Source organism: Providencia sp. PROV114, assembly GCF_032704305.1.
Lineage (GTDB): Bacteria > Pseudomonadota > Gammaproteobacteria > Enterobacterales > Enterobacteriaceae > Providencia > Providencia rettgeri.
Genome location: NZ_CP120528.1, coordinates 2,364,526 through 2,422,196, shown reverse-complemented (window position 1 = coordinate 2,422,196; position 57,671 = coordinate 2,364,526). Strand labels below are relative to the sequence as shown.

At 41.6% G+C, this 57,671-nt stretch carries 54 protein-coding genes and 1 tRNA gene (2 of these 55 only partly in view); 33 read left to right on the top strand and 22 right to left on the bottom strand.

Translation table 11 applies throughout. The features are described from left to right. A protein-coding gene (locus P3L37_RS10715; RefSeq protein ID WP_110731892.1) for a Gfo/Idh/MocA family protein crosses the window boundary here: on the top strand, positions 1 to 524 show its 3' portion. Its footprint begins 457 nt before the window's first position; only the last 524 of its 981 coding nucleotides appear in the window; the start codon falls outside the window, past its left edge; the stop codon is at positions 522 to 524. A gap of 38 nt (positions 525 to 562) precedes the next feature. Here the strand turns inward: P3L37_RS10715 and P3L37_RS10710 are convergent, their stop codons facing one another. After that, positions 563 to 2,212 (bottom strand): alpha-keto acid decarboxylase family protein, encoded by a 1,650-nt coding sequence (locus tag P3L37_RS10710; protein ID WP_196723424.1) that lies wholly within the window; start codon positions 2,210 to 2,212, stop codon positions 563 to 565. A gap of 124 nt (positions 2,213 to 2,336) precedes the next feature. Here P3L37_RS10710 and P3L37_RS10705 point away from each other — a divergent pair, with 124 nt between their 5' ends. Further along, a complete protein-coding gene (locus tag P3L37_RS10705) occupies positions 2,337 to 3,230 on the top strand; it encodes a LysR family transcriptional regulator (protein WP_238562674.1) in 894 nt (297 codons plus the stop codon). A gap of 69 nt (positions 3,231 to 3,299) precedes the next feature. Here the strand turns inward: P3L37_RS10705 and P3L37_RS10700 are convergent, their stop codons facing one another. Beyond that, positions 3,300 to 4,478: a calcium:proton antiporter gene (locus P3L37_RS10700; protein WP_110731894.1), complete on the bottom strand. Its 1,179-nt coding sequence runs from the start codon at positions 4,476 to 4,478 to the stop codon at positions 3,300 to 3,302. Between the two features lie 456 nt (positions 4,479 to 4,934). On the opposite strand from P3L37_RS10700, the gene P3L37_RS10695 reads away from it, so the two are divergent. Next, positions 4,935 to 6,548 (top strand): GMC family oxidoreductase, encoded by a 1,614-nt coding sequence (locus P3L37_RS10695; protein WP_109911297.1) that lies wholly within the window; start codon positions 4,935 to 4,937, stop codon positions 6,546 to 6,548. A gap of 104 nt (positions 6,549 to 6,652) precedes the next feature. On the opposite strand, the gene ychF is transcribed toward P3L37_RS10695, so the two are convergent. Then, a complete protein-coding gene (gene ychF, locus P3L37_RS10690) occupies positions 6,653 to 7,744 on the bottom strand; it encodes a redox-regulated ATPase YchF (RefSeq protein ID WP_004910600.1) in 1,092 nt (363 codons plus the stop codon). Between the two features lie 102 nt (positions 7,745 to 7,846). Continuing rightward, positions 7,847 to 8,437 carry an aminoacyl-tRNA hydrolase gene (gene pth / locus P3L37_RS10685; RefSeq protein WP_004910601.1) on the bottom strand — a complete coding sequence of 197 codons (591 nt, stop codon included), beginning with the start codon at positions 8,435 to 8,437 and terminating at the stop codon, positions 7,847 to 7,849. Positions 8,438 to 8,736: 299 nt separating this feature from the next. Between pth and ychH the strand changes: the two genes are divergently transcribed. Continuing rightward, positions 8,737 to 9,009 (top strand): stress-induced protein YchH, encoded by a 273-nt coding sequence (gene ychH, locus P3L37_RS10680; protein ID WP_004910602.1) that lies wholly within the window; start codon positions 8,737 to 8,739, stop codon positions 9,007 to 9,009. 304 nt (positions 9,010 to 9,313) lie between these two features. Here the strand turns inward: ychH and prs are convergent, their stop codons facing one another. Genes prs through lolB form a run of 3 tightly spaced genes read right to left on the bottom strand, consistent with a single transcriptional unit; the run spans position 9,314 to position 11,846 of the window. Next, a complete protein-coding gene (gene prs, locus P3L37_RS10675) occupies positions 9,314 to 10,261 on the bottom strand; it encodes a ribose-phosphate diphosphokinase (protein ID WP_004910604.1) in 948 nt (315 codons plus the stop codon). Positions 10,262 to 10,317: 56 nt separating this feature from the next. Continuing rightward, positions 10,318 to 11,193 (bottom strand): 4-(cytidine 5'-diphospho)-2-C-methyl-D-erythritol kinase, encoded by an 876-nt coding sequence (gene ispE, locus P3L37_RS10670; protein WP_109911298.1) that lies wholly within the window; start codon positions 11,191 to 11,193, stop codon positions 10,318 to 10,320. Next, on the bottom strand, positions 11,190 to 11,846 hold the full coding sequence (lolB, locus tag P3L37_RS10665; protein WP_004910605.1) for a lipoprotein insertase outer membrane protein LolB: 657 nt from the start codon (positions 11,844 to 11,846) through the stop codon (positions 11,190 to 11,192). Before lolB ends, ispE begins: the two co-directional genes overlap by 4 nt. Positions 11,847 to 12,427: 581 nt before the next feature. Between lolB and hemA the strand changes: the two genes are divergently transcribed. The 7 genes from hemA to P3L37_RS10630 are packed head-to-tail and all read left to right on the top strand — an operon-like array spanning position 12,428 to position 19,040. Next, a complete protein-coding gene (gene hemA, locus P3L37_RS10660; RefSeq protein WP_004910608.1) occupies positions 12,428 to 13,690 on the top strand; it encodes a glutamyl-tRNA reductase in 1,263 nt (420 codons plus the stop codon). Between the two features lie 31 nt (positions 13,691 to 13,721). Continuing rightward, positions 13,722 to 14,804 (top strand): peptide chain release factor 1, encoded by a 1,083-nt coding sequence (gene prfA, locus P3L37_RS10655; RefSeq protein WP_004264135.1) that lies wholly within the window; start codon positions 13,722 to 13,724, stop codon positions 14,802 to 14,804. Continuing rightward, positions 14,804 to 15,637: a peptide chain release factor N(5)-glutamine methyltransferase gene (prmC, locus tag P3L37_RS10650; RefSeq protein WP_004910612.1), complete on the top strand. Its 834-nt coding sequence runs from the start codon at positions 14,804 to 14,806 to the stop codon at positions 15,635 to 15,637. Before prfA ends, prmC begins: the two co-directional genes overlap by 1 nt. Positions 15,638 to 15,659: 22 nt before the next feature. Next, positions 15,660 to 16,469, top strand: coding sequence for an invasion regulator SirB1 (sirB1, locus tag P3L37_RS10645; protein WP_109911300.1), 810 nt, complete (start codon positions 15,660 to 15,662; stop codon positions 16,467 to 16,469). 46 nt (positions 16,470 to 16,515) lie between these two features. Continuing rightward, positions 16,516 to 17,370: a 3-deoxy-8-phosphooctulonate synthase gene (kdsA, locus tag P3L37_RS10640; RefSeq protein WP_272667296.1), complete on the top strand. Its 855-nt coding sequence runs from the start codon at positions 16,516 to 16,518 to the stop codon at positions 17,368 to 17,370. A gap of 12 nt (positions 17,371 to 17,382) precedes the next feature. Further along, complete coding sequence (locus tag P3L37_RS10635; RefSeq protein ID WP_004910623.1) at positions 17,383 to 18,285, top strand: TIGR01212 family radical SAM protein; 903 nt, start codon at positions 17,383 to 17,385, stop codon at positions 18,283 to 18,285. A gap of 20 nt (positions 18,286 to 18,305) precedes the next feature. Further along, positions 18,306 to 19,040 (top strand): tetratricopeptide repeat protein, encoded by a 735-nt coding sequence (locus P3L37_RS10630; RefSeq protein WP_109911301.1) that lies wholly within the window; start codon positions 18,306 to 18,308, stop codon positions 19,038 to 19,040. 51 nt (positions 19,041 to 19,091) lie between these two features. Here the strand turns inward: P3L37_RS10630 and dauA are convergent, their stop codons facing one another. From dauA to P3L37_RS10600, 6 genes are all read right to left on the bottom strand, one after another. Beyond that, positions 19,092 to 20,825 (bottom strand): C4-dicarboxylic acid transporter DauA, encoded by a 1,734-nt coding sequence (gene dauA, locus P3L37_RS10625; protein WP_109911302.1) that lies wholly within the window; start codon positions 20,823 to 20,825, stop codon positions 19,092 to 19,094. A 274-nt stretch (positions 20,826 to 21,099) separates the two neighbouring features. After that, positions 21,100 to 21,489, bottom strand: coding sequence for a hypothetical protein (locus tag P3L37_RS10620; protein ID WP_226537840.1), 390 nt, complete (start codon positions 21,487 to 21,489; stop codon positions 21,100 to 21,102). Further along, positions 21,482 to 22,840 (bottom strand): phosphatase PAP2/dual specificity phosphatase family protein, encoded by a 1,359-nt coding sequence (locus P3L37_RS10615; protein ID WP_109911304.1) that lies wholly within the window; start codon positions 22,838 to 22,840, stop codon positions 21,482 to 21,484. Before P3L37_RS10615 ends, P3L37_RS10620 begins: the two co-directional genes overlap by 8 nt. 181 nt (positions 22,841 to 23,021) lie before the next feature. Then, positions 23,022 to 24,788 (bottom strand): bifunctional alpha/beta hydrolase/class I SAM-dependent methyltransferase, encoded by a 1,767-nt coding sequence (locus P3L37_RS10610; protein ID WP_109911305.1) that lies wholly within the window; start codon positions 24,786 to 24,788, stop codon positions 23,022 to 23,024. A gap of 9 nt (positions 24,789 to 24,797) precedes the next feature. Next, the gene (locus P3L37_RS10605) at positions 24,798 to 25,421 is read right to left on the bottom strand and encodes a CDP-alcohol phosphatidyltransferase family protein (RefSeq protein ID WP_110731898.1); all 624 of its coding nucleotides are present in this window, start codon (positions 25,419 to 25,421) and stop codon (positions 24,798 to 24,800) included. Positions 25,422 to 25,664: 243 nt separating this feature from the next. Then, a complete protein-coding gene (locus tag P3L37_RS10600; RefSeq protein ID WP_042851586.1) occupies positions 25,665 to 26,468 on the bottom strand; it encodes a helix-turn-helix domain-containing protein in 804 nt (267 codons plus the stop codon). Between the two features lie 153 nt (positions 26,469 to 26,621). On the opposite strand from P3L37_RS10600, the gene P3L37_RS10595 reads away from it, so the two are divergent. The 5 genes from P3L37_RS10595 (at position 26,622) to P3L37_RS10575 (ending at position 32,815) form a co-directional block, all read left to right on the top strand. Then, a complete protein-coding gene (locus P3L37_RS10595) occupies positions 26,622 to 27,572 on the top strand; it encodes a 4-hydroxyproline epimerase (protein ID WP_109911307.1) in 951 nt (316 codons plus the stop codon). A 9-nt stretch (positions 27,573 to 27,581) separates the two neighbouring features. Beyond that, positions 27,582 to 28,829 carry an NAD(P)/FAD-dependent oxidoreductase gene (locus P3L37_RS10590; RefSeq protein WP_110731900.1) on the top strand — a complete coding sequence of 416 codons (1,248 nt, stop codon included), beginning with the start codon at positions 27,582 to 27,584 and terminating at the stop codon, positions 28,827 to 28,829. Between the two features lie 18 nt (positions 28,830 to 28,847). Then, complete coding sequence (dapA, locus tag P3L37_RS10585; RefSeq protein ID WP_110731901.1) at positions 28,848 to 29,714, top strand: 4-hydroxy-tetrahydrodipicolinate synthase; 867 nt, start codon at positions 28,848 to 28,850, stop codon at positions 29,712 to 29,714. 8 nt (positions 29,715 to 29,722) lie between these two features. Next, on the top strand, positions 29,723 to 31,207 hold the full coding sequence (locus P3L37_RS10580; RefSeq protein ID WP_110731902.1) for an aldehyde dehydrogenase: 1,485 nt from the start codon (positions 29,723 to 29,725) through the stop codon (positions 31,205 to 31,207). Between the two features lie 87 nt (positions 31,208 to 31,294). Beyond that, complete coding sequence (locus P3L37_RS10575; protein WP_109911311.1) at positions 31,295 to 32,815, top strand: alanine/glycine:cation symporter family protein; 1,521 nt, start codon at positions 31,295 to 31,297, stop codon at positions 32,813 to 32,815. An 8-nt stretch (positions 32,816 to 32,823) separates the two neighbouring features. Here P3L37_RS10575 and P3L37_RS10570 read toward each other — a convergent pair. After that, positions 32,824 to 32,911, bottom strand: a tRNA-Ser gene (locus P3L37_RS10570). Positions 32,912 to 33,248: 337 nt separating this feature from the next. Between P3L37_RS10570 and ghrA the strand changes: the two genes are divergently transcribed. Next, positions 33,249 to 34,190 carry a glyoxylate/hydroxypyruvate reductase GhrA gene (gene ghrA, locus P3L37_RS10565; RefSeq protein WP_004910644.1) on the top strand — a complete coding sequence of 314 codons (942 nt, stop codon included), beginning with the start codon at positions 33,249 to 33,251 and terminating at the stop codon, positions 34,188 to 34,190. Between the two features lie 138 nt (positions 34,191 to 34,328). After that, positions 34,329 to 34,880, top strand: a complete 552-nt coding sequence (locus P3L37_RS10560) for a molecular chaperone (protein ID WP_110731903.1) — start codon at positions 34,329 to 34,331, stop codon at positions 34,878 to 34,880. 144 nt (positions 34,881 to 35,024) lie between these two features. Here the strand turns inward: P3L37_RS10560 and P3L37_RS10555 are convergent, their stop codons facing one another. After that, a complete protein-coding gene (locus P3L37_RS10555) occupies positions 35,025 to 35,585 on the bottom strand; it encodes a lipoprotein (protein ID WP_110731904.1) in 561 nt (186 codons plus the stop codon). 38 nt (positions 35,586 to 35,623) lie between these two features. Further along, the gene (gene mdtH / locus P3L37_RS10550; RefSeq protein WP_004910648.1) at positions 35,624 to 36,829 is read right to left on the bottom strand and encodes a multidrug efflux MFS transporter MdtH; all 1,206 of its coding nucleotides are present in this window, start codon (positions 36,827 to 36,829) and stop codon (positions 35,624 to 35,626) included. A gap of 718 nt (positions 36,830 to 37,547) precedes the next feature. Between mdtH and rimJ the strand changes: the two genes are divergently transcribed. The 4 genes from rimJ (at position 37,548) to P3L37_RS10530 (ending at position 40,970) form a co-directional block, all read left to right on the top strand. Continuing rightward, entirely contained in the window at positions 37,548 to 38,135 is a 588-nt protein-coding gene (gene rimJ, locus P3L37_RS10545) for a ribosomal protein S5-alanine N-acetyltransferase (RefSeq protein ID WP_109911314.1), read from the top strand. Positions 38,136 to 38,218: 83 nt separating this feature from the next. Then, complete coding sequence (gene murJ, locus P3L37_RS10540; RefSeq protein WP_198634928.1) at positions 38,219 to 39,757, top strand: murein biosynthesis integral membrane protein MurJ; 1,539 nt, start codon at positions 38,219 to 38,221, stop codon at positions 39,755 to 39,757. Between the two features lie 360 nt (positions 39,758 to 40,117). Further along, positions 40,118 to 40,354, top strand: coding sequence for a hypothetical protein (locus P3L37_RS10535; RefSeq protein WP_004255083.1), 237 nt, complete (start codon positions 40,118 to 40,120; stop codon positions 40,352 to 40,354). A gap of 43 nt (positions 40,355 to 40,397) precedes the next feature. Further along, complete coding sequence (locus tag P3L37_RS10530; protein ID WP_109911316.1) at positions 40,398 to 40,970, top strand: helix-turn-helix transcriptional regulator; 573 nt, start codon at positions 40,398 to 40,400, stop codon at positions 40,968 to 40,970. A 21-nt stretch (positions 40,971 to 40,991) separates the two neighbouring features. Here P3L37_RS10530 and argS read toward each other — a convergent pair whose 3' ends face one another. Beyond that, the gene (gene argS / locus P3L37_RS10525; RefSeq protein ID WP_004910662.1) at positions 40,992 to 42,722 is read right to left on the bottom strand and encodes an arginine--tRNA ligase; all 1,731 of its coding nucleotides are present in this window, start codon (positions 42,720 to 42,722) and stop codon (positions 40,992 to 40,994) included. Positions 42,723 to 42,888: 166 nt separating this feature from the next. On the opposite strand from argS, the gene P3L37_RS10520 reads away from it, so the two are divergent. The 5 genes from P3L37_RS10520 (at position 42,889) to P3L37_RS10500 (ending at position 48,508) form a co-directional block, all read left to right on the top strand. Then, positions 42,889 to 43,443 (top strand): VOC family protein, encoded by a 555-nt coding sequence (locus P3L37_RS10520; RefSeq protein ID WP_004910664.1) that lies wholly within the window; start codon positions 42,889 to 42,891, stop codon positions 43,441 to 43,443. 182 nt (positions 43,444 to 43,625) lie between these two features. Continuing rightward, positions 43,626 to 44,387 carry a copper homeostasis protein CutC gene (gene cutC / locus P3L37_RS10515; protein WP_109911317.1) on the top strand — a complete coding sequence of 254 codons (762 nt, stop codon included), beginning with the start codon at positions 43,626 to 43,628 and terminating at the stop codon, positions 44,385 to 44,387. 291 nt (positions 44,388 to 44,678) lie between these two features. Then, complete coding sequence (locus tag P3L37_RS10510; RefSeq protein WP_109911318.1) at positions 44,679 to 47,102, top strand: DMSO/selenate family reductase complex A subunit; 2,424 nt, start codon at positions 44,679 to 44,681, stop codon at positions 47,100 to 47,102. A gap of 10 nt (positions 47,103 to 47,112) precedes the next feature. Then, positions 47,113 to 47,730, top strand: coding sequence for a DMSO/selenate family reductase complex B subunit (locus tag P3L37_RS10505; protein WP_004910671.1), 618 nt, complete (start codon positions 47,113 to 47,115; stop codon positions 47,728 to 47,730). Between the two features lies 1 nt (position 47,731). Then, positions 47,732 to 48,508: a dimethyl sulfoxide reductase anchor subunit family protein gene (locus P3L37_RS10500; protein ID WP_004910672.1), complete on the top strand. Its 777-nt coding sequence runs from the start codon at positions 47,732 to 47,734 to the stop codon at positions 48,506 to 48,508. A 61-nt stretch (positions 48,509 to 48,569) separates the two neighbouring features. Here P3L37_RS10500 and cmoB read toward each other — a convergent pair whose 3' ends face one another. From cmoB to P3L37_RS10475, 5 genes are all read right to left on the bottom strand, one after another. Continuing rightward, complete coding sequence (gene cmoB / locus P3L37_RS10495; RefSeq protein ID WP_004910673.1) at positions 48,570 to 49,541, bottom strand: tRNA 5-methoxyuridine(34)/uridine 5-oxyacetic acid(34) synthase CmoB; 972 nt, start codon at positions 49,539 to 49,541, stop codon at positions 48,570 to 48,572. A 2-nt stretch (positions 49,542 to 49,543) separates the two neighbouring features. Further along, the gene (gene cmoA / locus P3L37_RS10490) at positions 49,544 to 50,293 is read right to left on the bottom strand and encodes a carboxy-S-adenosyl-L-methionine synthase CmoA (RefSeq protein WP_004910674.1); all 750 of its coding nucleotides are present in this window, start codon (positions 50,291 to 50,293) and stop codon (positions 49,544 to 49,546) included. Positions 50,294 to 50,424: 131 nt separating this feature from the next. Then, positions 50,425 to 50,823, bottom strand: a complete 399-nt coding sequence (locus P3L37_RS10485; protein ID WP_004255048.1) for an MAPEG family protein — start codon at positions 50,821 to 50,823, stop codon at positions 50,425 to 50,427. A 150-nt stretch (positions 50,824 to 50,973) separates the two neighbouring features. Continuing rightward, on the bottom strand, positions 50,974 to 51,378 hold the full coding sequence (locus tag P3L37_RS10480) for an NUDIX hydrolase (protein WP_004910675.1): 405 nt from the start codon (positions 51,376 to 51,378) through the stop codon (positions 50,974 to 50,976). Positions 51,379 to 51,486: 108 nt separating this feature from the next. Further along, on the bottom strand, positions 51,487 to 51,810 hold the full coding sequence (locus P3L37_RS10475; protein WP_109911319.1) for a DUF4377 domain-containing protein: 324 nt from the start codon (positions 51,808 to 51,810) through the stop codon (positions 51,487 to 51,489). Between the two features lie 495 nt (positions 51,811 to 52,305). On the opposite strand from P3L37_RS10475, the gene aspS reads away from it, so the two are divergent. From aspS to ruvB, 6 genes are all read left to right on the top strand, one after another. After that, a complete protein-coding gene (gene aspS / locus P3L37_RS10470) occupies positions 52,306 to 54,075 on the top strand; it encodes an aspartate--tRNA ligase (RefSeq protein ID WP_123382002.1) in 1,770 nt (589 codons plus the stop codon). 5 nt (positions 54,076 to 54,080) lie between these two features. Next, positions 54,081 to 54,512 (top strand): dihydroneopterin triphosphate diphosphatase, encoded by a 432-nt coding sequence (gene nudB, locus P3L37_RS10465; RefSeq protein ID WP_004910680.1) that lies wholly within the window; start codon positions 54,081 to 54,083, stop codon positions 54,510 to 54,512. Positions 54,513 to 54,542: 30 nt separating this feature from the next. Next, positions 54,543 to 55,286, top strand: a complete 744-nt coding sequence (locus P3L37_RS10460; protein ID WP_004255032.1) for a YebC/PmpR family DNA-binding transcriptional regulator — start codon at positions 54,543 to 54,545, stop codon at positions 55,284 to 55,286. Positions 55,287 to 55,555: 269 nt separating this feature from the next. After that, positions 55,556 to 56,077, top strand: a complete 522-nt coding sequence (gene ruvC / locus P3L37_RS10455; RefSeq protein ID WP_004910683.1) for a crossover junction endodeoxyribonuclease RuvC — start codon at positions 55,556 to 55,558, stop codon at positions 56,075 to 56,077. A gap of 142 nt (positions 56,078 to 56,219) precedes the next feature. Continuing rightward, complete coding sequence (ruvA, locus tag P3L37_RS10450) at positions 56,220 to 56,837, top strand: Holliday junction branch migration protein RuvA (RefSeq protein WP_004910685.1); 618 nt, start codon at positions 56,220 to 56,222, stop codon at positions 56,835 to 56,837. Between the two features lie 16 nt (positions 56,838 to 56,853). Then, positions 56,854 to 57,671, top strand: the 5' portion of a protein-coding gene (gene ruvB / locus P3L37_RS10445) for a Holliday junction branch migration DNA helicase RuvB (RefSeq protein WP_004255021.1). It continues 193 nt past the right edge of the window; only the first 818 of its 1,011 coding nucleotides appear in the window; the start codon lies at positions 56,854 to 56,856; the stop codon falls past the right edge of the window.

The window sequence follows — 57,671 nt, the reverse complement described above, 5'->3', positions numbered from 1 at the left end:
ATTCAAGTCGATACAATGACTATTTGCAAGGCCGTATTCATGCTGCTTTTGACCCACAGCAAGCAGGCGGTGCGCTCTATGATATTAATTTATATAACATTTATTTGTTATCAGCCTTGATGGGAGCACCCGATAATAGCCACTATATTTGTAATAAAGGATTTAATGGAATTGATACATCAGGGGTACTAACGGCCCATTTTGAGCGTTCAGTTGCATCTTGTGTGGGAGCGAAAGATTCGGCGAGCCCCGGTTACTTTATTATTCAAGGCACCAAAGGGCATATTCGTATCACTGGAGCCCCAAGCCTTTGCCAGTCAGTCGAGGTTTGTATTGATGGGGAAATATCCAACGTATCTCGGGATGCAACAATCAATCATATGGTCTATGAGTTTGCATTCTTTCGTGAGCAAATTGCTAGTAAAAACCATGCTAAATGCGATGAATTGCTTGAATTAGCATTAATTGTCTCAAAAATATTGCACCAATCACGAAACGATGTAGGGCTGGTATTTACATCATAAAGACATTGGCAGCGCAATGGCTGCCATAATTTGTCAATTTAAAATGAATATAAAGATGCTACTGATTTACCAAGTTTTTCTGCAAGCTCAGATGCGGCATATCTATCCATAACTACCTCAATATAGGCCGCATGGTTCGATAGTTCGGCCTGCTTAATCGCATTGTCTAATTCATTGCAGTTGGTTACACGCTGACAATACCAATCATTACAACCTAATGCGGCGGGGAGCTGTGCATAATTCCATTGGGGTAAGTCGTTGTAATAGGCTTCAGGATTTTTACACAGAAGTCGTTCAATTAAATAGCCATCATTATTTAGGACGAAAATAATCGGTTTTAAACCAAAGCGGGCAAACTGGCTAATCTCTTGGGCCGTGAGTTGGTGAGAACCTTCCCCAGTCACTAAAATAACTCGCTTCTGTGGCTCTGCAATTGCTGCACCAAAGGCTGCGGGAGTGGCCCAGCCGATAGATCCCCATAATGTTTGGTTGTGAAATTGTGCATTTTCAGGTAATAAAGCAAAACCTAACCCCATAGATGCTGTTCCCGTTTCTGCAATAATAATGTCGTCCTTACGGAACATTTTTTCTAGGCGAGGGTACAAATATGAGGCGGTAATTTGGCCATTTTCACCTTGCTGCGGTGATCCTAATCCTTGAGCTTTGAGCCCGGCATGGTTAAGTGAGGGCGCAAGTTCTTTTAATTTATCTAACACATCTTTCATCAATACATTCGGGTAGATAGCGGAACCCACTTTCACATGGTCAGAAAGAATGTTAATACAGCTTTCAGGGGCAATCGTTGCGGTAAAGCTGCCGGTGTTGAAGTCCGTTAATACTGCACCGATCCCCATAACACAGTCACAGCTCTCGACGAATTCTCGCACATCAGGGTTCATTAGTTTTCCATTATAAATCCCCATATATTGAGCGTTAGATTCGCTTAATACCCCTTTATCCATAAACATGGTGGCATAAGGTAGGCCAGTTTTCTGAATAATAGCCTCAACATCAGTCGTTAAGCCGAAACGAGCCGTTAAAATCCCAGGAATAATGCAGGCTTTTGTACTCGATATGAGCTTTTCGACAATAGCGGTAACCGCAGCTGATAATGACTTGCTATGACTTTTATTTATAGTGATAGTTTCAGGTGTTTCATCTGCTTTAATTGGCATAACAGCATAGTCAGAAGGGAAACCTAAATAAACGGGTCGAGATTCTTGTAAAGCGGTTGTAATTAAACGTTCTGTTTCGGCAATACAATTTTCAGGCGTTAAAATAGCGTGAGCACAGCTTAAATGTTGGCTCATTTGATAAAACACATCGAAATCACCATTTCCTAGGGTATGGTGAACTAAACGGTGTTTTTTTTGAACTCCGCTTGCTGGCATACCAACAAGATGAAAAACGGGAAGATGTTCGGCATAAGCGCCAGCAATACCATTTAAGGCACTGAGTTCGCCGACACCAAAAGTGGTTGATAACGCTGCGGCACCTTTCACACGGGCATAACCATCCGCAGCATATGAGGCATTGAGTTCATTGCAGTTGCCAATCCAGCGCATATTTTCACTTTCACATACTGCATCTTCAATAGGGAATGCGTAGTCACCAGCAACACCAAAAATATCGTGAATACCGATTTGGTAAAGTCTATCTAATACGTATTCGATAACCGTCTTATTCATCATGCTGATCTCCATTAATCGTCTAGCTTATAGTTCTAAGTTGAATTATTTTTATCGTTTATTATGCTTTAAAGGAAATCACTTAAACTCATTCTATCTATAACTAAAAATTATAGGGGGCGAAATGGACATTCGTTCATTACGTTATTTTGTTGAAGTTGTGCAGCTCAATGGTTTTAGCCGCGCGGCAGAAAGTTTATTTGTAACGCAACCAGCGGTTAGCCGTAGTATTAAAAAATTAGAAGATGAACTTGGTTATACTTTGCTGATTAGGGAAGTCGATGGCGTTAAATTAACGGAGGAAGGGGATATTTTATTGGCTCATGCGAGACAAATTCTTTCACAATTTGGCAGTATGAAAAAAGCGTTACTGGAAAGGTCAGGCCCTATATCTGGAGTACTACCCGTGGGGCTACCACCCGTGATAGCATCGACCTATTTTGCTGATATTATTATGGCTTTTAGCCGACGTTATCCACAGGTGGAACTGAAAATTCTTGAGTTGGGTACACGCAAAATGCGAGAGGCAATGCTAAATGGTGAAGTTGAAACTGCCGCCGTGATGTTACCTTTTGCTGATGACCGCTTTGAAGTACACCCTTTTTCAACCGACCGATTAATGCTATTGGTTAGCAACCAACATCCACTTGCAATACGTGAATTTGTTAAATTTAGTGAAATAGCCGATGAGCCTTTTATTTTCTTTTCTGATGATTTTCTAATTAATGAACTTGTTGTTAGTGCTTGCGGTGTTTATGGTAAAAAAACCACTATTTCTGGGCGTAGTAGTCATTTAGATTTGGTGACAGCCATGGTAAGAGCTGGGGTAGGGATAACGCTACTTCCGGACAGTATGTGGCAGAACGCCAGTTCAGTGGGGGTATCCGTTATTCCAGTTATTGAGCCAATATTGGCTTACGACATTGCTTTAGCGACAGTAAAAAACCACCATCAAAGCCGTCGTGCACAAGCATGGCATGATTTGGCTTTGGATATGTTAAGAATAAGGAAAGTGTGAGCGAGGCTAACATAAAATTTGATACCCAATCGAGTATTTTCTTATGCAGCCTTCACGTTTTGTCAGCCACTACGGATAAAATAGAATAAGCCCAAATACAGCAAAGATGGCAAGGTGTATCCAACCTTGAATGGGAGATGTTTTCTGACCATTAAATGAAAGCATAGTCAGTAACATGGTGATTGCGAATAAAACAATTTCCGCGTTAGAAATCCCCATAATGACTTGTTTACCGGTAATAATGCCGATAATTAATACTGCTGGCACAGTTAAACCTACCGTTGAGACAAATGCGCCTTGGCAAAGGTTTATCGCTCGTTGCATTTCATTATTCATTGCCGCTTTTACTGCTGTGATTGATTCAGGTGTAAATACGATAATGGCGATCAGGACACCACCGACTGCTGCTGGTGCTCCTAAGGCTTCAATTCCGTAATCAGTCACGATGGCTAAATAATGCGCAAGTAACACAATAGGGAGTATCAGCCCAATTAACACACAAGAACGAATAATAATCGTTTTTTTGTTTGACTCAGCGTGGTTATCTTTCTTTTCGACATTATTGTCTGCCAAAGCATCGCTAGCTGAAATGTATTGTTCTGGGACATTCATCAGCCCTTTAGGCGGCTGGATAAAAAATCGTCGGTGACCTCGCATCTGCATCCACAAGAAAGCACCATAGATAAGTATAGTAATACCTGAAATACCAATGGCTTGCGTATGGGAATACTCCCCTTGGCTAGAGGTATAATTTGGTAGGATTAACGCTAAACCAGTCAGTAATACGATCATTGAAAGATAACTGTTGGTTCCTTGCGTATTATATTCTTGTTCACCATTTCTAGCTGAACCTGCGAGTAAGCAGATACCTACGACGAGGTTCATGATAATCATCATCACGGCGAATATGGAATCACGCCCAATAGTTGGAAAATCACCGGGACCTAGTAGAACCGAGGCAATAAGAATGACTTCAATTAAGACAATAGATAAAGTCAGGATCAGCGTTCCGTATGGCTCACCCAATTGTTCAGCAAGATGGTCAGCCTCTTTAACGACACCAAAGGAAGCGGTGAGAATTGTAATGAACAGCAGTAAAAAAATCCAAGTTGCACTAAATGCAGAAAGACTGTCATTAAGTAATGTTTCGCCACTTAAAATAAAGAAAATGACGACTAACCAAGAGCCGATTAACCGGCTCCAAGTTGTTAACGGGATGAGTGGACTATTGAAACAGAAGCGCCCCATATTGTTTTCCTTTAGAAGAAAGGGCCGTCCCTGTTGCTGATACGCACTTGAGGTCGTCCTCAAGCCGAAAGAATATTAATCGGTCATTACTATAGCATTCATCTATTATCTTGCAACTCCTGCATGGAAATAAGCTTTATAGTCGCGCTGATAACATCGAAGGGGATTGTGACTCGCTTAAACACGATAAAATAAGATATTTCTATATGACAGATTACTTATTAGCTAGCTATAAACATTCATTTATTAATAAAGATTGAATTAGGTTTAAGTATTGACTTTGCTTAAAATTTTTCTTGAATAAACAATGTTTATTAAGAGCCAATAATAATTACATAAGAAATTGTTTTTGATTTAAATCACATATGTGGAATATTGTTCATACATTAATGAATTAAAAGCGCTATTGTTAAAAAAATGAAAATAGATTGTTTGTTTTATTTGACGGAGTGACAAATGAGCGCAGTAAAATATGATTATATTATTGTAGGTGCGGGTTCTGCCGGTTGTGTTCTTGCTGCTCGGTTGATCCAAGAGACGCAATCCAAAGTATTACTTATTGAAGCGGGTGGTAGCGATAACCACTTGTTTATTCGTATGCCAGCTGGCGTGGCGAAAATTATTGCCCAAAAAAGTTGGCCTTATGAAACTGAGCCAGAGCCTCACGCGAATAACCGTAAAATGCAAATTGCCCAAGGGAAAGTGTTGGGGGGAAGTAGTTCTGTCAATGGAATGATTTATATCCGAGGCCAGAAACAAGATTATGATAATTGGGCTCTAAATTACGGCTGTGAAGGCTGGGGATACTCGGATGTATTGCCATGGTTTAAAAAGGCAGAGAGTAATGAAAGCCTGACAGGAGAATACCATGGAACAGAAGGCCCACTTCCTGTCAGTGAAAATAGATACCGGCACCCATTATCAATGGCATTTATTCGTGCAGCGCAAGAGCATGGTCTTCCTTATGTCAATGACCTTAATGGGGAAAGCCAGCAAGGAACAAGCTTTTACCAGACGACAACGCATAATGGAGAAAGAGCCAGTACATCAAGAACCTATTTAAAATCAGTGGAAAAGAGTGATAAGTTGACATTAAAGCTTGGCACTCAAGTGAACCGTATCATCATTCGCGATGGCCGCGCGATTGGTGTTGCCTATCAAGGGAAAAATGGCCATGAAGTTGAGGCATTTGCCAGTTGCGAAGTATTGGTCTGTTCGGGTGCGATGGGCTCTGCAAAATTATTGATGCTATCAGGTATCGGGCCAGAGGAGCACTTGTCTTCATTGGGGATCCATACTCATGCGAATCTACCTGTTGGTAAAAATTTTCATGACCACCTACATATGTCAATTAACGTCACGACTAAGCAGCCAATAAGTTTATTCGGCGCAGACCAAGGTTTAAATGCGATTAAACACGGGGTCGAGTGGATGGCATTTCGCAGTGGACTGCTCACCTCTAACGTTTTAGAAGGCGCTGCATTTAAAGACAGCTGCAACCAAGGCCGTCCTGATGTACAAATTCACTTTTTACCTATTTTAGATAGCTGGGATGATGTTCCTGGTGAGCCTCTGCCCGCAGCCCACGGCTTTTCATTAAAGGTCGGGTACTTACAACCTAAGTCCCGTGGTGAAGTTTTATTGCGCAGCACAGACCCACAAGCCCCACTAAAAATTCACGCTAATTATCTTGCCTCACCCGAAGATATGGAAGGTTGCAAGCGTGCGGTTAAGTTTGGCTTAGATGTATTGGACTCCCCTTCATTACAAGTGCTAAGCAAAGAGGTTATAATGCCACCCGCTTCTGTACGTCATGATGACGCTCAACTTGAAGAGTTTGTCCGAAATTTTTGTAAAACGGTTTACCATCCTGTGGGAACTTGTCGTATGGGAACGGATACCACAACATCAGTGACTGATTTGCGGTTACGTGTACATGGTATTGAAAACTTACGTGTCGTGGACTGTTCTGTGATGCCTGAAATTCCAAGTGGCAATACCAACGCACCAACGATAATGATTGCAGAACGCGCCGCAGCGATGATTATAGAAGATAGGAACGCAAATTAACCTTGTGATAGGCTGATATAGAAAAAACAGCATAAAACCAAGGTAACACCTGAGCTTTATGCTGTTTCAATAAACTTAAGGTACGTTATAGACCAATTGTGGTACTACACATTAAACAAGAAGTTCAGCACATCGCCGTCTTTAACGATATAGTCTTTACCTTCTGCGCGCATTTTACCGGCTTCTTTTGCGCCTTGCTCACCACGGTACTGGATAAAATCATCAAATGCGATAGTTTGCGCACGGATAAAGCCTTTTTCAAAGTCAGTATGGATTTTACCTGCGGCTTGTGGTGCCGTTGCACCGACAGGGATAGTCCATGCACGCACTTCTTTCACCCCAGCAGTAAAATAAGTTTGCAGGTTTAATAACTGATAGCCGGCACGAATAACACGGTTAAGACCCGGTTCTTCAATACCTAAATCAGCCATAAACTCATCGCGCTCTTCGTCTTCAAGTTCTGCAATATCAGACTCAATCGCTGCACAGACGGGAACAACTACAGAGCCTTCGGCTTCTGCAATTTTATACACCACATCTAAGAAGGGATTATTTTCAAAACCATCTTCATTAACGTTAGCAATGTACATCGTTGGCTTTAATGTTAAGAAGCTCAAGTAGCGGATAGCGGCTTTATCTTCATTAGATAACTCTAATGTACGCAACATACCTGCTTGCTCTAGGTGCGGCAAACATTTTTCTAATGCTTCTAATTCTGCTTTTGCGTCTTTATCGCCACCTTTTGCGCGTTTTTGGACACGATGGATAGCGCGCTCACAGGTATCAAGGTCAGCAAGTGCTAATTCAGTATTAATGACTTCAATATCTGCGGCAGGGTCAACTTGGCCTGCAACGTGGATGATATTGTCATTTTCAAAACAACGAACAACGTGGCCAATGGCTTCGGTTTCACGGATATTCGTTAAAAATTGGTTACCTAGGCCTTCACCTTTAGATGCCCCTTTGACTAAGCCCGCGATATCCACGAACTCCATCGTAGTTGGTAAAATACGCTGTGGCTTCACAATTTCAGCTAATTGATCAAGACGTGGGTCTGGCATTGGCACAACACCTGTGTTTGGTTCAATTGTACAGAAAGGGAAGTTGGCTGCTTCGATGCCGGCTTTGGTCAATGCATTAAACAGAGTGGATTTACCCACGTTAGGCAGACCAACGATACCGCATTTAAAACCCATATGTTTCTCACCTTAATAGCGAGGGGCAGACATACGCTGCACCCAATGTTTAGAAATTGGCGCTGATTATACACAAAAAGTCGATTCGGATGAAATGAACTCTTATGCAGTTGCTTTGAAGCCATGTAGACGATTGATGGCTTTGTCCATTCCGTCTGCTAGCAGAATATCTGTACACCTAGCCGCTTCATCAATTGCATCATCAATGAGTTTTTGCTCAGATAACGGTGGCTTACCCAAAACAAAGCCAACCACTTTGTTTTTATCACCCGGGTGGCCAATACCTATGCGTAAACGATAAAAATTCGGGTTATTGGCGAATTTACTTTGAATATCTTTCAACCCATTGTGGCCGCCATTGCTGCCCCCTAATTTCATTTTAGCTACACCGGGTGGTAAATCGAGTTCATCATGGGCGACTAAAATTTCATCGAGATTGATGCGATAAAAATTGGCTATAGCGGCAACCGACTTACCACTTAGGTTCATAAATGTGGTTGGAACCAGCAGACGGATGTCATTACCGCCCATATTAATACGTGCGGTATAACCAAAAAACTTTGCTTCTTCTTTCAATGGCTGATTATGGCGCTCAGCCAGTAAATCAACATACCATGCACCTGCATTATGGCGCGTTTGTGCATATTCAGCACCCGGATTGGCAAGTCCAACAATTAACTTAATTTTGCTCACGGTGGTGATTTCACTATCAGTTATGAAAATAATGCCCTAGTTTACCTTGTGAAATGCAGGATGTACAAAATTGTGATGGATAAAGTAACTATGATTATAATTGCTTAATAAACTATTCGGGTTTTCTGATTTTTTGATGAAAAGCATTTTTTGTACAGATATTCTTGCTAACTTCCTTCCTTGTGATGTCTATCGCAAAAAATTTTACTTAATGCACTATAATCATTACATAAATATAAAGTATGACCGAATTTATTTACACATGCTTGCTTATCAGTTTACTGGTACTGGAGGTATATATGAAACGGAAAAGCGCTCATCTTCTTGGTAATGTCTTCATGGGAATCGGAATGGTGTTGATGATCGGGAGTATCGGTGTCAACTTATTCTCTCATATCGTTAACTTAGGCCTTTCAGAACTTATCACGAACGGTTCCTTATTCGGCATTTTTATCGGTGCGATGGTATGGTTAGTCGGTGCTAGGATCGGCGGCCGTGAAAAAGTTGCAGACCGTTACTGGCAATTGAAACAACAATATCATTCACGCAGAGATAATCACCGCTATCCATAACATAAATAGTCTAGAGCAATTAATTGCTGATAATGGTGAACGAGTTTGATAATTAGGCATTAAGAAGAGTGAAATCCCAAAGAATTTTGCTCTTTTGTCGTGAATATTGTTAGTTATTTTAGATGGCTATTTTTGTCGTTTCATAATGTGAAATCACCACTATGATCGGTGATAAAATATAAAAATGAGCCCCAGTGGCTTTTTCTGCCAAAATCATAAAGCCCCTGCAAATGACATTGCAGGGGCTTATATTTTTTTGTGACTTTTTCATCACGGTTGAACGCTAAAATCCAATATTGGAGAATTAGTGTTCAAACATTGCTGAAATTGACTCTTCGTTACTAATACGACGGATAGCTTCAGCTAACATACCTGAAAGCGTTAAGGTGCGAACATTGCTCAGCGCTTTGATTTCAGGAGAAAGAGGAATAGTGTCACAAACAATGACTTCATCAATGACTGAATTTTTGATGTTGTCTACAGCATTACCTGAGAAAATCGGGTGTGTAGCGTATGCAAATACACGCTTCGCACCACGTTCTTTCAGTGCTTCTGCTGCTTTACACAGCGTACCACCGGTATCAATCATATCGTCCACTAAGATGCAATCACGACCTGAAACATCACCAATGATATGCATGACTTGAGAAACGTTCGCACGTGGGCGGCGTTTGTCAATAATGGCCATATCGGTGTCATTCAGGAGTTTTGCGATAGCTCTAGCACGTACCACGCCGCCGATGTCTGGAGATACAACGATTGGGTTTTCCAAATTCTTCTGTAACATATCTTCCAGAAGAATAGGGCTACCAAATACATTATCCACAGGAACATCAAAGAAGCCCTGGATCTGCTCTGCGTGTAAATCGACAGTGAGCACACGGTCTACACCTACACTTGACAGAAAATCGGCAACAACTTTAGCGGTGATTGGTACACGGGCAGAACGTACGCGACGATCCTGTCTTGCATAACCGAAGTAAGGGATAACAGCGGTAATACGACCAGCAGATGCACGGCGTAGGGCATCGACCATAACAACCAGTTCCATCAGGTTATCGTTGGTTGGTGCACAAGTTGACTGGATGATAAAAATATCACCACCGCGAACATTTTCATTAATTTGAACACTGACTTCGCCGTCGCTAAAACGACCAACAGCCGCGTCTCCAAGATTAGTGTAAAGGCGGTTAGCAACACGTTGTGCTAGTTCCGGTGTAGCGTTACCAGCAAAAAGCTTCATATCGGGCACGAGAAAAACCTCAGGCTTGCGTCCAGAGAGATATTGTTGACCAACAGCGACAAGGCTTATTGGTGCAATACACGGGTTATCCCAGCGCGGAACTTGTGCAGTGGGGAAACGTTAACGCCTTGAGCGACGAACCCTTGCACCCACGATGGGGCTTTATTTAACACCTGCAGGGCATCCGCTTGTGTTTCAAATTCAGAAAAAACACATGCGCCTGTTCCTGTAAGGCGAGACGGAGCATATTCTAACAGCCAAGAAACAAGCTGTTCAACCTCACGAAAACGTTTTCTTGCGATTGGTTCGCAGTCATTTGCGTACGGAGCCAGTAATAATGCGGCTAGGGAGCGTTTTGGAGAATTTCGATTTAATTGTGGATCTGTGAAGATCATCGGGGTTGATATTTCAATTCCGGGATGAGCCACCAAATACCATTTCTCTTTAGGGGAAGCTTTGGTTAAAATATCACCAACCCCTTCGGCAAAAGCTGCATGCCCACGAACAAACACAGGAACATCTGCTCCTAATGATGCGCCTAATTGCGCAAGGACTTCATCAGAAATCTGTGTTTTCCAGTGTTCGTTAAGCGCAATTAAGGTAGTTGCTGCGTTTGATGAGCCTCCACCAATACCACCGCCCATTGGTAATATTTTATGAATACGGACATCGGCACCTAGTGGGCCACTGTGTTGCAACGTATCGCGGCAATAAGATTGTAATAATCTAGCAGCCCGTAAAATTAGGTTTTTTTCGGGGGGAACCCCTTGCATATCCGTCAATAAATTCAACTGGTCGTCATCACGTGTTGTGATAGTGATTTCATCGCCATAATCGACAAATTGAAATAGAGTTTGTAACTCGTGATAGCCATCAGGGCGTTGGCCGGTGATGTACAAAAAAAGATTTAATTTTGCCGGAGAAGGCCATGTTAACGTCATTTTTTCAGTGTCCAACTATCCATTTTCAATTTGATAAGTCTATCCCCTTGGCGTAACTCGAGATAGTTTGGCAGCATTGGTGTTGTTTTGCTGTCATAGGAAATATAGTTGAGCTGCCATGTTTCACCATTGCTTTTAAACGTAACACTTTTTAGCAAGTGGTTTTCATCTAAGGTGAAATCTGTTGCACGTCCGGGCGAGCCAGTTAACCAAGCGGTTAGGTCATCAATTGGGATTTCCATACCAGTGAGCTGATAAATCAACTCGCTCGGCACGTCACTCATATGGGTTTGACCATCTTTGGTAGTTAATCGAGCTAAATCAGGTTCAACGGTAAGTTCAAGTTCGCGGCTACCTAATGGGTTGGTTAACAATAAACGGTATTTTTCCGGTGTATATTGTTGCCAGAAAAACTTAGCGTACGTTTTTGTTTCTCCTCCGTTATAGGCAAAGGAGCCCCGTGTTTGGTAGTCACGTAACTGACTTAATTCTTGTTGATGTGCTTTCCACTTAGCATCCGATGCGGAGCTGGTTCCTTTCGTGGTTGTTTGTGACGTTGTCACGCAAGCAGTTAGCAAGACGCATGAAAGTGGTAAGAGGCGAAAAAAGTGCTTATTTATGTGCATAAACGGTAAAGCTTGAGTTAATTGCATATCAAATCTCAAAGTTGTTTGGGCGCTGATAGCAGTCTCTATTGAGTTACTTGCATTTAAAGAGGTTTAGTTTAGCGCGATATGGCTATCTGAGTCATCTATTGCACTCGATGATATACCTAACCGATAAAAATCTGTAAGTGATTTACTGTTTGTATACAAATAACATAGTGCATTGACAGCGGGAATGGTTTTCTAAAGTGGCTATTAAACCAATCCAAGCTCGTCACCATTTGCTTTCTGTGCGAAATAATTGCATCCTCTATGCATCTTATCGCAGTTAATTTATCATTGTTAATAATGATATGGCTGATAATCAGTTTTATATAGTATAAATAAACGATAAAATTACGATCAGTTTTGACTGATAAAATCGCTATTACGTCTGTTATTTCGGTTTATTTTTTGGCGTGGGTCATCTTTCTGAAGGATAGGCTTATGCAAACCGTAGAAAGAGAGACGCGGATCATCTACAATAGAACAATATAAATAACAGTATTGCAAAATTGGTAGGAAATACCCATCGAGCATGACTGAAAATAATTAGCACTGTAAGCAATGTGAGCAAGTCGTAAAGCACAATGACCTTATTAGCCTTAGGCATCAACCATAAAACAGCACCAGTAGCCCTGCGTGAGCGGGTAACGTTTGGTCCTGAAAAAATTGACCATGCACTTGAGGAACTTCTCAAACAGCCTCAAGTGAATGGTGGTGTTGTGCTGTCTACCTGTAATAGAACTGAGCTTTATTTGAGCCTTGAATCGCAAGAACAAGCTCAAGAACAGCTAGTAAAATGGCTGTGTGATTTTCATGGTATAACCCAAAAAGATTTACAACCGAGTCTCTATTGGCACCAAGACGACCGCGCGGTGAGTCACCTAATGCGTGTCGCTAGTGGCTTGGACTCACTTGTTTTGGGTGAACCACAAATATTAGGGCAAGTAAAAAAGGCGTTTGCGCTTTCACAAGGTAACCACTCGTTATCGAGCGAACTTGAGCGTCTTTTCCAGAAATCGTTTTCTGTTGCAAAACGTGTGCGCACAGAAACCGATATTGGCGCGAATGCAGTTTCTGTCGCATTTGCGGCTTGTACACTTGCCCGCCAAATATTTGAATCACTCAAACATTTAAACATCTTGTTAGTGGGTGCAGGGGAAACAATTGAACTTGTGGCGCGTCATTTACGTGAACATGGCGTACAAAAAATGATGATAGCTAACCGAACACGTGAACGGGCGGAGTTATTGGCCAATGAGGTCAATGCACAAGTCATTTCGTTATCAGATATTGATAACCGCTTAGCGGAAGCTGATATTGTCATTAGTTCAACGGCGAGTCCTTTACCTATTATAGGGAAAGGGATGGTCGAACGTGCAATGAAAATACGTCGTAGTAAGCCGATGTTATTAATTGATATTGCCGTTCCTCGAGATATCGAACAAGATGTTGAAAAATTAAGAGATGTTTATCTCTATACTGTGGATGATTTGGAATCTATCATTGCACAGAACCTTGCTCAGCGAAAAGCCGCAGCCGTTGAAGCTGAATATATTGTTGAGCAAGAAAGTAGCCACTTTATGGATTGGTTGCGCTCACAAGCGGCAGTGTCTACAATTCGCGATTATAGAGAACAAGCTGAGGCCATTCGGGCAAACATGACTGAAAAAGCGTTGACCGCTATCCGTCAAGGCGCAGACCCTGAGCAAGTGATCATGCAATTATCGCAACAATTAACCAACCGCCTTATTCACGCTCCAACCAAATCTTTGCAGCAAGCTGCAGGTAATGGGGATGTCGAGCGTCTAAATCTACTTAGGGACAGCCTAGGGCTGGACCATCAATAACCACATTTTAATCATAGGTCTTATATAACGAATGAAGCCTTCTATTGTCGCAAAACTAGAAGCATTACAAGAACGCTACGAAGAAATTGAAGCGCACCTTGCTGATGCAGGTGTAATTGCCGATCAAGACCGTTTTCGTGCTTTATCAAAAGAATATGCCCAATTATCTGATGTCGCTAAATGCTTTAGCGCATGGCGCACAGTACAGGATGACATCGAAACAGCTGAAATGTTGTTAGACGATCCTGAAATGAAAGAAATGGCTCAAGAAGAGCTTAAAGAAGCCAAAGCGCGCAATGAAGAGCTCGAACAGCAATTACAATTGTTGCTGCTTCCAAAAGATCCTGATGATGAATATAACTGTTTCGTTGAAATCCGTGCGGGTGCCGGGGGAGACGAAGCGGCAATTTTTGCGGGTGATTTATTCCGTATGTATAGCCGTTATGCAGAAAACAACCGCTGGCGCGTTGAATTAATGAGCACGAGCGATGGCGAACATGGCGGTTTTAAAGAAGTCATCGCGAAAATTTCCGGTGATAGCGTTTATGGTCGCTTAAAATTTGAGTCAGGTGGTCATCGTGTTCAACGTGTTCCCGAAACGGAATCTCAAGGCCGTATTCATACATCCGCTTGTACTGTAGCGATTTTACCTGAGCTGCCAGAAGCTGAATTACCTGAAATCAGCCCTGCGGATTTACGTATTGATACTTTCCGCTCATCGGGTGCGGGTGGGCAGCACGTTAACACCACCGATTCCGCAATACGTATTACCCATATTCCGACAGGCATTGTTGTTGAGTGCCAAGATGAACGTTCACAGCATAAAAACAAAGCGAAAGCGATGTCTGTATTAGGTGCGCGTATTCGCCAAGCCGAAATGGATAAACGCCAAGCTGCAGAAGCATCTGAACGTCGTAATCTGCTAGGTTCTGGTGACCGTTCTGACCGTATTCGTACCTATAATTTTCCGCAAGGTCGAGTAACTGACCACCGTATTAACTTAACGTTATACCGTTTGGATGAAGTGATGGAAGGAAAATTGGATTCACTTATCCAACCTATCATCAATGAATACCAGGCAGACCAACTTTCTGCGTTGTCTGAGCAGGAATAATGCAGTATATCGAATGGGTCAAGCAGGCAGTCAATCGGCTGTCTGCAAGTGACAGTGCGAAGCGAGATGCTGAAATTTTACTGGAGCATGTCACAGGTCGCAGCCGTACCTATCTTTTTGCATTTGGTGAGACAGAACTCAACGCTGAAGAATGCCAACAAGCTGAATGTCTTTTGCAACGCCGTGAGAAAGGTGAGCCTATTGCCTATATTATCGGTGAACGTGAGTTCTGGTCCCTTCCTCTTTACGTCTCTCCTGCGACATTAATACCTCGGCCAGATACCGAATGCATTGTTGAACAAGCCTTATCCAGGTTAACAGAGCAAAAAAATCAAATTTTAGATTTAGGTACTGGGACTGGGGCAATTGCACTAGCCTTGGCATCTGAAATGCCGCAAAGTCAGGTTATCGGTGTTGATTTTAACCCTGATGCAGTTGTTTTAGCACAACGAAATCAGCAGCGCTTGAATATTTCAAATGTCAATTTTATACAAAGTAATTGGTTTGCTTCACTATCAATTCAACAATTTGATATGATTATCAGTAATCCACCCTATATTGATGAAAATGATACGCATCTCAGCGAAGGTGATGTGCGATTTGAGCCATTAACCGCTCTAGTGGCTAAGAATGAAGGCTTAGCTGATTTAATGCATATCATTCAAGAATCTAAAAAATATCTTAAAAATCAAGGGTGGTTGCTTCTTGAGCATGGCTGGACACAAGGTCTTGCAGTGCGTGATTTATTTGAAGTACATGGGTACACCAAAATTGAGACCTGTCTTGATTATGGTGGAAGAGAGCGAATTTCACTCGGTCAATGGAATGGTTAAGTGGCATAGCAGTGGGAATGTAATGAAAACCATAGCGAATATAGAATTTAATCAACTCCCTTTAAGTGAAGGGATCATGACTGTTTCACAATGTATCCGTCATGATTTCCCGCTGATGAAAGTGCAAGCTCAGTTAGATAGCTTAGTCTCATCAGCCAAGTCTCGTATCGATTTAACCGCTGATAACGAAACAAAAATTCAGCAATTGGCCTCACTTTTTTACCAAGAGTGGTCATTTGGCCCAGCTGAAGGGATCTATTTGTTATCGGATATGCTGTGGCTAGACAAAGTATTGTCATCTAAGCAAGGTACGCCAGTGACACTCGGTGCTATTTTTTTATATATTGCCGAACGCCTTGATATTGCGATTTATCCCGCTATTTTCCCTACTCAATTATTATTTATTAGTGAAAGAAATGATGGCAGCCAATGGGTTATTAACCCTGTAAATGGCGAGTCTTTATCATTACACACGTTAAATTTGTGGCTCAAAGGAACCGTTGATCCTTTTTCTGAATTTTACTACGACCAACTTGAGACAGCAGAAAACAGCATTGTTATTCGTAAAATTTTTGACACACTCAAAGCTGCATTAATGGAAGAAAAAAAGATGGAGTTAGCGTTACGGGTTTGTGAAACGCTTTTGACTCTTGATCCTGAAGACCCTTACGAAATTCGTGACAGAGGGTTAATTCTTGCACACTTAGATTGTAATCATGTGGCATTGAGCGATCTCAATTATTTTATTGAACATTGCCCAGAAGACCCTGTCTCTGAAATGATTAAAATACAAATTTATTCGCTGGATAACCATCCAGTCGTATTACATTAATTAACATACAGGCCGATTTTCCTGTTTCAATATTAAAGGTAAGAGTATGCAACAGAAAGTAGTCAATATTGGTGATATCAATGTCGCGAACGACTTGCCGTTTGTGTTATTTGGTGGGATGAATGTATTAGAATCTCGCGATATGGCGATGAAAGTGTGTGAGCATTATGTCACAGTGACACAAAAGTTGGGGATTTCTTACGTATTTAAAGCGTCATTTGATAAAGCTAACCGCTCATCAATTCACTCTTACCGTGGTCCAGGTCTTGAAGAAGGAATGAAAATATTCCAAGAGTTGAAACAAACATTTGGCGTAAAAATCATTACGGATGTTCATGAGCCAGCACAAGCAGCCCCTGTTGCCGAAGTCGTTGATGTCATTCAATTACCAGCGTTCTTAGCCCGTCAAACGGACTTAGTTGCAGCAATGGCTAAAACAGATGCGGTAATTAATATCAAAAAACCTCAGTTTATCAGCCCAGGACAAATGGGAAATATCGTTGAGAAATTTATCGAAGGTGGTAACGATAAAATTATTCTTTGCGACCGTGGCGCAAACTTTGGTTATGACAACCTAGTTGTTGATATGCTTGGCTTTAATGTCATGGTTCAAGCATCAAAAGGCTGTCCTGTCATTTTCGACGTAACCCACGCATTGCAATGCCGCGACCCATTTGGTGCCGCATCTGGTGGCCGTCGTGGTCAAGTTGCTGAGCTGGCAAGAGCGGGAATGGCGGTTGGGATCGCAGGGTTATTTCTTGAAGCCCATCCAGACCCAGACAACGCGCGTTGCGATGGCCCATCAGCATTACCATTAGATAAGCTAGAACCATTCTTAAAGCAAATGAAAGCAATCGACGAGGTAGTAAAAAGCTTCCCTGAGTTAGATACAAGTCGCTAAGTTAGACGGTTTATGCAGCTCACCGAAGTCGTTTCTATGTTCGGCGCTGATTTACAGCGCCGATATGGTGAAAAAATTTATAAAATTACCTTACATGGTGGTTTTAATTGCCCAAACCGTGATGGCACCCTTGGGCGAGGCGGCTGCACCTTTTGTAATGTGGCCTCTTTTGCCGATGAAAGCCAATCTTCTAAAACCATCAGTGAACAAATTCACCAACAGATTACCCGAATTTCCCGCGCAAAACGTTATTTAGCTTATTTCCAAGCCTATACCAGTACTTACGCAGAAGTGAGTCTGCTAAAACAGCTCTATGAAGATGCTTTACAACAGGCTGATATTATTGGTTTATGTGTTGGAACGCGCCCTGATTGTGTTCCTGACGCGGTATTATCTTTATTGAGTTGTTATCAGCAACAAGGTTATGAAATATGGCTTGAGCTAGGTTTACAAAGTGCTCATGATAAAACGCTACATCGTATTAATCGCGGCCATGGTTTTGATGCATACCAACAAACAACGCAAAAAGCGCGTAGTCTTGGATTAAAAGTTTGTACGCATTTGATTTGTGGGCTACCCGGTGAAAATGCCCAAATGAATATGCAAACATTGGATAAAGTACTTGAGTGTGGAACGGATGGCATCAAACTTCACCCGTTACATATTGTTGAAGGTAGTGTAATGGCAAAAAGTTGGCGAGCAGGGCGCTTGGCAACACTTTCTCTTGATGAATATACCCAAATTGCCGGTGAAATGGTGCGTCATACACCAACTGACATTGTCTACCACCGTATTAGTGCCAGTGCAAGAAAACCTACGTTACTCGCCCCGAGCTGGTGTGAAAACCATTGGGTAGGAATGAATAACTTATATCAATACTTCTTAAAATGGGGTGGCCAAGGCTCTGCGCTTTGACTTCTTTAATGAGAATAATTATGAAATCAAACTTTTATAAAGCTATTATCGTTTCATCCCTCATTACGTTTTCTTTTCAAGCTACCGCTCAACTTGATATTACCCCTGAAGATAAACAAAAATTTGTACAAACTCATCAAAAAGCAACGAAGAAAGATACCCTTGCTCAGTATCAGCTGGCTCAAATGTATTTTTCCGGTTTAGGTGTTCTACAAAATCTTAATAGTGCGCGTTTATGGGCAAACGAAGCCGCAAAAAATGGTAATGCAGATGCTTATGCGTTATTAGCGGATATTAATCTATTAAGTGATAGTTACTTTTCACAGGAATTAGTTGATGCACGTAAATACGCGATTAAAGCGGTTGAAATGGGTAGTACACGTGGAAAAATCAGTTTAGCAGAGTCATTGATAAACCCAATTGCAGGTAAAACGGACTATCAACAGTCTATAGAACTTCTCAATGAAGTTAATGCGCTAAATAACCCAGACTATTTTATTGCTCCAATTTTGCTTGGCGTTATCTACCTAGATGGCCAAGGTGTCGCAAAAGATGAAAAGCAAGCACAACAATGGTTTGATAAGGCTAATGAGATGACTTATCCAGGGTATGCAGAATGGATGGCAGCATTTAGATTTTCTGAAGATAACACAGGAACGGTGGCTATCGACCCAGCAAAAGCAAAAAAATTAAGGGTAATAGCTTGCGAAAAAGGGAAAGAAGCAGGGAATGAAATGTTTTGCTTCAATGAGTAACAGTTAAACCGCCATGTAAAATAACATGGCGGTTTAGTTAAGGGACTTAAATTAAGACGCTGTTGTTGCCTTTTCTGTGTCGATAGAACTCGCCTGTTCGATAGCCTTAACAGCTTCAAGTGCATGATCTATTGAATTATAAAAACTTAACACGCCTTCAATCGGTGTCACTTTCGCTCTTGCCAAAGTTTTTAATGGCTGGAACGGAATGTCACAAACTAAGACATGGGTATCTTTGCGTACGGCATCGATGAATTTTTCGAAAGCTTCTAAGCCACCCGCATCTAAGACCGGTACAGCGTCCCATTGCATAATGATGGTTTCATAACCTGCGCTTTTGACACGTAATTCATCAAAAATACGCTCGGCAGCAGCGAAAAATAATGGGCCGTTTATTCTTACGACTAAACGGCTTCGCTCTTCATCTGTTTCTGCTAATTGTGTTGAACGGGTCATATTGGCAATACGTCGCATAAACAATAATGACGCGAGAACAATCCCGACAGTAATAGCAATAACCATATCAAATAGAACAGTTAGAGACATACATAGCACTAATACAATAATGTCATCTTTTGGCGCGCGTTTAATCAGGTAAACGACTTTACCCGCCGCACTCATGTTCCAAGCTACAATCAATAATAATGCAGACATGGCGGCTAATGGCAAATAAGAGAGCATTGGAGCAAGAACTAATAATGTAAGTATCACCAATATTGAGTGAATAATCGCAGAAATGGGGGATGTTGCACCTGCGCGAACGTTAGCTGCAGAGCGGGCTATTGCAGCGGTTGCTGTGATCCCACCAAAAAAAGGCGCCGCAATGTTCCCCACACCTTGGCCAATAAGTTCACTATTGGAATGGTGTTTGGTTCCTGTCATGTTGTCCAATACTACGGCACATAGTAGTGATTCAATCGCACCAAGCACTGCCATAGAAAATGCAGCGGGCATTAATGCGGTGATCATCGCCCAATTAATTGGCGCACTTCCAGGGAGTTCCCATGGCAAAATAAACTGCGGTAGGATAGGGGGAATACCATTACCTTCAGTGCCATCAGGCAATAAATAGCTAAATTCAGATCCAATAGTCGCGACTTCCATGCCAAATAATGAAAGCACCCACATGACGAAAGTCCCGACAATAAGGGCTGGTAAATGGCCGGGAAATCTTAATTTTAATTTAGGCCAGAAGATAAGCACCAAAAGAGTTGAAAGCCCAATTAGTGTGTCGCTGTATTGAAACGTGGGGAATGTATTACCAATAGCAATTAGCTTATCAACATAGTTTTCTGGGACATGCACCATTTGCAAGCCAAAAAAATCTTTAATTTGCATTGTGGCAATGGTAATAGCTATCCCCGAAGTAAAGCCTAATGTGACTGAAACAGGGATATATTCAATAAACTTACCAAAGCGGGCAAACCCCATGGCAAGGAGTATGACACCGGACATTAGGGTAGCGACTAATAACCCACTCAACCCAAATTGCTGTGAAACAGGGTAGAGGATCACCACAAAAGCTGCGGTGGGGCCAGAAACGCTATAACGAGACCCACCTGTTATCGCAATGACGATACCTGCAATAGCCGCGGTATATAGCCCATATTGGGGGGGAACGCCACTTGCAATAGCTAAAGCCATTGCGAGCGGAATAGCGATAATACCCACGGTAATACCCGCGATTAAATCCTTAATAAAGCGAGTAGCCGTATATTTTTCTTTCCAACAAGAATCTATTAGCGCACTAAAAGGGCGCAACCTATTAATTTTTTTTGTACTCATTATACCCTACCAAATAACAGGGTGAAAAATAAACGAAATATGTACCTATAAGGATACGCTTAGTAACTTGAAAAAAATCTGTTATGTATCAATGAATCTGCAATTATCATAACGTTTTCAGTAACAAAAGTAAAAAACCGTTATATTATAAAGAAAAACAGTTAGAATACATTTTATATGGCTACTTTTTAGTTTTAGGTATACATATATGCAATAGCAATCTTATTTTTTGAACTGTAAATATAAATAATAGTACTGGTTAATGCTTAATTAATTAACTAGTTATTATTGCGACCAATAACCCTATCCATTGCAGTAGTACTAACCCAAGTGCATGGGTGAAAAGACGTTTAGTCCCAAACCACCTTTGCTGCATCGTGCGGTGTTTGATTTTGTTCGGAAATAAAAAATTTAATGCATTATCAAAATGTTCTGTTTCATTATGTGTGTAGATAATTTTAAAAAAATGGTTATCTAGCCACAGGCGATATATATAATACTGGCAAACTATAAATATAATTATATTGGTGAATAAAATATATTTAGGGTAATTAGAATAGAAATACAAAGCAAATTGACAAAATAATGCCAATACAGACCCAGTAGCAAAATAACGCCAACTATGCGTTAAAATAGTGATAACGTCACCTTGTTGTTTATTCATCAATGTATTCATTATTCACTCGACTTATATGGTAATCGGCATACCAATTATTCAGTTGTTGTATCGTTGCTGCATTTAAAATTACTTGTGGGCGAGCATGTTCAACTAATGCTACGGCTTCTTCTATGTTTTTTGCATCGCCATGATGTACCAACCATGCAACAGCAACAGTTGCACTTCGTGAATAACCTAATTTGCAATGAATGTATACCGCCCCATGTTTTACCAGTGTATCCATAGTATGGACTGACTTTTCGATATCTTCCGCGCTTAGTGGTAACAAATCAATTTGCGGTTGGCTACAATATTTCAGCTCTTTGCTGTAAGAATTGCGAGGCCATTCGCAAGTCATATCTAACACAGCTTGAGTTTGCAAAGCGTAAAGTGGGCGCCCTCCCAAAACAATGTGTTTATTAACAATACTGGGTTGTGCGCAGTGCTTAGCGAAGTAATGATAGGTTCCCCAAGCAATCAGCCGGTATGGTAGTAACAAAATAGCGGCAGAAGGGGAAATATTCCCTTCAGGTGTTTTTTGGAAAACGCTAGCACCAGCGCCTAAATAGCCAAGGGTAATAAAAAAGAGGGCGACAGCGGGCCATAATAGTAACCAAGCGAATCCTTGGAAGATAAACGCAAGAATAAAGCAAGCAAGAGAGCCTATGCCATAGTTTTTGCTCATTTTAAAACTGCGAGGTGAGCCAGTGTAATGCCATTGCCAGTGAGTTTGTATAGGAAGTAAATAACTAATTAATATGCCAACGGCAAAGCCGGTGACGACATCAATAAAGTGGTGCTGCCAAGTCGTCAATACGGACAGGAGAATGAGTATCGACCAACTATGAAGCAACCAGCGCCATTTTGTTGGTGTATGCGCTCGAAAACGTAACCATAAGATCCACAATAAAATAATATGTAATGAAGGAGCTTGGTTAAAGGGAAGATCAAATAATTCTAGGCTGTCAAACATCCAGCCAAATAGGCCATCAGTGCTTGGTCGAGGGAAACTAAACTTAAGTGGAAATAGTAAAAAACCAATACAAGCGATAATAGAAGCCGTGATGAGCCGTAAGCCATGGATCGATTGTTCTTTACGGGTTGTGCAAATAAATAAAGATAACCCATAAAAAAGGTCAATGCTCCAATAGGGAATGATAGACCAAGGGAGAAATGGAATATGGGTTTCCCAAGAAAAAACGATAGAAGGAACCTGGCCTAACGTTGCGGTATACGTATTGACTTGGCCATAAGTTAGGAAGAAAAAAGGTGCTAGAAAAACTAGCCATAGCAAACCAGAGCGTATTATTTGGCGTCGAGATACAGCCTGTTGAGGTTTGCGAGTTGCGGTTATCATCCTTTATCCTATTCCTTTAAATGGCAACGAACTGGCGGTGATATCAGTAAATGATTAGGGAAACAAATAACGCTAAGCAGCATAGGTGCTTTGCGGGCAATAAACAATGGCTATCACCTAAAGTTGAAGTTAGTGATTGATGCCAACAATGTGGCATCAATCACAATGCGAGATAAATAGACTAACGTCGTCTAGCTATGGATACGCTGAATATTCCCCAGTTATCAATTAATTGGTTTAGTTTTTCAAAGCCCGCTTCTTCAACTAAAGTATCCATTTCGCCTTGGCTACGACAACGCATAACCCATGCTTGGCCACCTTGGTGGCTTGGTAGTACCCGAGCAATCATTTCAACTTGAGGGTGCCATGGCTGGCAAGTATAAATTAATAGCCCGCCAGGAGGGATAGCTCGAGAAAGTCCATTTAATGAAGCGTTTATCATTTCATTACTGGGGAACAGTTCATACAAACCACTGACAATGCCAATTGTTGGAGAGGGTGAAACCGCGGCTAAATCATCGGCGTCAAAAGCATTACCTTCAGTAAATTGAATTTTATCTTCAAGGTAACGTTCCTTAATATGTAATTGTCCTTGCTCAACATTGATAGGGCTATAGTCTCTTAATAGGACAGACTCAACTTTGCTATAATCATTAATTGCATCAAAGATATAACGGCCTTGGCCTGCGGCAATATCCATAATTCGAACCGGGATACCTGTCTCCGTGAGGTCACGTATCGCTTGCCGAATAATATTTTCAATATTCACTTTGCGTTGGCGTATTCCTTGCCAGCCTATGCTGTTGAGATACTGCCTATCAATCACACGGCCAAATAAGCCTTTACCTTGGGCTTTGTCGCGGTATACGTAATCGAGAGTTGAACCTGAATCAAACCCTTTGTCATAACCAATGCAAATACCTTCAGAAGCTTTACCTAGTGTACTCATTGATTTGCTCATAATTTTATAAGCAAGATTTTTAGGGCACCATTTAGGCAAAGGAGTCATGAGCGAACGATATTTTTCAGCACTGACACTCCAGATATCTTCATATTGATAATTATGTTGGTAGCGCGGTAAGGCGAATAATTTCCCAATAAAATCACGGATTTTTTCAATTGGGATATGGCGTTCTTTTTCACCTAATGTGTCGTGGTAAAAACCGGGTAATATATGTTTTTCTTTTATTGGGGTATTTAATCTTTCAAAAAACTGATGTTGAGGTCGATGGTGGACAACGTGGTCACTACCTGAAATAAATAATTGAGTTGGTAAGGTAATTGCACCTGCATCAGCCACTACACGTTCAGCTGTTTTATATAATTCAAGTAAAATATTGACGGCAATAGGGCGAGTGATCAATGGATCGCGATTAAACGAATCAATTCGTTGTTCATCATGAGTCAGAAATTTAGCTTTGACATAGGAATTCACATAGAACAAACCGCGAGCCTTTTGCATTAAAGCAAGCCCTGTCCGGGCAAATGGGACATACAATTTAACCTTAAATGCAGGAGAGGCGAGTACCATCCCACGAATTTTGGGGGCGTAATCATGAACCCAAGCGGAGACAAGGACGGCACCAACACTTTGTCCGATAACAATGATATTTTCTAAGGGAATATTATATTGGGAGGAAATGTGACGTACGAATTCATCGACATCATTGACAGATGTGCTTAGTGAAGGGCTATAACCTCGCGGGCCATCATTTTTACCATGACCACGGGCATCCCATGCAAACATCGCATAGTCAGGTAAATTGAGTTCATCGACTAAATGGGCGACACGGCCAGAATGTTCATGGCCACGATGAAATAAAATAATCGCTTTGTTGGTCGAAGTCTCTGTTGGCCAATGTCGATAAAAAAGAGAAGTATGGTCACTGGTGGTAAATTGGGACTCAATAACGGGACGTTGCGTCAGATAATCTGTCTGAGCGTTCATAATTCTTCCTTAATTATTATTCGCCGATGTAGATAATTCACAAAGTGCACGACGAATACGGTTATAGCAAGTATAAAACAGCAACAAAGTTAAAAGGATAAACAGATAACTTATCCAACTAGAAAATATGATTTGCGGGAAAATACTGACAAGCAGCCCTAACGCACCGAAAATAAAGGCTCGATCACTTTTACCAATAGGGCCGTCATAGCGACGAGACGCACCAATTGCTTGAGTGATAACACCAATAAATTCAGTAAGTAGCGTAAGAAATAGAATGAATAAAATAAGCCAAAATACTTGAGGGAAAATAACCGCAAATGGTAGGTATAGTGCGATATCTGAAATAACATCACCAAGCTCATTCAGGATTGCACCAAGGTGGCTTTTTTGGTTGTGCTCCCTTGCTAACATGCCATCAATCGCATTGAGTGCCATACGAATAAACAGTACGAAAGGTAATAAAATAAACAGGTGTGGGTTTGGAATGAACAGTAATAGCATTCCGCAGATCACAGACAAAAGTAAAGCTGCCAAAGTGACTTGATTAGCCGTCACACCCGCACTAAATAGCTTACGAACAATTGGACGAAGAAGATCTTGAAATTTAGGTTTCAGATCGTAAATGGTCATTGAGTATTCCTTTCTCGTCACCGCACTTAGATGCAGCATTGGGATATATCAATACCCGATTGATGGATGTCTGCAATAAGAGCTATCTTAAGTTAGGAAATAACCAAGGGAAGTTATTTAGTAATTATATCGAAGGTACTGCGGTAATTATTTGAATAAACGGCCAAAAAGCACTTCATAAAATCTAAAGAGAATGAATTTATCGGTATTAAGGAAAAACGGGTTAACCAATATGATACTCAGTCAGGCCAATATCCTTTGTTTATCGATTTTTGAACGCATTCGTTTAAATTGGCTAGGTGTCATGGTGGTCATTTCTTTGAATTTTCGGCAGAAAGCGCTGTGATCAGCATAAGCACACTTACTGGAAATTTCAGTAATTGAAAAATCATCTTCGAGCAGTTCAATCGCATGTTCAAGCCGCATTTTTTGAATATATTGTTGAGGGGTTATCAAAAAAATAGCTTTAAACTGGCGGTTTAATTGAGAAAGCGAGAGGCCAGATATGTCAGCAAGTGTTGTCATTTTTATTGCGGTATCGAAATGCTCACTAATATAGCGTTCAACACGGCTAAGTTGGTTGTTTAGCTTAGGGCTGACCGATTTCACATCTTGTAAATCCACTGAAATACCTGCAACTCCAATAACTTGGTTACGTGTATTAAAAATAGGAACCTTAGTTGTTAAACACCATCCCAACAAACCCGCTTTATACAGGTGAAGTTCAAGTTTATTAATGACGCTAATTTTTTTCTCCATCACTAAATAATCTTGAGAACTATAGCTTTGGCCTAGTTCCGAATGAAAAATATCCTCAGCACATTTACCAACCAGATGATTAACGCTATCGATTTTACAACGGGTGGCTAAATTATCATTGGCCAAAACATACTTTGCATTATGGTCTTTCACAAAGAAAGTCACATTCGGCAAGGTATTAATGAGGGGCATCACTAAGCCTAAATGATTTAATAGAACATCAATATTATCAACAGGAAACAGCATGTTCTCCTGACTAATCAATAACAATTTATTTAGATTGATCATGCTGCGCTCCGAAATATTAAATTAATTTTACTAGTTCTGTTAAATATTTTTAGATTGTGCAGAAAAGCGCATAAGTTTGTTAGAAAGATATCAAGAGTTGTTAACAAAAATCAAGCATTCTATTAACAATGATAATAGATAGGATGCTAACCAATGCAATATCAATATACTAAAATTGAAGTTATCGACTCCCATACTGCAGGTGAGCCAACTCGGCTCGTTATCGACGGATTCCCTGATTTAGGGCAGCAAAGCATAGCATCAAGACTGGAGATATTACGCCATCAACATGATGTATGGCGTAAAACCACCATTTTAGAGCCACGAGGTAATGATATTTTAGTGGGGGCACTATTGTGTAAACCACAAAACCCAGCAGCAGCAGCCGGTGTGATTTTTTTTAACAATCAAGGTTACTTGGGAATGTGTGGCCATGGCACTATCGGTTTAGTGGCTTCATTGCATTTTCTCGGTCATATCACTTTCGGTAAACATCTTATCGAAACCCCGGTAGGGGATGTTACGGCTCATTTGCATCAAGATGGCAGTGTGAGTATTCAGAATGTTTATTCATATCGTTATCGCAAAGCGGTACAAGTTAATGTTCCAGAACTCGGTACCATTGCCGGGGATATTGCTTGGGGCGGAAATTGGTTCTTTCTTGTTGATAAGTCACCAGTCACTATTGATTACGAAAACATTAAATTACTGACAGAAGTCAGTTTAAAGATTAAACAAGCCTTATCCGATCAAGGTATTTACGGTAAAGATGGCCAAGAAATTGACCATATCGAATTATTCGGTACACACCCCGAAGCCAATAGCCAAAGTTTTGTTTTATGCCCAGGCGGCGCTTATGACCGCTCCCCTTGTGGAACAGGAACAAGTGCCAAACTTGCCTGTTTAGCCGCGGATAAAATGCTGGCGGCTGGTGAAATATGGCATCAAGCCAGTGTGATTGGCAGCCAATTTCAGGCCAGTTTTCAACAGGCTGATGAAAACGGCATTATTCCGACTATTCGCGGGCATGCCTATATCAGTGGGAAAAATACCTTATTGATAGATGAACAAGATCCATTTCGTTTTGGAATTTCAGTGGCATAGGGGAATGAAATGGAACGCAAATATCCAGTGATTGTAGTGGGTGGCGGCATTATTGGTCTGAGTATTGCACTGACAGTGCAAGCTAATGGGTCACAAGTGCTGTTGCTTGATAAACATGAAATTGGTCAAGGTGCTTCATTTGGTAACGCAGGGCATATAGCGACAGAACAAGTTTTTCCGATTGCGGATCCGAGCGTTTTAAAATCAATTCCGAAAATGTTATTTGATCCACTAGGCCCTTTGCGTCTGGATTGGCGCTATTTATTACCGCTAACACCTTGGTTAATAAAATTGTTGGGTAACATGCGCCATAAGCCTTTTACCCATATTCATCACACATTGATGACACTAAATAGTGCCGCTTTCGATTCATGGCAAGCATTTATTCAGAAATGGCAATTAAATGACCTTGTCAAAATGAAGGGTTCACTATTGGTGGCAGAAAAAAAAGAGACGCTCGATAAGCTAAGCCAGCACAGTGAGTACCTGCAAAGTATTGGTGTGGCTAATCAATTGATTGATCAAGATACGCTATTAACGCGCGAACCTGCTTTATCTGAAAGCCAAATCGGTGGCATTTTTTATCCCGATACAGGCCATGTTGTGAATTTATGTGCATTACACCAAAAACTGACAGAAGCTTTTATCGCTGCGGGTGGGCAGGTATTAACCCACTGTGAAGTAACAGAAATCACATCAACGTCGAATCAACAAGCGATATTGACAACCACTCAAGGGCAGTTTACAGGACAAAAAATAGTGATTGCAGGGGGTGCATTCTCTAAATCGCTAGTCAAAATGGTGAGTCGTATCAGAGTGCCACTTGAAACTGAGCGTGGTTATCATTTGATGTTGCCCCATGAATTAGGTCGATTATCGATACCAGTATCAAGTATGGATAGGCGTTTTATAATGACGCCAATGTCTCAAGGGCTACGCCTCGCAGGAACCGTAGAATACGCAGGGTTAAAACGTCCTGCGAATATGCAGCGAGCTCAACATTTTCTCCCGTTAGCACAACCTATGCTAAAGGAAACATTAAATAGCCAACAATCTACATCATGGATGGGGTTTCGCCCATCTACGTCTGATTCATTACCAATTTTAGACCATAAAGGCCCCTATATTTTTGCATTCGGTCACCAACACTTGGGGCTAACCCAAGCGGCGATCACCGCAGATATTGTGAATAGTTTTATCCATCATCAGCCGACAAGTATCGACTGTGCCCCTTTTTCCATTGAACGATTTCTTTAATTTTGAGGAGAATTCAAAATGAATTTCCATGGCATTCTTGTTCCATTAGTGACCCCATTTCATGATGATTTAACATTAAATGTCAGTGCGCTTGCTGAATTAACTGAAAAACTTATTGAGCGGGGTGTGACGGGTTTAGTGGTTTGTGGGACAACTGGGGAGTATTACGCATTAAACGAAGATGAACGTAAGACCGTGCTGTCAACCGTTTGCAAAATTGCCAAAGGGCGAGTGACATTAATTGCGGGTATTAATGATTTATCAACTGAGGGGGCTATTGCACGTGCGAAACAAGCTCAAGAACTCGGTTATGAAGGGTTAATGCTGTCTCCACCGCCATATAGTTTGCCGGACCAGCAAGGTGTATTCGCCCACTATGAAAAAGTCGCAAAATCAACATCATTACCCATAATTATGTACAATTTTCCAGCTCGGATTGGCGTTGAAATTGACATTGAAACGGTTATTAAGCTAGCCGAAATTGACAATATTGTCGCTATCAAAGAAAGCAGTGGAAACTTTAGCCGAGCACTGCACTTATTACAAACACCATTCAAAAATTTTGAGGTCATTTGTGGTTGTGATGACCAACCAGTGGATTTCTTCTTTTGGGGGTCCAAAAGTTGGATTGCGGGAGCTGGTAATGTATACCCAGCAGAGCAAGTTGCTATTTTTAATGCCGCGCAAGCGGGTGACTGGCAACAAGCCAAGCAGATTATGAATGAAATTTACCCTGCGATTTACTCAATGGAATCAGGTGATTATAACCAAAAAGCCAAAGCGGGTTGCTTGAATGGCACATTCCATGTCGGCCCGGTTCGTTTGCCTTTGTCAAATCTAGCGTCTCAAGAACGCGATGATTTTATTAAATTAATTAAGCGCTAGGGGGGAATATGACTCTTACCCAGCAGCAGGTATTTGAACGCGCAAAACAAGGAAAACTGTGGGCGGGCAATTTAATTGCAGGGCACCCAGAACAGCAAAATAGACTAGAAAACCGGACCCCAATCGACAACAGCATTATTGGTTTTATTGCAGATGGTGATGAGAGCGATATTAATGCCGCGGTACAGGTGGCGCGTGACACGTTTAATCAAGGTGAATGGCGCGGGTTATCGCCGCAAGAACGTAAAGCTATCATGCTTAAATGGGCTAATCTGATTGAAAAACACAGTGAAGAACTTGCGGCGCTAGACTGTATTGATGCAGGTAAGCCTATCACCGAATGCTTAAATACCGATTTGCCCGCAACGATTGACACCTTTTATTGGTATGCCGAAGCGATTGATAAACTGTTTGGCAAAATTGCACCAACCAGTCATCAAGAGTTGGGGTTAATAGTGCATGAGCCTATTGGTGTGGTGGGGGCGGTATTACCGTGGAATTTCCCTGCTCAAATGTTTGCGTGGAAAGTAGCTCCAGCTCTTGCTGTCGGCAATTCGGTGATTGTGAAACCTGCCGAACTAACCTCATTAAGCGCGCATCGTATGGTGGAACTGGCCTATGAGGCGGGTATTCCTAAAGGTGCATTAAGTCTAGTTTGTGGATTAGGTGAAAAAGTCGGGGAAGCGCTTGGCCGCCATCATGATGTTGATATGGTGTCATTTACCGGTTCAACAGATGTGGGACGCTTATTTTTAAAATATTCCGCCGAAAGTAACTTAAAAGAAATTGTACTCGAATGTGGCGGTAAAAGCCCGCAAGTGGTGTTTGAAGATGCGAATATTGAAGCCGCAATTCCACATATTATGGCGGCGGCTTTCTGGAATATGAGTGAAAACTGCAGCTGTGGTTCTCGCTTAATTGTGCACGAAAGCATCAAAAAAATACTATTAGAGAAGCTTGCCGTCGCCGTTAAAGAATGGAAAGTCGGAGACCCAAGGCAAGCAGATATTTCAATTGGGCCAATGGTCGAACAGGCTCATTTTGAGAAAGTAAAATCCTTTTTAGATATCACGTTAAAAGAGGGAGGAAAATTAGTTGCGGGTGGAAAAATTCATCATGAATTGGGGGCGGGATGGTATATCGAACCGACAATTTTTGATGAAGTCACGCCTGAAATGTCGCTATTTAAGCATGAAGTTTTTGGCCCTATTTTAGCCGTCACATCGTTTAAAACTGATGATGAAGCTGTTGCTTTAGCTAATGACACTCAATATGGCTTAGCGGCTTCATTTTATAGCCAAAATATTCACCGAGCCATGCAAATTGCACAGCGTATTAATGCGGGTACTGTTTCAGTCAATGGCTTTAGTGAGGGCAATATTACAACGCCGTTTGGTGGTTTTCGTCAATCAGGTTTTGGCGGTAAAGACAACGGGTTAGAGGCATTTGAACAATATACTCAAACGAAGGTTATCTGGTTTATCCATCAGTAAAACGTTGGCCTGAGCCCCCTAGTGGACTCAGGTTTTTTTTTACCCTGCAAATACAAATAAACAATTACAATAACGAAGGAGTACAAAATGGAAGCCATCGTTAATACAATCGTTGGTTACATCTGGGGTAATGCATTAGTAGTATTATCGCTAGGTGTTGGGCTCTATTTTACATTAGCAACTCGTGGTGTGCAGTTTCGCTATCTTATTAAAATGGTCTGTTTGTTAAAGGAAAATAAAGCGTCAAAAGAAGGAATTTCCTCCTTCCAAGCATTCTGTTTAGCATTATCAGGGCGAGTTGGGGTGGGTAATATCGCCGGTGTAGCGACGGCCATTGCCGCGGGTGGTCCTGGGGCGATTTTCTGGATGGTTGTCATGGGGTTATTAGGCGGAGCAAGTGCGTTTATCGAATCAACACTCGCTCAAATATACAAGCAGCGCTCTGATGGTCAATACCGTGGCGGTTCGCCTTACTATATCGAGAAAGGGTTAAAATTGAAGCCATTTGCCATTATGGTAGCTGCTGTTATTTGCCTATCTTATGGTGTACTAGTTCCGGGTATTCAAGCCAATACCATAGCTGACTCCTTTCAAACTTCATTCAACTTACCCCCAATTGCGACAGGCGGCATTGTGACAGTGCTGATGGCATGGCTAATCTTTGGCGGTGTAAAACGTATTGCGAGTGCTGCGGATAAAATCGTGCCAATTATGGCGTTAGCGTATATCGTCATGATGGTGATCATCTTAGGTAGCCATTACGAACAAGTGCCGGGAATGTTCAGTTTAATTTTCCGCAGCGCGATGGGAATGGATGCCGTATTCGGCGGTATTGTTGGTACGGCTGTTTCATGGGGTGTACGCCGTGCGGTTTTTTCCAACGTAGCAGGGGCGGGTGAAGCTACATTTAGCTCTGCGGCAGCCGAGGTAAGCCATCCTGTAAAACAAGGGTTAATTCAAGCATTTTCAATTTACATTGATACTGTTGTTGTGTGTACAGCATCAGGTCTAATGATCCTTGTCACGAATATGTATAACGTTTTTCCAGACGGTTCGGCAACGGCCTTAGTTGAGTACGTTCCAGGGGTTGCTGCGGGAACCGCATGGACACAAATGGCGGTATCAACAGTCTTTACTTCCGCAGGGTCGGGATTCGTCTCAATCGCCGTATTTTTATTCGCATTCACAACATTGATGGCCTATTACTATATTGCAGAAACCACAATTGTTTACCTTGATAGAAAATTACGTTACCCCATTCTAAAACTGATACTAAAGTTTGTATTTTTGATTATTGTTTTTATGGGAAGTGTTCAGTCTGTCAGTTTAATGTGGAGCCTTGGCGATATTGGGTTCGGTAGTATGAGTTATCTTAATCTTATCGCCATTGTCTTCTTGTCAAAACCGGCGCTACGGGCACTTCGTGACTTTGAACGGCAGGAAAAATTAGGTGTTGATCCAGTGTTTGACCCGAAAGTGGCTGGAATAGAAAATGCAGAACTTTGGGAAGATATTAGCCGTGAATACCATGCGCAAGGAATAGGTATAGAACCGAAAGAGAAACAAAATAAAGGGATGGTATATCAAGAAGAAGAAGGTAAAAACTAGAAGAAAAATGGCGGTGAGGGAGGGATTCGAACCCTCGATACGTTGCCGTATACACACTTTCCAGGCGTGCTCCTTCAGCCTCTCGGACACCTCACCGTTTTTCTAAATCTGTTGTGGAGTAGGGAATAAAAACCTGCTCTGCAACGGGGCGCTACTATAGGGAAAATAGCGTCTTACGTCAACTCCCTATTTATCCTTTTTCCGACTTTTGTTGCTGTTTAGCTAAATAAAAAACAATTCGATTATTATCTAACCTCAAATGTTATCGGCTAAGGTAAACAATATTTTTAATGTTAATTTAAAACGGCAAGTAACAGAAGTAAAAACCGTTAGCTAGTTAACAAAATTCTGATTGTTTACAGTGTATCGGCTTGATTAACTTGAAAAGAAATCCCATTCGGCACACTCTGTTAGAAACCAAAGAGGAGTTGCCATGAATATTTTATTTTACCATCCATTTTTTGATTCGAAACAGTGGATTGACGGCATGAAAGCACGCTTACCACAAGTGAATATTCGCCAATGGGAAAAAGGGGATAACCAAAGTGCGGATTACGCCATGGTTTGGTTACCTCCTTATGAATGTCTCGCTGGTCGCAGTGATTTAAAGGGAATTTTCGCTTTAGGCGCAGGTGTGGATGCTATTTTAAAACAGGAACAAGATAAACCTGGGACCCTGCCTGCAGGGGTTCCCGTAATGCGTCTGGAAGACACGGGCATGGCGATTCAAATGGAAGAATACGCTTGTGCAAAAGTGTTAAGTTACTTTCGTCGTATGGATGAATATCGCCAATTACAATCACAGCGCCAATGGAAACAGTTACCGGCCTACCAACACGAAGATTTTGTCATTGGTGTGATGGGCGCAGGGGCATTAGGACAAGCAGTTGCAAAGCGCTTAGTAAGTTTCGGTTTTCATGTAAGAACATGGAGTCGCTCTGAAAAACAACTTGATAACGTAAAAAGTTATTTTGGCCATGACCAACTAGCTAATTTCCTTTCTGGTACTCGTGTAATTATTAATCTGTTACCAAGTACTCCAGAAACGGTGGGAATTTTAAACCAGCAACTATTTAGCCAGTTAGAGCAAGGGGCATATGTTATCAACTTAGCACGTGGCGCCCATCTGATTGAACAGGATTTGCTTTTAGCCCTTGAATCAGGACAAGTTACAGGTGCTGCACTTGATGTATTTGCGAGTGAGCCGTTGTCGCAAATGCACCCGTTCTGGACGCATCCCCGCATCGCTATCACACCTCATGTTGCCGCCTTTACAAAACCGAAAGAGGCGATGGATATGATTGTCAGTAATATCCAACGCATCGAAGCAGGGCAAGCGCCTGTTGGTGTCGTTGATATGCAACGCGGTTATTAGTCACTTCTTTGTTGCAAGTGGTCTTTATGACCACTTGTAATTATCTCCCCCTAATATCTTTCCTATTTTTTCGATATACTGAAAGTAACTGCTTCAGTCACGAGGTGTGACTACTGAATCTGTAAAATAGGATAATATATGAACGAATTTTCAATCGTCTGCCGTATTTTAGGGACACTATTTCAACGTAGTCCCTCTGATAGCCTCGTAAAACCGCTTATTGATATGATTGCTCAAGATAAATTAAAAGCATCATGGCCATTAGAACAAGATGAGTTGTGGTCACGCATGGCAAAAGACCTCGACGTCAATGCAGTTAATGCGGATTACCAAGCCCTATTTGCAGGGGAATCTCCTTCAGTTTCAATGTTAGCGAATGATTACGATTCTGAAATTACAGAAGCAGAAGTTCGCGAATTTTTAACCGTTAGAGGAATGCCCCTGACGAATGCGTCTGCTGACGCTTTTGGCGCATTGCTACTCGCGGCTTCTTGGTTAGAAGACCAAGCGGCAGAAGATGAAACTGCCGCTCAAGAAGAATTATTTGATAGCTATATCCTTAGTTGGTATGGCAGCTTTTTAGGTAAAGTTGAAGCGCATGCAACCACCACCTTTTACCGGACTTTAGCCCAAATTACGCGTGATGCAGTCATTGCTCTGCGTGATGAACTTGACTCAGAAACTGAATAATTGTGACGTTGTCACTTTTTTGTGGCGATGTTACTGATGTTTTAGTTAGCGGTATTGATTAATAATTTTGATTGAATAAAAAAGGCAACAGATTTTCTTGTTGCCTTTAATGCTTTTAACAATCGAAATTATTTATGGTTAAAATTAATCAACTAATGGAATGACCAGTTTACCCGGTTTGATTTCAAGCCCTTTAGCGAGTTTTTTCGCGGTTGCTTCAGCCGCGCCATTATCAGGATTTAACACATAAACAGGTTGGGTTTCAAAGAAAGTTTCAAGGGAACTATTCAAGTAAGGAATAACCGCTGACATCGCTGTATCCATTTTTTCTGGCATCACTTTGTAACTGCTAATATTCAATTCTTTTAAGTAAATTGAACCTGTTTTGGCATCAAAATAAGGGCGAGCAGTGAGTGTCAGGTTAATTTGCGCTTCTGCTTTACCAATCAACGAGTCTAATTTAACGGTTGCATCCCCCGTTAAAGCAACTTTTCCTGGTTCACTGCGGCCAATTTCTGATTTTAAATTAGCGAGCTGAATATCCGCATCAGCAAAACCCGTAATACCGACCTTATGGTCATATTTTACTTTATTAGCAAGGTAATTATTAATTTGTGACTCACTAATACTAAACTCAGATAATTGATTACAACCCGATAAGAGAGTGAGAAAGCCTACCATAGCGGCGATTAAAAACTTCTTCATAGAGACTCCTTTTACAGTAATACCGCTAGTTTAGCGCATTACTGCCCACTCAACATGACTGTTTCAATTTTTTTACGGTTAAATTGCTTATGCAGCGCCCATAAAGTGATAAAACCGATGAGTCCTAATAAGAACCAAGGAAGTTGAGGCAGGTTCCATTGGTGACCAATATCGTACATCCAGCCGCCACCGGTATAACCGACTGCTCCACCTAAAGCAAGGCCTAAGCGACTAAAACCCATATAGCTGCCTCGTGCTCGAGGGTCAGCAAGAGATGCACTTAATGTTTCTCTCGCTGGGTCTGCAGTTACCGTACCTAAATAAAATAGGCAAATAAGGGCGAATAGCGTATTGAGTGAGGTTGTCATGCCAATCGGAAACATGCTGAGACTCATTAAAAATAGCCCGGCCATGAGCCGTTGTTCAAGGCGAAAATGTTTTTCGCTCCAACGCGCAATGGGATAAAGCAATGTTAAAGATATCGCTGCTTCAATCGCATACATCCATTTGACGGCAGTGGGTGTGCCAGCTAATTCATTGACAACAATAGGAAACATAAGCATTACTTGAACTGACAACATAAAATAACCTGCCAATGTGACCACATAAGTTACAAAGCGTTTATCTTTCAGTACGCGTCCCATGCCTTCTTTAATGGGGGTTCTGACGGTTGAGATTCGATAAGCAGGTAATAACCAAGCATTGCAGATAGCAGCAATAATAAACACAGCAGCGCCAACCCAGCAGACATAATGGAAGTCATACTGTAGTAGCCAACTACCAATCAAAGCACCGATAACTGCACCAGCACTGTCCTGCATTAACAGCAAAGAATAAAAACGGCCACGTTCATATGGGCGAGTTAATTTAATAACTAATGCGGTTCGTGGGGGATCAAACAAGGTTCCACCCAGAGCAGAAAGTATGCAAGATAGCCATAAAACCCAAGGGTCATGGGCCACCGCCATGACTGCAAAACCACTGGCACGTAATAGCATTCCAATGACAATCATGGGCTTCGCGCCAAACCGGTCAGCGATAGCACCGCCAAAGATACCTAAACCTTGTTGAACAAACTGACGAAGCCCTAAGGCAAAACCAACCACCACGGCGGCCCAGCCCAGTTGATCAACAAAACGAATAGAAATAAGCGGAAAAACGACAAAAAAGCCTAGGACAACCAACATGTTGTCAAGCAAAAGGAAATACTTGCCAAGGCTTCTTGCCCGTGACACTTGCGCCATGAGAGACACCATTAGAAAAATAGCAAAGGGGGAAAGTTTCTTAAAATCAGTTATCAATAATATCAGTATAATAGGGTTCAATAGATGATATTTTTTTATCATAGTAACGTGAGGTATCGATGATTTATTTTTATCAATAAATATTCGTCATACTTCACTCTGTGACGGTGTTGACTGCGTTCGGCTAGTTGGGTCACATACGAGTGTATGCTCCCCAAGCTATCCTCGCTGGTCGCCTAGTCACAGCGCGAATTATTTAGAATATTGATAATTGGTAGAGGTCATACTTCACTCTGTGACGGTGTTGACTGCGTTCGGCTAGTTGGGTCACATACGAGTGTATGCTCCCCAAGCTATCCTCGCTGGTCGCCTAGTCACAGCGCGAATTATTTAGAATATTGATAATTGGTAGAGGTTATACTTCACTCTGTGACGGTGTTGACTGCGTTCGGCTAGTTGGGTCACATACGAGTGTATGCTCCCCAAGCTATCCTCGCTGGTCGCCTAGTTACAGCGCGAATTATTTAGAATATTGATAATTGGTAGAGGTCATACTTCACTCTGTGACGGTGTTGATTGTGCTTGCTGGCCTTAACGATGTATTTTAATTTTCAGAACATATTTTTCGTCAGCGCATTGTAAGCTACACTTTAACTTTCTAAGTTATTGGCTTGGAACTAGAGAAAATATCTGGCTTTTTATTAATTAAGGGTTAACGATGTTTGGTTATCGTTCAAATGTACCGAAAGTGCGCCTTGTCACTGATAGAATGGTTATTCGTTTGACTTATGAGCGTGATAATTATCGACTAGCTGATTATTACAGCCTGAATAAAGACTTTTTAATTCCGTGGGAACCCATCAGGGATAACTCACATTACCAGCCTGCGGGTTGGCAGAATCGGTTACAAGTCATGAATGAAATGCATCGAGAAGGAAGCGCTTTCCATTTCTTACTATTAGACAAAGAAGAAAATGAAGTCATGGGGGTAGCGAACTTTAGTAATGTATTACGTGGCTCATTTCATGCATGCTATCTAGGTTATTCATTGGGTCAAAAATGGCAAGGCCAAGGCCTAATGCATGAGGCGTTAACCCAAGCAATCCGTTATATGCAGCAACACCAAAAAATGCACCGAATTATGGCAAATTATATGCCTCATAATATGCGTAGTGGTAATTTATTGACTAAGCTTGGCTTTGAACGGGAAGGTTATGCAAAGCAATACTTACAAATCAACGGTGAGTGGCGTGACCATGTATTAACGGCACTGACCGATAACACTTGGGCGCTGAATAAAGCCTAAATTCCTAATTTACTTTTCAATCGTAGTCAGTTGCAGTGCACACTGTTAAACTGATGCGATTGTATTCTTTTAGTCTATCAATCATGAATTTATTAAAATCATTGGCGGCAGTAAGCTCCATGACCATGATGTCTCGTGTGCTTGGCTTTATTCGTGACGCCATTATCGCTCGAGTTTTTGGTGCAGGAGCGGCTGCAGACGCCTTTTTTGTCGCATTTAAATTACCGAATCTTTTACGCCGAATTTTTGCCGAGGGGGCATTTTCACAAGCGTTTGTTCCCATACTGGCGGAATATAAAAACCAACAGGGAGAAGAAGCCACTCGTACATTTGTCGCTTATATTGCCGGGATGCTAACCCTTGCTTTGGCGATTGTGACTATCCTTGGCATGATAGCCGCTCCTTGGATCATTTATGTCACCGCTCCTGGGTTTACCGATGACGCTGATAAATTTGCGCTGACTACTGACCTTTTACGGGTCACATTCCCTTATATTTTTCTGATTTCACTGGTCTCCCTCGCTGGGGCAATTCTCAATACTTGGAACCGTTTTTCGGTTCCGGCATTCGCGCCGACATTGCTCAATGTCAGTATGATCATTTTTGCCGCTTTCGCAGCCCCATACTTTAATCCACCCATTATGTCATTGGCATGGGCGGTGCTGGTTGGTGGTGTCTTACAGCTAGTCTATCAGCTCCCATATCTTAAAAAGGTGGGCATGTTAGTGTTACCACGCTTGTCATTTCGTGATAGCGGGGTTTGGCGTGTAATGAAAATGATGGGACCCGCCATTATTGGGGTGTCTGTCGCTCAAATTTCTTTAATTATCAATACGATATTCGCCTCTTTTTTGCAATCTGGTTCAGTGTCATGGATGTATTACGCCGATAGGCTAATGGAATTGCCATCTGGAGTACTTGGTGTGGCTCTCGGAACGATTTTATTGCCTTCTCTCGCGAAAAGCTTCACGAGCGGTAATCAAAATGAGTATCGCCAATTGATGGACTGGGGGTTGCGCCTTTGTTTGTTATTAGCCTTGCCATGTGCGTTAGGGTTGGCAATACTCTCTGAAGCATTAACGGTGTCTTTATTCCAATACGGTAATTTTACCGCGCATGACTCATTAATGACGCAATATGCTTTAATTGCCTATTGTGTCGGTTTAACGGGGATGATTTTGGTGAAAATTTTGGCACCGGGCTTTTATTCACGCCAAGATATTCGTACGCCAGTAAAAATTGCGATTGTCACTTTAATATTAACACAATTGATGAACTTAGCCTTTATTGGCCCATTGCAACATGCAGGCTTAGCCTTATCCATTGGGTTAGCAGCTTGTTTTAATGCAGGGGTTCTCTATTGGCAATTGCGCAAGCAAGATATTTTTCAGCCTTTAGCGGGTTGGAAAGGGTTTATATTTAAATTATTGATAGCCTTAATTGTAATGGGAGCCGTGCTATTTAGTGTCTTACATTTCATGCCATCTTGGCAAGAAGGTAATATGCTGATGCGTATGCTACGTTTGATAGGCGTCGTAATTGTTGGAGCGGGAAGTTATTTCGTTGCTTTATACGTGCTTGGGTTCCGCCCTCGTGACTTTATGAAACGTAGTATTGCCTAATTAATAAGAGGGTCAATGACCTTAAAAGCCCAATTTTAATGAGGAAATCTCATAAAATTGGGCTTTTTTATCTCTGCAATCTATGTAGTTAAGGTGCCAGCAGGCATAGATTCTTTCCCTTCAATTTCTAATTATCTACGCAAATTTATTCTCTTTATAACTGAATTATTAATTTCAAAATCATTTCATGAAATTTCAATTAATTGTTTTCATTGATAAAAGCAATAGCCAACTCTATTTTTGGAGTATATTTACTGGGTTGTTGTGACAACAATTAATTTCAGGGAAATATTCAATTTATTGGATATTGTTTGTTGACTATTGTCAACGCAATGGCTATGTTATGTATCACGGAGGTCGATGAAAAAACACCCAAATAAGCATGTTCAGGCTGCTATTGAATATGCGATAGAAAATGGCTGGGTCTGGGTTACAGCAGGAAACTCATCACATACTTTTTGCAAGTTACGTTGTGGTAACGCAGTGGGTGAACACAAAACACATATGATGAGTGTCTGGTCAACGCCAAAAGTTATGGAAGTGCATGCTAAACAGATAATACGTAAAGTGAACCACTGTATTGCTCTTTTAGGTTAATCCAAGCGGCTTAGGCCGCTTATTTATGTAAGATGGGGAAATTATGGCGGTATTTACTTTCACATTAACACTATCGGGTGTGACTGCTGATACGGAAGGCTTAGTTGATACCATATTTGCCGCAGGCTGTGGCGATGCATTGGTGTGCTTCTATGGTAAATCGGTTTATTTAGAATTTGATAGGGAAGCGGAATCTTTTGATCGTGCAATTGAAACTGCGATTACAGATATTGAAAGTACATCAATGAGTATAAAAGTGGAATCTATTGATTCCGCTTTGGTTGGGCTAAGTGATATTGCAGAATTGACAGGACTAACCCGTCAAGCAGTGGCTTTGCTGAAAGATGGGGCTCGAGGTAAAGGTCATTTCCCTGCGCCCGTACAACGTTTGAGAGGGGCATCTCCGTTATGGGACTGGGCGAGTGTTGCTGATTGGCTACAACAGAATAACCGGTTGTCGCATAACCCTGAACTTTATGAACAAGCAAAAATACTTTGTAAATGGAACTTAGTACTCCGTAATTGCGCGAATGAATATATCGATGAATTGCAAAAACTAACAACAAAGCTAGCGAAACAACGCAAACAAAAACGGCTCACCGAAGTGAACCGTTAATAGACAACCTATAGATTTGAATTACATTCTTTCAACGGTTTCAATACCCAGTGTGTCTAAGCCGGTTTTTAACGTTCTTTGGGTTAATGCAGCCAATTTCAAGCGGCTTTGGCGCTGGGCTTCGTCATCAGCTGACAAGATAGGGCAGTGCTCATAGAAACCAGAGAACAAACCTGCTAATTCATATAAATAAGCACACATAACATGAGGTGTACCATCACGAGCGACAGTTAGAATGGTTTCTTCAAACTGTAATAAACGTGTCGCAAGTGCAATTTCACGAGGGTCTTGTAATGAAATAGGCAGAGTTAAGTCTGCATGGGTTAAATTGGCTTTCTTGAAAATAGAAGCCACACGAGTATACGCATATTGCATATACGGAGCGGTATTTCCTTCGAAAGCTAACATGTTGTCCCAATCAAAAATATAATCCGTCGTTCTGTTTTTGGATAAATCAGCGTACTTAACCGCACCAATACCGACCACATTTGCGACGTTAAGTAATTCATCTTCAGGCATATCCGGGTTTTTCTCACGGATCAATGCTTGAGCGCGTTCAACCGCTTCATCAAGCAAGTCTGATAAACGAACAGTACCACCGGTACGAGTCTTAAACGGTTTGCCATCTTTACCTAGCATCATACCGAACATATGGTGCTCAAGCGCCATTGATTCAGGGATATAACCTGCTTTACGGACGATGGTCCATGCTTGCATCAAATGTTGATGTTGGCGTGAGTCAATATAGTAAAGTGAGCGGTCAGCATGCAGGGTTTCATAACGGTATTTAGCACAGGCAATATCGGTTGTTGTATACAAGAAGCCACCATCTTTTTTCTGGACGATCACGCCCATAGGTTCGCCTTCTTTATTTTTAAATTCATCAAGGAAAACAACCGTTGCGCCTTCACTCTCAACCGCTAAACCTTTAGCTTTTAAATCTGCAACAATACCCGGTAGCATGCTGTTATATAAGCTTTCACCCATCACGTCATCTTCAGTTAAGGTGACGTTTAAGCGGCGGTAGGTTTCTTGGTTTTGTTGCATAGTGATATCAACCAATTTACGCCACATTTGGCGGCAATACTCATCACCGGATTGCAATTTCACAACATAACCACGTGCGCGTACCGCGAACTCTTCATCTTCGTCGTAGTGCTTTTTGGCTTCACGGTAAAATTCTTCGAGGTCTGCAAGTGCCATATCCGTGGCATCTTCATTTTGTACTTTTTCAAGATAGGCAATTAACATACCAAATTGCGTACCCCAATCACCGACGTGATTGGCTCGAATGACTTTATGACCAATAAATTCCTGGGTACGTGCCGCAGCATCACCAATGATGGTTGAACGCAAGTGACCCACGTGCATCTGTTTTGCGACATTAGGCGCTGAATAGTCAATAACAATCGTTTCAGACTTGACTGGTGCGATACCTAAGCGCTGTGAAGCTAATGCTTCTTCAACATGCTTTTCAACCCAAGTTGGCTCAAGGAAGATATTAATAAAGCCAGGACCTGCAATTTCAACTTTGCTGGCAATCCCTTCCAAATCTAAGTGATTAACAAGCTGTTCAGCCAGTTGTCGCGGAGCCATCCCCATCTTTTTAGCCGCGCCCATCACTCCATTAGCTTGGTAGTCACCAAACTGAGCTTTAGCGGACTGACGCACAAGTGCATCACTGCCTTCTGGAGCACCCGCTGCTAACATCGCAGCACTAATTTTATCTGAAAGAATCGCCTGAATATTCACCGAATTACCTTAAATTACGAACATAGTTACCGCATTGTGCCATCACATGCGCATAACTAAAAGGTGGAAGAGAAAAATCGGCAGGTTTTATACCACATTTTGGGGCTCTCATGCTACAGTCTGCGCCATTGTTTAGCAGATAAGTTTTTGTAAAGGGGGGCTTTAAGTGCCACAGTTTAGCAAAATTTCGCAATTACAAGATTTATGGGATGACCTACCTGTATTTATTAGTAAATTACAACAGATGGCGCAGGAGATAAACCTATCATTGTCATCCTTTCCGATAGACCACATTTCAGTGCGTTGTCATCATCTTGCAACTGCAGAACGTTGGCACCAAGGGTTACTGCAATGTGCGCAACTTTTATCTGACAATGTAATTAATGGTCGGCCGATTCGTTTATATGAGCTAAGCGAACCGTTAAACATCGTAGGCCAAGATGTGTTTATGATTGAATTACCTTTCCCAAAAGACAAAATTTACCCGAAAGAAAGCTGGGAACATATTGAAATGGTAATTGATGTTGAGCCAAGTGAGCTAGAAACTTCGGCATTCCAGTTGCTACCTGACCCTTTGCCCCAAGGGTACCGAATGAAGATGAGCCAGCCTAAAGGGCAGCAAGAAAGGTTGCCAAATCCAACATTAGCAGTGTCAAATGGTGAAGTAACCGTTAAATACCATCCATTTCCGCTAAAAAAGATAATTGAAAGTGAAAAATAAGTGATGTAATTAACGTTATTGATCAATAATTCTCATTAACTTTTGGCGGTGTGATATCCATCCGATAACATTTTTTAATAAATGGCATTATTAGCCGAATTGTTAACGTTTAACATTAAATCTTTTCATTATTTTTGGGGCACATAAAGCAGGTATTTTATTGCTCTATTTCGGAGGTTGTGATGGCAAAACTGGAAATCTGTTGTTTTGGAATTGAATGCGCCCAAGTGGCCCAAGAGTATGGTGCAGATCGTATCGAGCTTTGCTCTGGCGCCGCTGATGGTGGCTTAACACCCAGTTATGGCTACCTGAAACTGGCAAAAGAAAAACTACATATTCCAGTTCATCCTATTATTCGTCCTCGTGGTGGTGATTTTTGCTATAACATCAGTGAATTTGACGTGATCCGTGAAGATTTAATTATGATTAAGGAAATGGGTTTTTCAGGCGCTGTTATCGGTATATTGGACAGTGAAGGGCGCATTGATATCAATAGGATGCACACGTTGATGGAAATAGCTCAGGGGATGAATATTACCTTCCACCGTGCATTTGATATGTGTATTAACCCATTGTTAGCTTTAGAACAATTAAAGGAACTCGGCGTAGCTCGCATTTTAACCTCTGGGCAGCAACAAAGCGCGGAGTTAGGTTTACCGCTCTTGAAAGAGCTACATGAAAAAAGCCAGCAAATTAATGGCCCACAAATAATGGCAGGTGCGGGCGTACGTTTGGCCAATTTAAGTAAATTTATGGAAATCGGCTTATCTGAGGTGCACAGTTCCGCGGGGAAAACGGTACCATCAACCATGAGTTACCGCAAAGTGGGCGTGACAATGGCCTCTAATAGTGAATCAGATGAATTTACTCATTATTGTGTGGATGGTCCTACGGTCGAAGCGATGAAGGACTTTATTTCTATTACAGAAAAAGTTTCTGTTTAATTGCTGCCGGACTCAATACACAGCTTTGATATAGAAATTTTACATAGCTTGTTATTCTTTAAGGAAAATCAATTCGTTGGTTTTCCTTATTGTTTTTTAGTCATCAACTAGTTTAATGTCATTAAAATAGTCAATAAGAAGACTAAAAATATGATTTATTTATCATTAATGGTTTAATTATTGCTTGTGTTGATGCATGTCAATTAACCCTTATTTTTATAAGGCTACTATCTAATTACTATAAGAATACTAAGTAATTCAATTTATAATAATTAATAAGGTAGCAATGTAATGATCAATAAAATCAGGGAAAAAGCGCTGAGCCGGCGACAGTTTATTCAAGCCTCTGCCTCTGTCGCTACGACAACGTCTATTATCAGCTCCATCTCTCTCCCTTTTTCCGCTCAAGCAACACCAACCATCACAATCCAACCCGATGAAGTCAGCGAAAAAATCAAATACAGCGCATGCTTAGTCAATTGTGGCAGTCGCTGCCCGCTCAAAGTACATGTAAAAGATGACGTCATTACTCGTATATCGAATGAAACCATGTATGACGACACGCAATTTGGTTTACATCAAATACGTCCTTGCTTGAGAGGGCGTTCTGTTCGCTGGAAAACCTATAACCCAGACCGCTTGAAATACCCGTTATTGCGTACAGGTAAACGGGGAGAAGGAAAATTTAAACGGATCAGTTGGGATGAAGCAACGACGATTGTGGCGCAAAAATTGCGCTCAACCATTGATACATATGGCAATGAAGCGATTTACTATCAGTATGGTTCAGGATCTACTGGTGCTAATTTACAAGGGCGTAATGCCTGTAAGCGGTTACTAAGCCAACTCGGTGGGTTTCTTGATCAACATGGAACCTACTCAACTGCACAAATAAACGGCGTTATTCCGTATGTTTATGGCAAGTTGGATGATTCACTGTTGTCTGAAATAGCCAATAGCGATTTAGTTGTGATGTTTGGTCATAATATTGCGGAAACACGGATGTCCGGTGGCGGCCAATTCTACGAAACCCTAAAAGCATTAGAAAAAAGCCAAGCTAAAGTCATTATTATTGACCCGCGCCGTACCGATAGCGTGACAACGCTAGGCGCTGAATGGATCCCAATTTATCCGGGGACAGATGGTGCACTTGTGGCTGCGATTATCCATACATTGATTAAAGAACAATTAACGGATGAGGCTTTTTTAGCGAAATATTGTGTGGGTTGGGATAGCCAGACACTTCCTGAGTCTGCACCCAAAAATGGCTCATATAAGGATTATATTTTAGGGCTCGGTGAGGATGGTATTGAAAAAACACCGCAGTGGGCTAGCCAAATTACAGGCGTCTCACCGGTTCGTATTATTCAACTGGCTCGTGAGTTAGGTAATGCGAAAGCCGCGTGGATTTCTCAAGGCTGGGGATTGCAAAGAACGGCATCGGGTGAACAAGCTGCACGGGCTGTGATGATGTTACCGATTGTCACGGGGCACATTGGACGTCCAGGAACGAATGCCGGAGGATGGGGAGGAAACGTGGCGTATTCGGTGCCAGGTTTTGCTATCCCAAATCCAGTTAAAACCAAGATCCCGTGTTTTATGTGGACAGATGCGATTGCGCGCGGAACCGAAATGACGGCGACAAATTCAACACTGCTTGGTAAAGAGCGTCTTGAAACGAATGTGAAATTTTTATGGCACTATGCGAGTAATGTCACGGGTAATCAACATTCTGACTTAAACAAAACCCACAAGATTCTAACAGATGAGTCTTTATGCGAATTTATTTTGGTGTGGGATACGCATATGACGCCATCGACTAAATATGCGGATTTAATTTTACCCGATGTGACCAGCGTTGAATCAAATGATTTAATTAATAACTCGTATGCCAGCGGTGCTTATCACTACGCTATTCGCCTACAAAATGCGATTACCCCATTATGGGAGTGTCGCCAATCTTATGATGTTTTAACTGATATTGCTGAAAAACTGGGTATTAAAGACCAATTTACTGAAGGTCGTACTCATGAGCAGTGGATAGAACATTGCTATAACCTGATGCGAGAAAAAAATCCACACTTGCCAACGTTCGAAGAAACGAATGATATGGGGATCGTGGATAGAAAATTGGCAAACAGTGCAGATTATATTGCATTAAAACCATTCAGAGACTCACCTGAAACCGCGCCATTACCCACACCATCGGGTAAAATTGAAATTTATTCAGAAAGGCTCGCTAAGATAGCGAAAGAGTGGGAATACCCAACTGACCAGCGAATACCTGCTGTACCTGAATATTGTGTAAATGCTGAAGGCGTTGAAAACAAGCAAGCTAAACAAAAATATCCACTGCAAATGACAGGCTATCACGATAAAGGCCATGCGCATTCTTCATATTTTAATATTGCGATGTTACGCGAAGCCGTTCCTCACCAGTATTGGATTAACCCAATTGATGCATCAGCTCGCGGTATTCAGGATGGTGATATTACTGAAATTTTCAATGACCGTGGACGTATGCATATTAAAGCAAAAGTGACGGAGCGCGTATTACCCGGTGTGATTGCAGTCCCGCAAGGTGCTTGGCGAGAAGTCAATGAGGAGGGGGTCGATATTGGCGGTTGTATCAATACACTAACGACACAACAACCTTCCGCCCTTGTTAAAGGGAATCCACAACATACTAACTTAGTTGACGTGAAACGTGCATAAGGAGCGATGAATGAAACAGTATGGTTTTTATTTTGACTCAACAAAATGCACTGGGTGTAAAACGTGTCAGGTGAGTTGTAAGGATGAAAAAGACCTTGATTTAGGGCCTAAATTTCGTCGGGTATACGAGTTTGGTGGTGGAACATGGCAGCAACAAGAGGGGATATGGCAACAGAATGTTTATAGCTACTATCTATCAATATCCTGTAATCATTGTTCTAACCCAACCTGTGTTGCAGGATGTCCAACTGGCGCTATGCACAAACGTGAGCAAGACGGACTAGTGGTGGTCGACCAAACAATTTGTGTTGGATGTCGCTACTGCGAGTTACGTTGCCCATACGGCGCACCACAGTATGATGAAAAGAAAAAATTGATGAGTAAATGCGATGGATGCTATGAACGCGTCGAAAAAGGGATGAAGCCTGTTTGTGTTGAATCTTGCCCACAACGCGCATTGGACTTTGATGATATCAACATCCTTCGCGAGCGACATGGCAATATTAGTGGGGTAGCCCCCATGCCAAACCCATCTCTTACTAATCCTAATATTGTCATTAAGCCGCATAAAGATGCTAAACCTTGTGGTGACAAAAGCGGGAAATTACAAAACCCAGCAGAGGTATAACATGCACGAACTTCCACTCGTTTTTTTCACCGTATTGGGGCAGTCGGCAGCAGGTTTATATTTATTGGCGTATGCGAGCCGAAAACTGGGGATGTTGGGCGAAAACCAATTACGTCATGCCAATATAGCGGCATTTGTCATCATGATCATTGCGCTAGTCATTGGAGGATTACACGTTGGGCAGCCTCTACGCTTCTTTAATATGCTTTTAGGCGTAGGCCGCTCACCAATGAGTAATGAAGCTTTACTCAGTGGTATTTTTGTCGCTTTTGGGGCCGCAACTTTATTATTCACCTTATTGATTAAAAATAAAGCGCTAAGTGAACTGTGTAATATTGCCACGGTTATTTTTGGTTTGGCATTCGTATGGTCAATTCCTCAAGTTTATAATATTGCCACAGTAGCCAATTGGTTTACTGTTTTCACGACATTACAAATGTGGATGACACTATTAGTCGCTGGTGGCGCGTTAGCTATCCTATTTGGCGCTCAGCGGTTAGGGGCGATGGTATTTTTGATTGGTTCAATTATTATTTTTGCTACTCGCGCGGCTTATGTGTCATTTTTAGGCGAGACAGGGCCAGAGATTAGTGCCGAGCAAGCTGGTTTTTGGAGCTTCCAGTTAGTCGTCTTAGCGGTGATGTTATTTGTTTACCCGGCGCTGTTATATCGCGGAAGAAATTCATCCGTACTATTAAGCCTATGTGCGCTAGCGGTTATTTTAGCAGAGTTATCTGGCCGAATTGCCTTCTATAATCTATGGCAAATAACAATGTAATCGCTTCTTAACCACTATGACAATAAATGCCTATGACTTGATTGCCATAGGCATTTTATCTTTATGGCTTACGGGCAACTAAAATTGCACGTAGTGGTGCGGGGTAACCTTCGATAGTTTTAGTTTTATCATTGGGGTCTAAAAATTCAGCCAGTGAATCTGTTTTCATCCATTGTGTGCGGCGTTGCTCTTCCAAAGAGGTTACTTCTTGGTCAACAATTCGGACATCGACAAAACCACATTTCTCTAGCCAAACTTTGAGCATTTTAGCGGAAGGTATAAAATAGACATTACGCATTTGGGCATAGCGCTCACCGGGGATTAAACACTGAAACTCATCCCCCTCAATAACCAGGCTCTCTAAAACCAATTCTCCTTCGCTGACTAATTGATTCTTAAGTTGCCACAAATGGTCGAGTGGTGAACGGCGGTGGTAAAGTACACCCATTGAGAACACAGTATCAAATGCTTTCAACTCAGGCAGTTGTTCAATACCTAAAGGCAACAAGTGAGCGCGTTGATCATCGCCTAATAGCTTTCTTACTGCTTCAAATTGGCATAGAAATAATTCCGTTGGGTCAATCCCAACGACAAATTTGGCATCTTGTCCTAACATACGCCACATATGATAACCGCTGCCGCAACCGACATCTAAGACATAACGGTCTTTTAGTGATGAAATATGGGGTAATACGCGATCCCATTTCCAATCGGAGCGCCATTCCGTATCAATATTGACACCATAGAGAGAAAATGGGCCTTTGCGCCATGGCATTAATTGTTGAAGAATATTATTTAGGCGGCGAGTCTCGCCTGCAGTGAGCTCGGGTTCACGTGTCGCTGTCACGCTATGCTGTAAATCCAAATCAGTAGGAACCATGATTGGCAGGTTATCTAGCATTTTTTCCCATGAAGAAAAACCACCGTGTAACCCTTGTTTTTTCCATTCTGAAAGTTGTGCTGGAAGCGTTACAAGCCAATGACTTAGCGGGCCAACGGCAATTTGTTGGTAAAAACGACCAAAATCAATCATGCCTAGACCTCTTTGATGGCTAACAGTGAACCAAAATTAAAGCACTGGAACCAAACTTCACAGTGAGTAAAACCGGCATTTTTTAAACGCGCTTTATGTGCATCAACAGAATCTGTGAGCATCACATTTTCTAGCATGCTACGTTTTTGGCTGATTTCTAATTCGCTATAGCCATTTGCCCGCTTGAAATCGTGGTGCATATTGAATAATAACTCACCGATTTCTTTGTCTTCGAAGTTAAACTTCTCGGAAAGGACTAAAATACCGCCGGGTTGTAGCCCTTGATATATTTTACTGAGTAATAATTGGCGATCTTCTGGGTTGAGAAACTGTAAAGTAAAATTGAGCACAACCATGGAAGCATTTTCGATATTTACATCACGAATATCACCTTCTATAACGTCAACCGGTGTATCCGCTCGATAGGCATCAATATGGCGGCGGCAACGTTCAACCATAGCCGGAGAGTTATCAACAGCAATAATTTTGCTTTTTTCTACTGTAATATTACGCCTTATTGATAAGGTTGCTGCACCTAAAGAGCAGCCTAAATCGTAAACATGGCTGTGGGGTTTGACAAAACGACCCGCAAGCATGCCAATCATCGTAATAATATTAGAGTACCCTGGAACGGAGCGTTGAATCATATCAGGGAATACTTCAGCAACTTTTTCATCGAATTGCCAGTCACCAAGGTTAGCGATAGGCGCAGAGAAAAGGCGATCTTTTGAGGTTGGATCTGAGTTTGACATAAGTTCTGTATTAAGCAAAAACAAAAGTAGTAAAGGATTGTATCAGAAAGGCTGTCTACTGAAAATCAATCCATAAGCAATGAAATAATGAGCGGCACATTAATAACTTGTGCCGTTACAGAGAGTAAAAACTAAAGATTAAATGAAACGATTTGCAGCCAAGGTAGGTAATAAGTATTGGCGATAACCATCAGTGCCATTGCAAGGTAAGTTGCTACCATGCCTGAACGGCGATATGAGTAATCGTGATTTTTCAAACCATAAGAGTGCAGTATTCGACCGGCAATTAAGATCAGGCCACAAATATGAATCATCCACACTTGTGCGCCATTCATTTCCATTAAAAGCAATAAAATTAATGAGATGGGAATGTATTCGATGGCATTACCATGAACGCGGATTGCGGTTTGTAACTCATAAAAACCGCCATCACCATAAGCTATACGGTATTGATTACGCAGCTTCACAACATTTAAGGATAATCTAAGCAGCAGTAAGGCACCCAGTACAGCATACAAAGAGCTGACCATTTTTTACTCCACCATAAAACGAATCAAACTATGAAAACACCTAAAAATATAAGTTATAGTAATGGGTATTAACAATATTTTGTGAATTGTAAATCCTAAAAAGCCGTTAGACAAATGAAATCACAACTTTTTTTGGGTAGTCCTCATGCTCTAGTTGATCAAACCTTCTTTCTTTAAGCGAGTTAAAATAGTCACCGCCGTGGTTGAGCAGCGCGGTAAATCGTCAATGCTGAACCAATCTAGCTCAGCAATCTCAGCAGCAGGGTGTGGCTCGCCTTGATAGTCTGCAAAGTAGCAACGAATACGGACTTGCGTTCCATCTGTTTTTCCATCAGCAGGGCCAATAAACTCACCATAAAACCGGATAGAAGCGGCATCTAGCTCAAGTTTTAATTCTTCGCTAATCTCACGGCAGAGCGCTTGTTCATCAGTCTCGCCTTGTTCGCGTTTTCCGCCGGGGATGTAAAACAAACTTTTATTATGGGAACGTACCATCGCAATTTTGTGATCTGATAAGGTGATTAACCCAAGCTTATCAATGATTTTAGCACTCATAATATGGCCACTCTGTTATTTAACGATGATAAGAGAATTATTGCTGTAAGTGAGTCATTAAGTAAAATGATAAAATTACTTAATGACTTAAATTATATTGTTTAAAAATTATTTTTTCTCAACGATTTTTACCAATTCATAACGGATACTTGGCGCATCAGCGGGTGGGTTTGGCACATCAAATTGCTTCACTTGCAAGGTATAAGAGAAGCCTGGTTGGTATTCGAAGCCTTGAATTGAACTATAAAAAAGTTGCCAATCATCACTTGGATTTTCTTTCACTTTCATGCACTTCATTGGGGCAACTCCCATACAATCAGCAAGTGAAGAATCGATGTAAAAAGTTTTTGTATTATCAGTCTCTGCGGGTTTCATGTTTTGGCATCCAGCGAGTAGTACGAACATGGAAGTGGCAAGTAACAATTTTTTCATGGGCAATCCTTAAACTGCAGATGGTGATTAATTCAGCGTTATATCTGTCTGTTGTGATTATAGCAAACTGAAAAAGGTAACGATTCTGAAATAGAAAGATTAATGATTAAAGAAGTATTTATTAATCAATAGTTGAATTGGAAAACATTAAGTGATGTTACTTTGCTCAAAAAGACATCGAACTAACAAAATAAACCTCTGCTGCAATATGTACATGGTGCGGATAGTCCCTTAAAATCGATAGGATCATCATGATAGGCGTCTATCTCGCCATTCAATCTTGTTATTGTTGATTAGCCACAACAATAATTGATGAAAATATGATTAAAAACAAAATGGTTTACGTGTTATGTAGAATACGTAACTATTTGTCTAACAGAATTTCCTGTATAATGTCTGCCTTTTTGACATTCTGAATTTTCAGCTCAATGTTCAGCAAAATGCCAAATTTCCGCAGCAAGCAAATGCACAACAAGCTGAGTAAAAGGATATTGTATGCGTACTAATTATTGTGGGCAGTTAAACATCGCTCACGAAGGCCAAAAGGTCACTCTTAGTGGATGGGTAAACCGCCGTCGCGATCTAGGTGGTTTGATTTTTATCGATATGCGTGACCGTGAAGGTATCGTGCAAGTTTTCTTCGATCCCGATCGTAAAGACATATTTGAAAAAGCGTCAGAGCTGCGTAATGAGTTCTGTATCCAAATCACAGGGACAGTACGCGCACGTCCAGATAGCCAAAAAAATAAAGACATGGCAACGGGCGAGATTGAAGTATTTGCTGAAGAACTGAATGTTTTTAATAAGTCAGAGCCGTTGCCATTAGATAGCAACCAAACGAATACAGAAGAGCGTCGTTTAAAATATCGTTATTTAGATTTACGCCGCCCAGAGATGTCTGAGCGTCTGCGCACGCGCGCCAAAATCACCAGCTTTGTTCGTAATTTTATGGATAACGAAGGGTTCTTGGACGTTGAGACACCAATGTTAACCAAAGCAACACCAGAAGGTGCTCGTGACTATTTAGTACCAAGCCGTGTTCATAAAGGTAAATTTTATGCATTACCGCAATCACCTCAGTTGTTTAAACAATTGCTGATGATGTCTGGTATTGACCGTTATTACCAAATCGTAAAATGCTTCCGTGATGAAGACTTACGAGCAGATCGTCAACCTGAATTTACCCAAATCGATGTTGAAACCTCGTTTATGACCGCAGAGCAAGTGCGTGAAATTATGGAACGTATGATCCGTAATTTATGGTTAGAGGTAAAAGGGGTTGATTTAGGTAACTTCCCAATCATGACCTTTGCAGAAGCTATGCGTCGTTATGGCTCAGATAAACCAGACCTACGTAACCCAATGGAGTTAGTGGACGTCGCGGATATCGTAAAAGGTGTTGAATTTGCGGTGTTCTCAGGTCCAGCAAACGACCCGAAAGGCCGTGTTGCGGCTCTGAAAGTCCCAGGTGGCGCTGCTATGACGCGTAAGCAAATCGACGAATATGGTCAATTTGTCGGTATTTATGGTGCGAAAGGCTTGGCTTGGATGAAAGTTAACGAACGAGCTCAAGGCCTTGAAGGTATTCAAAGCCCAGTCGCAAAATTCTTGAATGAAGATGTGATTAACCAGTTACTAGACCGCACAGGCGCAGTTGATGGCGATATCTTGTTATTCGGTGCGGGTGCAAAAAATGTCGTAACCGATTCAATGGGCGCGCTACGTTTGAAAGTCGGTCGTGACTTTGAATTAACCGATTTAAATAGCTGGCAGCCACTGTGGGTGATTGATTTCCCAATGTTTGAAGATAATGGTGAGGGCGGGTTAACTGCGATGCACCATCCATTTACTTCTCCTAAAGATTTCTCACCTGAAGAATTGGCCAGTAAACCCGAAGAAGCCGTTGCTAATGCGTATGATATGGTCATCAATGGTTACGAAGTTGGCGGTGGTTCAGTACGTATTCACCGCAATGAAATGCAACAAACGGTATTTAGTATTTTAGGCATTAATGAAGAAGACCAACGCGAAAAATTTGGCTTCTTATTAGATGCATTGAAATATGGCACGCCACCACACGCAGGATTAGCCTTTGGTCTTGACCGTTTAGTGATGCTGTTAACAGGAACCGATAATATTCGTGATGTTATTGCTTTCCCGAAAACAACAGCGGCAGCATGTTTAATGACGAATGCTCCAAGCCATGCGAATCCTGATGCATTGACGGAGCTCGCTATCGCCGTGGTTGCGAAAGACGAAGAGTAAGTTCAATGAAAAAATATAAGCGCCCGGAATCGATATTAGTCATTATTGTGGCTCAAAGTAGTGGACGGGTGCTTATGTTACGACGTAAAGACGACCCAGACTTCTGGCAATCAGTGACCGGAAGTTTGGAGCCTGATGAAACGCCGTATGAAACGGCGTGTCGTGAAATTAAAGAAGAAACGGGTTTTGAGGTTGAACAAAACCAGCTGCAAGATTTGTCGCACAGTATCATCTTTGAAATTTTCCCACATTTCAGGCATCGTTATGCACCTGATGTTACGCATTGCAAAGAACATTGGTTTAAAATGGTGCAAAGTGAAGAAAAAATGCCATTACTGACGGAACACAGCGAATATCGTTGGCTAGCCCCTGATGAAGCGGCGAGCTTAACGAAATCCTGGAGCAATAGTCAGGCTATTTTAGAATTTGCTGTTTAATTATTTATTGACGTTTTTTGGAGATATTTCATGGCAGGTCATAGTAAATGGGCCAACACCAAACACCGTAAAGCGGCACAAGATGCTAAGCGCGGTAAAATTTTCACTAAAATTATCCGTGAATTAGTCACAGCAGCCCGCTTAGGTGGTGGTGATCCCGCAACAAACCCACGTTTACGTGCAGCGGTGGATAAAGCATTATCGAACAACATGACTCGTGACACCTTAAACCGTGCTATCGCACGTGGTGTTGGTAATGATGATAACGATAATATGGAAACCATCATTTATGAAGGTTATGGCCCGGGCGGGACAGCAGTTATGGTTGAATGCTTAAGTGATAACCGTAACCGTACTGTTTCAGAAGTGCGCCATGCATTCACTAAAACAGGTGGTAACTTGGGTACAGACGGCTCCGTTTCTTACTTATTTACTAAACGCGGCGTGATCACTTATGCACCGGGCGTTGATGAAGATGCCATAATGGAAGCGGCATTAGAAGCGGGTGCTGATGATGTTGAAACTTATGATGATGGTGCAATCGATGTTTACACAACGCCAGAAACTTTTGGTGAAGTGAAAGACGCATTAGATGCTGCGGGTTTTACCAGTGAAGCTGCAGAAGTATCAATGATCCCGTCGACCAAAGCAGAGCTGGATGCTGAAACGGCGCCTAAATTGTTACGTCTTATTGATATGTTAGAAGATTCAGACGATGTACAGGAAGTTTACCACAATGGTGATATTTCTGACGAAGTCGCTGCCACACTGTAATTTGTGAGGCACTAAATGGCGGCATAGTCATTTAGCATAATCCGCGTAGAGAAAGCGGGCTGGCGCAGCCTGTTTTCTCTAACGCCTTCTACTCTTTCCTTTCCCTTATCCGCTATACTTTCTTCTATATCAACGAGCTAACTCGCTTTTAGTTTTTATCAGCTATTCAAATAGCTATTTAGTTGAAATTGATAGTATTATGAGATGGATAGTATTATGAAGCTTATTAGAACAACATGATTAATATAAAGAGGTATAAGTAAATTTATATGGCGATTATTTTAGGTATTGACCCCGGTTCTCGTGTTACGGGATACGGTGTTATTCGCCAGCAAGGCCGGCAACTACTGTATTTAGGTAGTGGGTGTATTCGTACACAAGTTGATGATTTACCAAGTCGTCTGCAACGAATTTACGCGGGTGTCTCGGAAATTATCACACAATATCAACCGGATGTACTATCCATTGAACAAGTTTTTATGGCGAAGAATGCGGACTCCGCATTAAAACTTGGGCAAGCGAGAGGCGTGGCCATTGTTGCTGCTGCAAACATGAATATACCCGTATTTGAATATGCAGCTCGTCAGGTCAAACAAACAGTTGTAGGTACGGGAGCCGCAGAAAAAAGCCAAGTACAGCATATGGTTAAATCAATTCTAAAATTGTCAGCGAGCCCACAGTCTGACGCAGCAGATGCTTTGGCAATTGCGATTACACATTGCCATTTCAATCAAAATCTTTTAAAAGTTGGCGACCCACGGTTAGTTTTAACTCGTGGACGTTTAAGATAGCGAGTTTATCTTAAACAGAATTGCTTATTAATAAATAGCGTGTAGCTGGATATGCATCCAGCATTTTTTGTGGTATAAACAACAGTATTAATGATAATAAACCAACCTGCTCAAGGTTTAGTTAGTAATAGAGGGCTTCAATGTGATAGGTCGTTTACGTGGTATTGTTTTAGAAAAGCAACCTCCAATCGTATTATTAGAACTACAAGGTGTCGGTTATGAAGTCCATATGCCAATGACTTGTTTCTATGAACTGCCCGATATTGGTCAGGAAGCTATTGTTTTTACTCACTTTGTTGTTCGTGAAGATGCCCAGTTACTCTATGGTTTTAACGATAAGCAAGAAAGGGCATTATTTAAAGAGCTGATCAAAGTAAATGGTGTTGGCCCCAAATTAGCCCTCGCTATTTTATCCGGTATGTCTGCTCAACAATTTGTTTCCGCTATCGAACAAGAAGCTATTGCATCACTGGTTAAATTACCTGGAATTGGTAAGAAAACCGCAGAACGTTTAGTGGTCGAAATGAAAGACCGCTTCAAAGGCCTCAATGGGGATTTATTTAATCCAAATAGCGACATTAATCTGCCAAATGTAAACAGTAAAGTTCCCAATATGGCGGATATCGAAGCAGAAGCTGCCGCCGCATTGATTGCTTTAGGGTATAAACCACAAGAAGCAAGTCGAATGGTGAGTAAAGTTGCAAAACCGGATAGCGATTCTGAAACATTGATCCGTGATGCCCTTCGTGCCGCACTTTGATTGAGAGAATTTTAATATGATTGAAGCTGATCGCCTAATAACTGCTGAAGTATTACAGTCAGATGAAGAAGCTATTGACCGTGCGATCAGGCCAAAGCTATTGAATGAGTATATTGGTCAGCCTCAGGTTAAAGACCAAATGGAAATATTTATTCAAGCAGCGAAAATGCGAGGCGATGCGCTTGACCATCTGCTCATCTTTGGCCCTCCAGGGTTAGGAAAAACAACTTTAGCAGGGATTGTTGCAAATGAACTCGGTGTTAATCTGCGTACAACTTCAGGGCCCGTATTAGAAAAAGCAGGCGATTTAGCTGCCATGCTAACTAATTTAGAGCCCCATGATGTCCTATTTATTGATGAAATCCATCGATTATCCCCAGTTGTTGAGGAAATACTTTATCCCGCAATGGAAGATTACCAACTCGATATCATGATAGGTGAAGGGCCTGCAGCGCGCTCGATTAAAATTGATCTCCCGCCTTTCACATTAATTGGTGCAACGACTCGGGCAGGGTCGCTCACATCACCATTACGTGATCGCTTTGGTATTGTGCAACGGCTAGAATTTTATCAAGTTGATGATTTACAACATATTGTCAAGCGTAGTGCCCAATATATGGGGTTAGATATCACCGAAGAAGGTGCGCTACAAGTTGCGATGCGTTCAAGGGGAACTCCACGTATCACTAACCGTTTGTTACGTCGTGTGCGGGATTTTGCTCAAGTGAAAGGTGATGGTTCGATTGATGGGCTAATTGCTAACCAAGCTTTGGACATGTTAAATGTCGATGCTGCAGGTTTTGATTATTTAGATAGAAAGCTTCTAGTTGCTAT

What these genes read in the sequence shown, in the direction of transcription:
- P3L37_RS10710 (WP_196723424.1), bottom strand. Translation starts at nt 2,212, where the DNA reads ATGAATAAGACGGTTATCGAATACGTATTAGATAGACTTTACCAAATC.
- P3L37_RS10705 (WP_238562674.1), top strand. Translation starts at nt 2,337, where the DNA reads ATGGACATTCGTTCATTACGTTATTTTGTTGAAGTTGTGCAGCTCAAT.
- P3L37_RS10700 (WP_110731894.1), bottom strand. Translation starts at nt 4,478, where the DNA reads ATGGGGCGCTTCTGTTTCAATAGTCCACTCATCCCGTTAACAACTTGG.
- P3L37_RS10695 (WP_109911297.1), top strand. Translation starts at nt 4,935, where the DNA reads ATGAGCGCAGTAAAATATGATTATATTATTGTAGGTGCGGGTTCTGCC.
- ychF (WP_004910600.1), bottom strand. Translation starts at nt 7,744, where the DNA reads ATGGGTTTTAAATGCGGTATCGTTGGTCTGCCTAACGTGGGTAAATCC.
- ychH (WP_004910602.1), top strand. Translation starts at nt 8,737, where the DNA reads ATGAAACGGAAAAGCGCTCATCTTCTTGGTAATGTCTTCATGGGAATC.
- ispE (WP_109911298.1), bottom strand. Translation starts at nt 11,193, where the DNA reads ATGACGTTAACATGGCCTTCTCCGGCAAAATTAAATCTTTTTTTGTAC.
- lolB (WP_004910605.1), bottom strand. Translation starts at nt 11,846, where the DNA reads ATGCAATTAACTCAAGCTTTACCGTTTATGCACATAAATAAGCACTTT.
- hemA (WP_004910608.1), top strand. Translation starts at nt 12,428, where the DNA reads ATGACCTTATTAGCCTTAGGCATCAACCATAAAACAGCACCAGTAGCC.
- prfA (WP_004264135.1), top strand. Translation starts at nt 13,722, where the DNA reads ATGAAGCCTTCTATTGTCGCAAAACTAGAAGCATTACAAGAACGCTAC.
- prmC (WP_004910612.1), top strand. Translation starts at nt 14,804, where the DNA reads ATGCAGTATATCGAATGGGTCAAGCAGGCAGTCAATCGGCTGTCTGCA.
- sirB1 (WP_109911300.1), top strand. Translation starts at nt 15,660, where the DNA reads ATGAAAACCATAGCGAATATAGAATTTAATCAACTCCCTTTAAGTGAA.
- kdsA (WP_272667296.1), top strand. Translation starts at nt 16,516, where the DNA reads ATGCAACAGAAAGTAGTCAATATTGGTGATATCAATGTCGCGAACGAC.
- P3L37_RS10635 (WP_004910623.1), top strand. Translation starts at nt 17,383, where the DNA reads ATGCAGCTCACCGAAGTCGTTTCTATGTTCGGCGCTGATTTACAGCGC.
- P3L37_RS10630 (WP_109911301.1), top strand. Translation starts at nt 18,306, where the DNA reads ATGAAATCAAACTTTTATAAAGCTATTATCGTTTCATCCCTCATTACG.
- dauA (WP_109911302.1), bottom strand. Translation starts at nt 20,825, where the DNA reads ATGAGTACAAAAAAAATTAATAGGTTGCGCCCTTTTAGTGCGCTAATA.
- P3L37_RS10620 (WP_226537840.1), bottom strand. Translation starts at nt 21,489, where the DNA reads ATGAATAAACAACAAGGTGACGTTATCACTATTTTAACGCATAGTTGG.
- P3L37_RS10615 (WP_109911304.1), bottom strand. Translation starts at nt 22,840, where the DNA reads ATGATAACCGCAACTCGCAAACCTCAACAGGCTGTATCTCGACGCCAA.
- P3L37_RS10610 (WP_109911305.1), bottom strand. Translation starts at nt 24,788, where the DNA reads ATGAACGCTCAGACAGATTATCTGACGCAACGTCCCGTTATTGAGTCC.
- P3L37_RS10605 (WP_110731898.1), bottom strand. Translation starts at nt 25,421, where the DNA reads ATGACCATTTACGATCTGAAACCTAAATTTCAAGATCTTCTTCGTCCA.
- P3L37_RS10600 (WP_042851586.1), bottom strand. Translation starts at nt 26,468, where the DNA reads ATGATCAATCTAAATAAATTGTTATTGATTAGTCAGGAGAACATGCTG.
- P3L37_RS10595 (WP_109911307.1), top strand. Translation starts at nt 26,622, where the DNA reads ATGCAATATCAATATACTAAAATTGAAGTTATCGACTCCCATACTGCA.
- P3L37_RS10590 (WP_110731900.1), top strand. Translation starts at nt 27,582, where the DNA reads ATGGAACGCAAATATCCAGTGATTGTAGTGGGTGGCGGCATTATTGGT.
- dapA (WP_110731901.1), top strand. Translation starts at nt 28,848, where the DNA reads ATGAATTTCCATGGCATTCTTGTTCCATTAGTGACCCCATTTCATGAT.
- P3L37_RS10580 (WP_110731902.1), top strand. Translation starts at nt 29,723, where the DNA reads ATGACTCTTACCCAGCAGCAGGTATTTGAACGCGCAAAACAAGGAAAA.
- P3L37_RS10575 (WP_109911311.1), top strand. Translation starts at nt 31,295, where the DNA reads ATGGAAGCCATCGTTAATACAATCGTTGGTTACATCTGGGGTAATGCA.
- ghrA (WP_004910644.1), top strand. Translation starts at nt 33,249, where the DNA reads ATGAATATTTTATTTTACCATCCATTTTTTGATTCGAAACAGTGGATT.
- P3L37_RS10560 (WP_110731903.1), top strand. Translation starts at nt 34,329, where the DNA reads ATGAACGAATTTTCAATCGTCTGCCGTATTTTAGGGACACTATTTCAA.
- P3L37_RS10555 (WP_110731904.1), bottom strand. Translation starts at nt 35,585, where the DNA reads ATGAAGAAGTTTTTAATCGCCGCTATGGTAGGCTTTCTCACTCTCTTA.
- mdtH (WP_004910648.1), bottom strand. Translation starts at nt 36,829, where the DNA reads ATGGCGCAAGTGTCACGGGCAAGAAGCCTTGGCAAGTATTTCCTTTTG.
- rimJ (WP_109911314.1), top strand. Translation starts at nt 37,548, where the DNA reads ATGTTTGGTTATCGTTCAAATGTACCGAAAGTGCGCCTTGTCACTGAT.
- murJ (WP_198634928.1), top strand. Translation starts at nt 38,219, where the DNA reads ATGAATTTATTAAAATCATTGGCGGCAGTAAGCTCCATGACCATGATG.
- P3L37_RS10535 (WP_004255083.1), top strand. Translation starts at nt 40,118, where the DNA reads ATGAAAAAACACCCAAATAAGCATGTTCAGGCTGCTATTGAATATGCG.
- P3L37_RS10530 (WP_109911316.1), top strand. Translation starts at nt 40,398, where the DNA reads ATGGCGGTATTTACTTTCACATTAACACTATCGGGTGTGACTGCTGAT.
- cutC (WP_109911317.1), top strand. Translation starts at nt 43,626, where the DNA reads ATGGCAAAACTGGAAATCTGTTGTTTTGGAATTGAATGCGCCCAAGTG.
- P3L37_RS10510 (WP_109911318.1), top strand. Translation starts at nt 44,679, where the DNA reads ATGATCAATAAAATCAGGGAAAAAGCGCTGAGCCGGCGACAGTTTATT.
- P3L37_RS10505 (WP_004910671.1), top strand. Translation starts at nt 47,113, where the DNA reads ATGAAACAGTATGGTTTTTATTTTGACTCAACAAAATGCACTGGGTGT.
- P3L37_RS10500 (WP_004910672.1), top strand. Translation starts at nt 47,732, where the DNA reads ATGCACGAACTTCCACTCGTTTTTTTCACCGTATTGGGGCAGTCGGCA.
- cmoB (WP_004910673.1), bottom strand. Translation starts at nt 49,541, where the DNA reads ATGATTGATTTTGGTCGTTTTTACCAACAAATTGCCGTTGGCCCGCTA.
- cmoA (WP_004910674.1), bottom strand. Translation starts at nt 50,293, where the DNA reads ATGTCAAACTCAGATCCAACCTCAAAAGATCGCCTTTTCTCTGCGCCT.
- P3L37_RS10485 (WP_004255048.1), bottom strand. Translation starts at nt 50,823, where the DNA reads ATGGTCAGCTCTTTGTATGCTGTACTGGGTGCCTTACTGCTGCTTAGA.
- P3L37_RS10480 (WP_004910675.1), bottom strand. Translation starts at nt 51,378, where the DNA reads ATGAGTGCTAAAATCATTGATAAGCTTGGGTTAATCACCTTATCAGAT.
- P3L37_RS10475 (WP_109911319.1), bottom strand. Translation starts at nt 51,810, where the DNA reads ATGAAAAAATTGTTACTTGCCACTTCCATGTTCGTACTACTCGCTGGA.
- aspS (WP_123382002.1), top strand. Translation starts at nt 52,306, where the DNA reads ATGCGTACTAATTATTGTGGGCAGTTAAACATCGCTCACGAAGGCCAA.
- nudB (WP_004910680.1), top strand. Translation starts at nt 54,081, where the DNA reads ATGAAAAAATATAAGCGCCCGGAATCGATATTAGTCATTATTGTGGCT.
- P3L37_RS10460 (WP_004255032.1), top strand. Translation starts at nt 54,543, where the DNA reads ATGGCAGGTCATAGTAAATGGGCCAACACCAAACACCGTAAAGCGGCA.
- ruvC (WP_004910683.1), top strand. Translation starts at nt 55,556, where the DNA reads ATGGCGATTATTTTAGGTATTGACCCCGGTTCTCGTGTTACGGGATAC.